51 protein-coding genes (1 of these 51 only partly in view) are annotated in these 57671 nt (G+C 45.0%); 33 read left to right on the top strand and 18 right to left on the bottom strand.

Annotation, left to right across the window (positions count from 1 at the left end; all coding sequences use genetic code 11):
- The 4 genes from GJU82_RS08805 to GJU82_RS08790 form a co-directional block, all read left to right on the top strand.
- Positions 1-421 carry the end of a DUF4301 family protein gene (locus GJU82_RS08805; protein WP_153631812.1) on the top strand. It extends 1124 nt beyond the left edge of the window, so 421 of the gene's 1545 nt are visible here — the last part of the coding sequence; its start codon lies off the left edge, out of view; its stop codon occupies positions 419-421.
- Between the two features lie 56 nt (positions 422-477).
- Entirely contained in the window at positions 478-1902 is a 1425-nt protein-coding gene (locus GJU82_RS08800) for a tetratricopeptide repeat protein (protein ID WP_153631811.1), read from the top strand.
- A 106-nt stretch (positions 1903-2008) separates the two neighbouring features.
- Positions 2009-2941, top strand: a complete 933-nt coding sequence (locus GJU82_RS08795) for a DUF368 domain-containing protein (RefSeq protein ID WP_153631810.1) — start codon at positions 2009-2011, stop codon at positions 2939-2941.
- Complete coding sequence (locus GJU82_RS08790; RefSeq protein WP_153631809.1) at positions 2938-3687, top strand: shikimate dehydrogenase; 750 nt, start codon at positions 2938-2940, stop codon at positions 3685-3687. Before GJU82_RS08795 ends, GJU82_RS08790 begins: the two co-directional genes overlap by 4 nt.
- Here the strand turns inward: GJU82_RS08790 and truA are convergent.
- Positions 3684-4454: a tRNA pseudouridine(38-40) synthase TruA gene (gene truA / locus GJU82_RS08785; protein WP_153631808.1), complete on the bottom strand. Its 771-nt coding sequence runs from the start codon at positions 4452-4454 to the stop codon at positions 3684-3686. The genes GJU82_RS08790 and truA overlap by 4 nt on opposite strands.
- 379 nt (positions 4455-4833) lie before the next feature.
- On the opposite strand from truA, the gene GJU82_RS08780 reads away from it, so the two are divergent.
- The 9 genes from GJU82_RS08780 (at position 4834) to GJU82_RS08740 (ending at position 16036) form a co-directional block, all read left to right on the top strand.
- The gene (locus tag GJU82_RS08780; protein ID WP_373921458.1) at positions 4834-5790 is read left to right on the top strand and encodes an AAA family ATPase; all 957 of its coding nucleotides are present in this window, start codon (positions 4834-4836) and stop codon (positions 5788-5790) included.
- 69 nt (positions 5791-5859) lie between these two features.
- Positions 5860-6732, top strand: a complete 873-nt coding sequence (locus tag GJU82_RS08775) for a DUF58 domain-containing protein (RefSeq protein WP_153631806.1) — start codon at positions 5860-5862, stop codon at positions 6730-6732.
- Between the two features lie 24 nt (positions 6733-6756).
- Positions 6757-7779 (top strand): hypothetical protein, encoded by a 1023-nt coding sequence (locus GJU82_RS08770; RefSeq protein ID WP_153631805.1) that lies wholly within the window; start codon positions 6757-6759, stop codon positions 7777-7779.
- On the top strand, positions 7776-8768 hold the full coding sequence (locus GJU82_RS08765; RefSeq protein ID WP_228488634.1) for a VWA domain-containing protein: 993 nt from the start codon (positions 7776-7778) through the stop codon (positions 8766-8768). The genes GJU82_RS08770 and GJU82_RS08765 overlap by 4 nt, the downstream gene beginning before the upstream one ends.
- A gap of 70 nt (positions 8769-8838) precedes the next feature.
- A complete protein-coding gene (locus GJU82_RS08760) occupies positions 8839-9873 on the top strand; it encodes a VWA domain-containing protein (RefSeq protein ID WP_153631804.1) in 1035 nt (344 codons plus the stop codon).
- A gap of 59 nt (positions 9874-9932) precedes the next feature.
- Positions 9933-10712 carry a tetratricopeptide repeat protein gene (locus GJU82_RS08755; protein WP_153631803.1) on the top strand — a complete coding sequence of 260 codons (780 nt, stop codon included), beginning with the start codon at positions 9933-9935 and terminating at the stop codon, positions 10710-10712.
- A gap of 112 nt (positions 10713-10824) precedes the next feature.
- Positions 10825-12636: a BatD family protein gene (locus GJU82_RS08750; protein ID WP_194831011.1), complete on the top strand. Its 1812-nt coding sequence runs from the start codon at positions 10825-10827 to the stop codon at positions 12634-12636.
- A 2-nt stretch (positions 12637-12638) separates the two neighbouring features.
- Entirely contained in the window at positions 12639-13439 is an 801-nt protein-coding gene (locus tag GJU82_RS08745) for a tetratricopeptide repeat protein (protein WP_228488633.1), read from the top strand.
- Between the two features lie 104 nt (positions 13440-13543).
- The gene (locus tag GJU82_RS08740; protein WP_153631801.1) at positions 13544-16036 is read left to right on the top strand and encodes an endonuclease MutS2; all 2493 of its coding nucleotides are present in this window, start codon (positions 13544-13546) and stop codon (positions 16034-16036) included.
- A 6-nt stretch (positions 16037-16042) separates the two neighbouring features.
- On the opposite strand, the gene GJU82_RS08735 is transcribed toward GJU82_RS08740, so the two are convergent.
- The gene (locus tag GJU82_RS08735) at positions 16043-16879 is read right to left on the bottom strand and encodes an alpha/beta hydrolase (RefSeq protein ID WP_153631800.1); all 837 of its coding nucleotides are present in this window, start codon (positions 16877-16879) and stop codon (positions 16043-16045) included.
- Between the two features lie 1362 nt (positions 16880-18241).
- A complete protein-coding gene (locus GJU82_RS08725; protein ID WP_153631798.1) occupies positions 18242-18424 on the bottom strand; it encodes a hypothetical protein in 183 nt (60 codons plus the stop codon).
- A 304-nt stretch (positions 18425-18728) separates the two neighbouring features.
- Between GJU82_RS08725 and GJU82_RS17950 the strand changes: the two genes are divergently transcribed.
- Complete coding sequence (locus GJU82_RS17950) at positions 18729-18965, top strand: PDZ domain-containing protein (protein ID WP_194831010.1); 237 nt, start codon at positions 18729-18731, stop codon at positions 18963-18965.
- An 853-nt stretch (positions 18966-19818) separates the two neighbouring features.
- Here the strand turns inward: GJU82_RS17950 and tnpA are convergent.
- The 3 genes from tnpA to GJU82_RS08715 all read right to left on the bottom strand — a co-directional run bounded on the left by tnpA (position 19819) and on the right by GJU82_RS08715 (position 22372).
- Positions 19819-20268, bottom strand: a complete 450-nt coding sequence (gene tnpA / locus GJU82_RS08720; protein ID WP_153631661.1) for an IS200/IS605 family transposase — start codon at positions 20266-20268, stop codon at positions 19819-19821.
- Positions 20269-21015: 747 nt separating this feature from the next.
- Positions 21016-21177, bottom strand: coding sequence for a hypothetical protein (locus GJU82_RS17180; RefSeq protein WP_194831009.1), 162 nt, complete (start codon positions 21175-21177; stop codon positions 21016-21018).
- A gap of 445 nt (positions 21178-21622) precedes the next feature.
- Positions 21623-22372 carry a hypothetical protein gene (locus GJU82_RS08715; protein ID WP_153631797.1) on the bottom strand — a complete coding sequence of 250 codons (750 nt, stop codon included), beginning with the start codon at positions 22370-22372 and terminating at the stop codon, positions 21623-21625.
- A gap of 349 nt (positions 22373-22721) precedes the next feature.
- Between GJU82_RS08715 and istA the strand changes: the two genes are divergently transcribed.
- Together istA and istB are read left to right on the top strand one after the other, a co-directional pair.
- Positions 22722-24281 carry an IS21 family transposase gene (gene istA, locus GJU82_RS08710; protein ID WP_153631796.1) on the top strand — a complete coding sequence of 520 codons (1560 nt, stop codon included), beginning with the start codon at positions 22722-22724 and terminating at the stop codon, positions 24279-24281.
- 17 nt (positions 24282-24298) lie between these two features.
- Complete coding sequence (istB, locus tag GJU82_RS08705; protein ID WP_153631795.1) at positions 24299-25033, top strand: IS21-like element helper ATPase IstB; 735 nt, start codon at positions 24299-24301, stop codon at positions 25031-25033.
- A gap of 444 nt (positions 25034-25477) precedes the next feature.
- Here istB and GJU82_RS08700 read toward each other — a convergent pair whose 3' ends face one another.
- Entirely contained in the window at positions 25478-27310 is a 1833-nt protein-coding gene (locus GJU82_RS08700) for a heme-binding domain-containing protein (RefSeq protein ID WP_153631794.1), read from the bottom strand.
- 168 nt (positions 27311-27478) lie between these two features.
- Between GJU82_RS08700 and GJU82_RS08695 the strand changes: the two genes are divergently transcribed.
- A complete protein-coding gene (locus tag GJU82_RS08695; RefSeq protein ID WP_153631793.1) occupies positions 27479-28642 on the top strand; it encodes a hypothetical protein in 1164 nt (387 codons plus the stop codon).
- Between the two features lie 301 nt (positions 28643-28943).
- Entirely contained in the window at positions 28944-30050 is a 1107-nt protein-coding gene (locus GJU82_RS08690; RefSeq protein ID WP_153631792.1) for an SGNH/GDSL hydrolase family protein, read from the top strand.
- 470 nt (positions 30051-30520) lie between these two features.
- On the opposite strand, the gene GJU82_RS08685 is transcribed toward GJU82_RS08690, so the two are convergent.
- Positions 30521-32500 carry a fructose-1,6-bisphosphatase gene (locus GJU82_RS08685; RefSeq protein WP_153631791.1) on the bottom strand — a complete coding sequence of 660 codons (1980 nt, stop codon included), beginning with the start codon at positions 32498-32500 and terminating at the stop codon, positions 30521-30523.
- A 545-nt stretch (positions 32501-33045) separates the two neighbouring features.
- On the opposite strand from GJU82_RS08685, the gene GJU82_RS08680 reads away from it, so the two are divergent.
- From GJU82_RS08680 to GJU82_RS08620, 13 genes are all read left to right on the top strand, one after another.
- Positions 33046-33447, top strand: coding sequence for a DUF134 domain-containing protein (locus GJU82_RS08680; RefSeq protein WP_153631790.1), 402 nt, complete (start codon positions 33046-33048; stop codon positions 33445-33447).
- Between the two features lie 3 nt (positions 33448-33450).
- Entirely contained in the window at positions 33451-33648 is a 198-nt protein-coding gene (locus GJU82_RS08675) for a ferredoxin (RefSeq protein ID WP_153631789.1), read from the top strand.
- Between the two features lie 312 nt (positions 33649-33960).
- Positions 33961-34863, top strand: a complete 903-nt coding sequence (locus GJU82_RS08670) for an ARMT1-like domain-containing protein (RefSeq protein WP_153631788.1) — start codon at positions 33961-33963, stop codon at positions 34861-34863.
- 23 nt (positions 34864-34886) lie between these two features.
- The gene (locus GJU82_RS08665; protein ID WP_153631787.1) at positions 34887-35201 is read left to right on the top strand and encodes a NifB/NifX family molybdenum-iron cluster-binding protein; all 315 of its coding nucleotides are present in this window, start codon (positions 34887-34889) and stop codon (positions 35199-35201) included.
- Positions 35202-35207: 6 nt separating this feature from the next.
- On the top strand, positions 35208-35405 hold the full coding sequence (locus GJU82_RS08660) for a DUF5320 family protein (protein WP_153631786.1): 198 nt from the start codon (positions 35208-35210) through the stop codon (positions 35403-35405).
- A gap of 2 nt (positions 35406-35407) precedes the next feature.
- Entirely contained in the window at positions 35408-35611 is a 204-nt protein-coding gene (locus GJU82_RS08655; protein WP_153631785.1) for a DUF5320 domain-containing protein, read from the top strand.
- Positions 35612-35699: 88 nt separating this feature from the next.
- Positions 35700-36572, top strand: coding sequence for an ATP-binding protein (locus GJU82_RS08650; RefSeq protein ID WP_153631784.1), 873 nt, complete (start codon positions 35700-35702; stop codon positions 36570-36572).
- Positions 36569-37474 carry an ATP-binding protein gene (locus tag GJU82_RS08645; RefSeq protein WP_153631783.1) on the top strand — a complete coding sequence of 302 codons (906 nt, stop codon included), beginning with the start codon at positions 36569-36571 and terminating at the stop codon, positions 37472-37474. Before GJU82_RS08650 ends, GJU82_RS08645 begins: the two co-directional genes overlap by 4 nt.
- A 41-nt stretch (positions 37475-37515) precedes the next feature.
- On the top strand, positions 37516-38328 hold the full coding sequence (locus GJU82_RS08640; RefSeq protein ID WP_153631782.1) for an Mrp/NBP35 family ATP-binding protein: 813 nt from the start codon (positions 37516-37518) through the stop codon (positions 38326-38328).
- Between the two features lie 60 nt (positions 38329-38388).
- Positions 38389-38853: a NifB/NifX family molybdenum-iron cluster-binding protein gene (locus tag GJU82_RS08635; protein ID WP_153631781.1), complete on the top strand. Its 465-nt coding sequence runs from the start codon at positions 38389-38391 to the stop codon at positions 38851-38853.
- Between the two features lie 12 nt (positions 38854-38865).
- The gene (locus tag GJU82_RS08630; RefSeq protein ID WP_153631780.1) at positions 38866-39321 is read left to right on the top strand and encodes a hypothetical protein; all 456 of its coding nucleotides are present in this window, start codon (positions 38866-38868) and stop codon (positions 39319-39321) included.
- Complete coding sequence (gene cobO, locus GJU82_RS08625; RefSeq protein ID WP_153631779.1) at positions 39318-39833, top strand: cob(I)yrinic acid a,c-diamide adenosyltransferase; 516 nt, start codon at positions 39318-39320, stop codon at positions 39831-39833. The genes GJU82_RS08630 and cobO overlap by 4 nt, the downstream gene beginning before the upstream one ends.
- Before the next feature lie 39 nt (positions 39834-39872).
- Entirely contained in the window at positions 39873-41234 is a 1362-nt protein-coding gene (locus GJU82_RS08620) for an FAD-dependent oxidoreductase (protein ID WP_153631778.1), read from the top strand.
- A 331-nt stretch (positions 41235-41565) separates the two neighbouring features.
- Here GJU82_RS08620 and GJU82_RS08615 read toward each other — a convergent pair whose 3' ends face one another.
- The 3 genes from GJU82_RS08615 to GJU82_RS08605 all read right to left on the bottom strand — a co-directional run bounded on the left by GJU82_RS08615 (position 41566) and on the right by GJU82_RS08605 (position 44360).
- A complete protein-coding gene (locus tag GJU82_RS08615) occupies positions 41566-41895 on the bottom strand; it encodes a hypothetical protein (protein WP_153631777.1) in 330 nt (109 codons plus the stop codon).
- Between the two features lie 86 nt (positions 41896-41981).
- Positions 41982-42770 carry an SDR family NAD(P)-dependent oxidoreductase gene (locus tag GJU82_RS08610; RefSeq protein ID WP_153631776.1) on the bottom strand — a complete coding sequence of 263 codons (789 nt, stop codon included), beginning with the start codon at positions 42768-42770 and terminating at the stop codon, positions 41982-41984.
- 12 nt (positions 42771-42782) lie between these two features.
- Entirely contained in the window at positions 42783-44360 is a 1578-nt protein-coding gene (locus tag GJU82_RS08605) for a DHA2 family efflux MFS transporter permease subunit (RefSeq protein WP_153631775.1), read from the bottom strand.
- A 522-nt stretch (positions 44361-44882) separates the two neighbouring features.
- On the opposite strand from GJU82_RS08605, the gene GJU82_RS08600 reads away from it, so the two are divergent.
- Complete coding sequence (locus GJU82_RS08600; RefSeq protein ID WP_153631774.1) at positions 44883-45413, top strand: hypothetical protein; 531 nt, start codon at positions 44883-44885, stop codon at positions 45411-45413.
- 69 nt (positions 45414-45482) lie between these two features.
- Here the strand turns inward: GJU82_RS08600 and GJU82_RS08595 are convergent, their stop codons facing one another.
- The 5 genes from GJU82_RS08595 to amrB all read right to left on the bottom strand — a co-directional run bounded on the left by GJU82_RS08595 (position 45483) and on the right by amrB (position 53542).
- On the bottom strand, positions 45483-47459 hold the full coding sequence (locus tag GJU82_RS08595) for a sialate O-acetylesterase (protein ID WP_153631773.1): 1977 nt from the start codon (positions 47457-47459) through the stop codon (positions 45483-45485).
- A gap of 42 nt (positions 47460-47501) precedes the next feature.
- Positions 47502-48287 carry a PhzF family phenazine biosynthesis protein gene (locus tag GJU82_RS08590; protein ID WP_153631772.1) on the bottom strand — a complete coding sequence of 262 codons (786 nt, stop codon included), beginning with the start codon at positions 48285-48287 and terminating at the stop codon, positions 47502-47504.
- A 184-nt stretch (positions 48288-48471) separates the two neighbouring features.
- Positions 48472-49590: an AmmeMemoRadiSam system radical SAM enzyme gene (gene amrS / locus GJU82_RS08585; RefSeq protein WP_153631771.1), complete on the bottom strand. Its 1119-nt coding sequence runs from the start codon at positions 49588-49590 to the stop codon at positions 48472-48474.
- Positions 49591-49616: 26 nt separating this feature from the next.
- The gene (locus GJU82_RS08580; protein WP_153631770.1) at positions 49617-52070 is read right to left on the bottom strand and encodes a hypothetical protein; all 2454 of its coding nucleotides are present in this window, start codon (positions 52068-52070) and stop codon (positions 49617-49619) included.
- Positions 52071-52072: 2 nt separating this feature from the next.
- Positions 52073-53542 carry an AmmeMemoRadiSam system protein B gene (gene amrB, locus GJU82_RS08575; protein WP_153631769.1) on the bottom strand — a complete coding sequence of 490 codons (1470 nt, stop codon included), beginning with the start codon at positions 53540-53542 and terminating at the stop codon, positions 52073-52075.
- A 212-nt stretch (positions 53543-53754) separates the two neighbouring features.
- On the opposite strand from amrB, the gene GJU82_RS08570 reads away from it, so the two are divergent.
- On the top strand, positions 53755-54531 hold the full coding sequence (locus tag GJU82_RS08570; protein ID WP_153631768.1) for a creatininase family protein: 777 nt from the start codon (positions 53755-53757) through the stop codon (positions 54529-54531).
- An 18-nt stretch (positions 54532-54549) separates the two neighbouring features.
- Here GJU82_RS08570 and GJU82_RS08565 read toward each other — a convergent pair whose 3' ends face one another.
- Positions 54550-54897: a DsrE family protein gene (locus GJU82_RS08565; RefSeq protein ID WP_153631767.1), complete on the bottom strand. Its 348-nt coding sequence runs from the start codon at positions 54895-54897 to the stop codon at positions 54550-54552.
- 622 nt (positions 54898-55519) lie between these two features.
- Positions 55520-57541, bottom strand: a complete 2022-nt coding sequence (locus GJU82_RS08560) for a glycoside hydrolase family 97 protein (RefSeq protein ID WP_153631766.1) — start codon at positions 57539-57541, stop codon at positions 55520-55522.
- Positions 57542-57671: the final 130 nt, after the last annotated feature.

The following is a 57671-nucleotide window of genomic DNA, read 5'->3' as shown; positions in this document are numbered from 1 at the left end:
CATCAGGGTTTGTGGAATGGTTAAAAACGAAGGTGAGCCGGGTGGCGGCCCATTCTGGGCACGCAATGCAGACGACACCATTTCGTTGCAGATTGTAGAACGAAGTCAGATTGACAACGAGAATGAGGAACAAGCCAATATAGTTGGGCAATCGACACATTTCAATCCGGTTGATTTGGTCTGCGGAGTTCGGAATAGTAAAGGCGAAAAATTTGATTTATTGAAATACCGCGATCCGAATACCGGGTTTATCTCTCATAAATCGAAAGAGGGAAAACCGTTGAAGGCACAAGAGCTTCCGGGGCTATGGAACGGGGCTATGGCCGACTGGATTACGCTTTTTGTGGAAGTACCGGTGGTTACCTTCAATCCGGTAAAAACCATCAACGATTTATTGAGAGAAGAACACCAGAACTCCTAGTGAGAGGATGATATTGCGTTGAGGATTATTAACAGATACGCAGACAGTAAAATTTTATGGAACAAGGAGCTAAGGATGACTACGAAAGCAATGAAATTGCTCTCGTAATTGAACGTTATCAGAAGATGCAGCACGAGGAGCGTGTTGAGTTTTTTGATGTGGCCGAATTTGAATATATCATCGATCATTACACCGACAGGGGACATCATTATCAGGCGGTAAAGGCGGTGGAAAGAGGTGTGATGCAACATCCTCAGGCGATTTCACTCAAGGTACGGCAGGCTCGTATTTTACTGACACAAGGGAACGTGGATGAGGCGAAGGAAATGCTTGAAATGGTTGCGGGAATCGAATCTTCTGACCCGGAGATTTTGCTAATGCTTGGTACATGCTACAACTTTTTAGGCGATAGCCCGAAAGCCACTTATTATTTTGAAGAGGCTGAGCGTTTTTCCTACGAAGAAAAAGACGAAGTCCTCTATAGCATTGGTGTTGCATTCATTCAGAACAGCGAATACAGCAGGGCTATTCCGTTTCTTGAAAAGGCACATCAGGAAAATTTGGAAAACGAAAATGTGATTTACGATTTGGCTTTCAGCTACGACAAGGTAGGTGAGAGTTACAAGTGTATTCAGTTTTACAACAAATACCTCGATCTGGACCCGTTTTCCGAATTTGTTTGGTACAACCTGGGGATTGCCTATAACCGGGTAAACGATTTCGATAGAGCGGTGGAAGCCTATGATTTTGCCCTGGCACTGGACGACAATTATGCCTCGGCACTTTTTAATAAGGCCAATTCGCTTGCTAATGCAGAAAAGCTAGGCGAGGCCATTGCCACTTACGGGGAATACCTGAAAATTGATGGAGATTCGGACGAAACCTACTGTTACATTGCTGAATGCTATTTCCATCAGCGCAAATTCAAAAAATCATTCGATTACTATAAGAAGGCGTTGCAGCTGAATGGTTACAATGCAGATGCATGGTATGGCGCATCGGTGGTTTTACTGGTGGAAGATAAGGTGCCGGAAAGTCTGGCATTCCTGAAAAAGGCCATTAAGCTGGAAGACGATAATGCCGATTTTTGGCTTACTTTTGGTAAAGTCAACTCCACATTGAATTACTACGAAGAAGCTGAGCAAGCGTTCCAAAAAGCGCTCGAGCTGGATGCAGACAATTCTGACAACTGGCTTTCTTTTGCCGACTTCTATTACGAATATGAGCAGCTGGGCATGTCAATCGATATCCTGATGAAAGCCAAAAAGCAAGGTGTCGTAAGTGCCACATTAAATTACCGTTTAACCGCTTATTTGCTGGAAAACGGCGACGAGTACCTGGCCATGCATTACCTGGAACAGGCGTTGAGTGAGGATTTTAGTCAGTATCATGATCTGTTCGACTTTTGTCCGAAAGCCCTGGAAAGTGGTCCGGTCAACCGGTTGATTGATAAGTACAAGATGATTAATCATTATCATTAACAATGATTAACTTTTAAAATATTGACAGAATCCGGCCGGAAGAGATTTCGGCCATTTTTTTATCTTATTTTAGCCAACCGGAAGTTTAAAAATATTAACATAAGCGATGAAGAGATACTTAAGCCTGTTTACCAAAGGATTGGCTATGGGGGCCGCGAACGTTATTCCCGGTGTTTCGGGAGGGACAGTGGCCCTGATTACCGGGATATTTGAGAAGCTGATTGACAGCATCAAAGCATTTAATCTGACGGCGCTGAAATTGTTGTTGAGCGGGAAGTTCAGGGATTTTGTCCGTCACATTAACCTCGATTTCCTGCTGTCTGTTTTTACCGGTGTCGCTATTAGTATCCTGACACTGGCCCGGTTGTTCGATTTTCTGTTCAAGAGTTATCCGGTTTACATCTGGTCGTTCTTCTTCGGTTTGATTCTTGCTTCGGTATATTTTATCGGGAAGACAGTTGAGAAGTGGCGTTTGTCGGTAATCATTAGCCTACTTGTGGGAACGGCAGTTGCTTTTTCCGTATCGGTACTAAGTCCGGCGTCCGAAAATTCCTCTATGCTGTATTTGTTTATTTGCGGAATTATAGCGGCCTGTAGCATGATTCTTCCGGGATTATCAGGTTCGTTTGTGCTCATTCTGTTGGGCAACTACCAGTTGGTTATGATTGATTCGATTAATGAGTTGAACCTGATGGTATTGCTGCCGGTTGTACTTGGCGCCGTAATTGGACTGCTCGCTTTTTCACATGTTTTATCGTGGGTTTTCAAAAAATTCAAGGACCAGACCATCGCATTGCTTACCGGTTTTATCCTTGGCTCCGTGGGAATTCTTTGGCCCTGGAAACATCCGGTTTATAAACTCGATTCATTAGGCCATATCCTGATTAAGAAAAGTGGGGAAAAAGTGGTTTCGGGTTACGATTGGTTTGTTCCGGACACTTTAACAACCACAGTTGTTGTAGCCGTATTGTTGATGATTGCAGGAATATTTACGATATATCTTTTGGAGAAATCGGCTCAAACTGTGGAAGAATCATGAAACAAACATTCGGTCTCATTGGATATCCGTTGACGCACTCCTTTTCAAAGAAGTTTTTCACCGAAAAGTTTTCCCGCGAAGGTATTGACGCGGAATACGAAAATTTTGAGATAGCGCATATCGAAAAATTACCGGAAGTAATCCGGACCAATCCGATGCTCAAGGGGCTGAATGTAACCATTCCGTACAAACAAGATGTGTTCGCCTATCTGGATGAGGCCGACAAAGCCGCACAGGAAATCGGTGCCGTTAACACCATCCGGATCGAACGAGAAGGGAAGAATTACCGTTTGCACGGATTTAATACGGATGTGATTGGCTTTGGCGATTCCATCCAACCCTTGTTGAAATCGTACCATAAAAAAGCACTGGTTTTAGGAACCGGTGGCGCATCGAAAGCGGTCGTTTGGGCATTGCAGAGGCTGAGATTGTCTGTGGTTTTGGTTTCCCGTTCACCGAATGGTGCGGGACAAATCAGCTACCGCGATTTAGATGAGAATTTGATGACAGAATATACGGTCGTGATTAATGCCACACCGCTGGGAACATATCCAAAAACGGAAGGAGCTCCGGACATTCCTTACCAGTTCGTTAATGACAAGCATTTGTTGTACGACTTGGTCTACAATCCTGAGAAGACTCGTTTCCTGGCAAAAGGAGAAGCGCATGGCGCAGCCATTAAAAATGGCCTGGAGATGCTTCACGGACAGGCATTGGCTGCCTGGGAAATCTGGAACCGTGATTAACCGGGATTCCTGCTCAAGCCTTGCGAAATTTCTTCCGGGTAACCGATATCAACCAGAAATAAACCTCGGGCGGCAGCGCTCGGGCCAGCTGCCCGGCGGTCTTTCGCTTCAATAATATGTGCCATTCCTTCCGGCTCTATTTTCCCCATGCCAATATCGAGCATGGTACCGACAATTGCCCGAACCATGTTCCGCAAAAAGCGGTCAGCTTTGATGGTCAAAATATATCGCTCCGGCTCTTCGGTCCAGTAGGCTTCCATAATCTCGCAAATTCCTGTTTTAATGTCGGTTCCGGTGCGGCTGAAACTGGTAAAATCGGAATAGTTGAATAGCAGTTGGGCGGCTTCATTCATTTTTTCGGTGTCGAGCAACCGATAGTGATGGTATGCGAAAGTGCGGCTGAAGGGATTTTTCTGCTTCGTGATAAAATATTGATAGGTGCGATACGTGGCATCGAAGCGGGCATGTGCTTTGTCATGTACTTTGTAAATATTTTGTACCGAAATATCGGGTGGAAGGAACCGGTTCAACCGGAAGGTGAAATGCTGATCGTCCAGGTTTTCCGACTCCGCATCGAAATGTGCCACGAAAAAGCTGGCATGTACACCGGTGTCGGTCCGTCCGGCTCCGGTAACGTGAATGGTCTCACGCGAAATAGTAGACATGGCTTGCTCCAACACTTCCTGCACACTAACAGGGCCTGGCTGGATTTGCCAGCCGTGATAATTGGTACCGTCGTATGCGAGTTGAATAAAATATCGTTGCATCAAATGTTGTTTACCTTTGTATTTATACGGGAATTTACGATAAATTGGATGCGAATTTCCCGGTCGTCAAAGGTAAGAAATATACTTCCAACATCTTAAATTAAGGTATTTTAGGAAGTTTTCAAGCCATTTAAGGTTAACAATTTTTAACAAAATGTTATTAGCTAATCATCGGTAAACCATTAATTTCGTAAGCATTCTACTAAAGAAGTTTTCAATTAATAGAAATAACCTTGCAGAAGTTTGAAACGGGCATGTTGCGGTTATGAGAAGTAAAAAGGAAAAAATTTCAATAACATGCGCGTTCTGTTCGACAACTAAAAAACAAATAATATAACGGATGAATCAGTCAGTAGATATTAAAGAACTCAATGAGAGGATTCAACAGGAGAGCTCGTTCGTCGACATGATCACCATGGAGATGAATAAAGTGATTGTGGGACAAAAACATTTGGTTGACAGTTTGTTGATTGGACTGTTATCTGATGGGCACATTTTGCTGGAAGGTGTACCTGGTTTGGCAAAAACGCTGGCCATCAATACGCTTTCGCACATTGTGGCTGCCAGGTTTGCCCGCATCCAGTTTACGCCCGACCTGTTGCCGGCCGACTTGTTGGGTACCATGATTTACAGCCAGAAGAACGAAGAGTTCATGGTGAAGAAGGGGCCAATTTTCACCAATTTCGTATTGGCCGATGAGATCAACCGTGCGCCTGCCAAAGTGCAGTCGGCGTTGCTCGAAGCCATGCAGGAGCGGCAGATCACCATTGGCGATCATACTTACAAACTGGAAGAGCCTTTCCTGGTAATGGCGACTCAGAACCCAATTGAGCAGGAAGGAACCTATCCGCTTCCCGAAGCGCAGGTTGACCGTTTTATGCTGAAAGTTGTGTTGGATTATCCGAAGAAAGACGAAGAGCGGCTGATTATTCAACAAAACCTGCTCAAAAAATTTCCCGAAGCATCGACGATTCTGAAACCGGAAGATATTATCCGTGCACGGGATATCGTGAAGGATGTGTATATCGACGAAAAGATTCAGAAATACATTGTCGATATTGTTTATTCAACGCGTCAACCTGCAGAACACGGATTGCCGAAATATGCCGAAATGATTACCTACGGCGCTTCGCCCCGTGCCTCCATTAGTCTGGCACAGGCTGCCAAATCGTACGCTTTCATCAAGCGTCGCGGCTACGTGATTCCGGAAGATATTCGTGCCGTTTGCCACGATGTATTGCGTCACCGTATCGGACTGAGTTACGAAGCGGAAGCCAATAATTTGACCAGCGAGGAGATCATCTCCGAAATTCTCAATACGGTTGAAGTGCCGTAGTAACGGTTTCCCGGAAACGGGAGTTGAGAATTGAATGGAATGAATTAGGAACAAACAAGTTATTGTGCTGTGGAAACATCGGACCTGCTAAAGAAAGTTCGGAAAATTGAGATAAAGACGCGGGGATTGTCGCGCAACATCTTTGCCGGAGAGTATCATAGTGCTTTCAAAGGTCGTGGTATGGCCTTTAGCGAAGTGCGAGAGTACCAGTTTGGCGACGATGTGCGGACCATCGACTGGAACGTAACGGCCCGGTACAACAAACCTTTCATCAAGGTATTTGAAGAAGAGCGGGAGCTGACCGTGATGTTGATGATTGATGTGAGTGGTTCGCGCGATTTTGGTACCTCCGAAAAGCTGAAGAAGAATGTAATTACCGAAATTGGAGCGATTCTTTCCTTCTCGGCCATTTCCAACAACGATAAAATTGGTGTGATTTTCTTCTCCGATAAAATCGAGAAGTTCATCCCGCCGCAAAAAGGCCGGACGCACACGTTGCGCATCATCCGGGAGCTCATCGAATTTAAGCCCGAATCAAAGCAGACCGATATCGCTCAAGCCCTGCAATATCTCACAAATGTGATGAAGCGCAGGGTTACGACGTTCGTTATTTCCGATTTTATGGATAATAATCCGGAGTTGGAAAAGGCGTTTCGTATTGCCAACAGCAAACACGATGTAGTGGGACTGCAGATATACGACGAGCGGGAAACGGAATTGCCTTCCATTGGTATGGTAAAGTTCAAAGATGCCGAGTCCGGAGAATACCTTTGGGTCGATTCATCAAGCCGGAAAGTCCGGGACGCTTATCAGAAATGGTGGAACGACTACCGGTCGAAGCTCGATATCATGATGAAGCGTTCAGGCGTCGACTATGTCGGGATCAATACCCGTGAGGACTATGTGAAATCGCTTGTTTCACTGTTTAAGAAAAGAGAATAATAATCAATGAACGTTACACGAACGATGAAACATATAACCTGCGTCCTGGCACTGTTGCTGACGGTGGCATCCGGTGTGCAGGCGCAGGAAATAAAAGCACGTGCCACGCTCGACCGTGATACCATTTTGCTTGGCGACCAGATTCATTTGAACCTGGAGCTGGAACAAAATATCGGTCCGAAGGTTCAGTTTCCGCAAATACCCGATAGCATCGGTAAATCAATCGAAGTGCTGCAACGCACCCTGATCGATACCATCAAGATGGAAGGTCGCCGGATCATGCTGCGCCAGGATTTTTTGATCACAGCATTTGACAGCGGTCCGCACCCGATTCCGCCGGTTTGGTTCAAACTGAAGTACGACCAGCTGACTGATTCGGTCCACACGAATAGTTTGAGCCTGTTTGTGCAGGTTCCGAAAGTGGATTTGAAAAAGGGCCCGGCTGATATTAAGAAGCCGTTCGATGCACCGGTGACGCTGAAGGAAATTGCGCCCTGGTTGTTTGGTGGAATCTTAATTGCAGCTGTCATCTTCCTGCTAATTTATGCTATTCGCCGGAGGAAAAAGAAACTGCCGTTATTCCAGAAGCCGCCCAAACCGAAGGAGCCGCCGTATCGTGTTGCTTTGCGTAAGCTCGACGAGATAAAAGAGGCAAAACTGTGGCAGCACGATCAGGTGAAAGAATACTATAGCCGCATCACCGATACCTTGCGGGAATACCTGGAAGGACGTTATGAAGTGGCGGCTATGGAGAAAACTACTGATGAAATTATGACTGCCCTGAAGTATGATGCCGTTAAGTTGGATGTAAAGTCGTACAAGCAGCTGAAGGAAATTCTGGAGCTGGCCGATTTGGTGAAGTTCGCTAAATTCATTCCGGTGGAAGACGATAACCAGATGACGTTGGCCAATGCTTACTTCTTTGTTAACCAGACGAAAATTGAAGGAAAGTTGCCGGAAGAAGAGGAGAAAGAGAATGATGAAGATAACGGCGATGAGGAAGTAACCATCGATTTGTCGGATAAAAAGGGAAGAAGAAAATCATGAGTCAGATAACATACGCATATCCCGCATTTTTTTACCTGTTTCTGCTATTCATACCCATGATTGTTTGGTATGTATGGCAACAGAAAAAATCGCGGGCAAGCATACAGATATCGACACTGAGAGGTTTTGATGCGGCACCCAGAACATGGAAGCATTACTTGCGCCATCTGCTCTTTGTATTGCAGTTAGGCGTGTTATCGCTGCTGATTATGGCATTGGCCCGGCCGCAATCGTCTTCCAGTTGGGAGAACGCTACTACCGAGGGAATCGATATCATTATTGCGTTGGATATTTCGAGTTCAATGCTGGCCCGTGACTTTCAGCCCGACCGGTTGGACGCAGCCAAGAATGTGGCGGTTCAGTTTATTTCAGGCCGGCCTTACGACCGGATTGGCCTGGTGGTTTTTGCCGGTGAGAGTTTTACGCAGTGTCCGTTGACAACCGATCATGCGGTGTTGATTAATCTTTTCAAGGATATCCATACCGGAATGATTGAAGACGGAACGGCTATTGGAGAAGGCCTTGCCACAGCGGTCTCACGGTTGAAGGACAGCAAAGCCAAAAGCAAAGTGGTTATCCTGCTGACCGATGGTGAGAACAACCGCGGCGAAATTGCACCGGTTACGGCAGCCGAAATAGCCAAAACATTTGGCGCCAGGGTTTATACCATTGGAGTGGGGACCATCGGAACGGCACCTTATCCCGTTCAAACACCTTTTGGTAAGCAGATGCGGCAGATGCAGGTGAAAATTGATGAGCCGATGCTGAAGAAAATAGCTTCAATTACCGGGGGCGAGTACTTCCGGGCGACCGATAATGCCACGTTGAAATCGATTTATCAGCACATCGATAAGCTGGAGAAATCGAAAATTGACGTGAAGCAGTTCAGTAAAAAAACGGAAGAATACGAACGGTTCGCTATTCCGGCCATGTTGCTGGCACTGTTGCTGGTATTCCTGAAAAACACGGTTTTCCGGAATATCCCGTAAGGAAAAGGTTGAGAGGAAAAAGGGTATAGCCCGGTGGTGAAGAATTATTAGTCTGAAATTAAAAGGAAAAATGGAATCATTTAGGTTCGCAAATCCCGAATATCTATATCTTTTGCTGGTGATACCGGCATTTGCCATCATCTTTTGGTTTGCCCGAAGGGGACGACGAAAAGCCATACGTAAATTTGGAAATCCGGAACTGTTGGCCGGACTGATGCCTAGTGTATCGAATGGCCGTCCGATAGTGAAATTCTGGATTTGGATGTTGGCACTGGCGTTTATTATCGTTGGAGTAGCAAGGCCGCAGTTTGGCTCGAAGCTGAAAACAGTGAAACGAAAAGGAATCGAAATCATGATTGCCCTGGACGTTTCGAATAGTATGCTGGCGCAGGATATCAAACCTGATAGGTTAGACCGCGCGAAAAGAGCGATTGCCAAATTGACCGACCGGCTCAATCAGGACAAAATCGGATTGATTGTTTTCGCCGGGCAGGCATATATTCAGTTGCCCATTACCACCGATTATGCGTCGGCTAAGCTGTTTCTGAGTTCGGTAAATACCAATATGGTCCCGGTACAGGGAACAGCCATCGGAGCGGCTATCAACCTGGCTGCCCGTTCGTTTTCTCCAAACTTTGAAGGAAATAAAACCATCATCGTTATCACCGATGGGGAAAATCACGAAGATGATGCGGTTGGGGCAGCTAAAGCTGCTAAAGAAAAAGGAATTACCGTCAATACCATTGGCATGGGACTTCCCGAAGGAGCGCCAATTCCGGTTACCTTACCCAACGGACAACAAGGTTACCGGAAAGACCGTCAGGGGAATACCATCATCACAAAGTTGGACGAGAAGATGCTGACCGAAATTGCCAATACCGGCGGCGGAACTTACATCCGTGCAAACAATGCACAGGTTGGTTTGAATAGGCTTTTCGATGAGTTGAATAAGATGCAAAAGGCGGAAATTGAGTCGCGGGTTTATTCCGATTACAACGATCAGTATGGTTACTTCTTGGGCATGGCCCTGGCATTGATTTTGCTGGATTTTCTGGTGCTCGAACGGAAAAATAAGTGGTTGAGGAATTACAGTTTGTTTAAATAATAGAGAAGGATTTAGATACAATGAACATGAAAACATTCATGTCGGAAAATAAGATACAGATGAGGCAAATCGTTCTCATGACCATGATATTATTCCTGACGGTTCCGGTATTTGCGCAAAAAGAACGCAAATTTATCCGGGAAGGGAACAGGGATTTTGCCAAAGGGCTCGAGGATACCACCAGTCTCGATACGGTTCGTTTTGGCAAAGCGGAAGTGGCTTATCGCAGGGCACTGCAGGAAAAACCGGACAATTTCCAATGGAAGTTCAACCTGGCCGATGCTTTGTACAAACAGGCTAAGCCGGCGAAGGCAGCTGAGGAATTTGAGCAATTGACCAAGGAGACTGACAACAAGAGGGATAAGGCGAAGGTTTATCATAACCTCGGGAATTCGTTGCTGGCGCAGAAAAAGGTTGACGAAAGTATCGATGCGTACAAAAAGTCGTTGCGCTTGAACCCAAATGATATGGAAACCAAGTACAATCTGGCGTACGCCGAAAAGATGAAGCAACAGCAGGAAAACAAGAAAAAGAATAAACAGAACCAGCAGGATAAGAACAAACAAAACAAGGATCAGAACAAGAATAATAAGGACAAACAGAACCAGGATCAGAAGAAAAATCAGGATCAGAATAAGAATAAACAAGATCAAAATAAGCAAAACCAGAATAACCAAAACCAAAATCAGCAACAGCAACCTCAGCAAAACAAAATCTCGAAACAGAATGCCGAGCAGATGTTGCAGGCCCTGCAAAACGATGAGAAAAAAACACAGGAAAAAGTGCGCAAGCTGAAAGCGAAAAAAGCGCAGCAAAATAAGATTGAAAAGGATTGGTAACGGTTATTTTTTGGGTAACCGGATGCCCTCCGGAAAAGTTCCGGGGTTTTGCTAATTTTGAGGCATGTTGACGATGCAATACAGATTAATCACGAAATATACAGGCATACAGATGATGAAGAAAAAAACCCTGTTTCTTCTATTGTTTACACTCTTTGCAGGCTTAACAGCCCGTGCCGACGATGTGCGGTTTTCGATGTCGGCGCCCAATGCGGTAGAGCTGGGAAGTCAGTTCCGGCTCTCTTTTGTGTTAAATACGCAGGGAGATAACCTGAAACTTCCGGAATTGAATGACTTCGATGTACTGATGGGCCCCTCTACTTCCAACAGTACGTCCATTCAAATGATCAACGGGAAAACCACCCGTTCGGTCACCTTTTCCTACACCTATATTTTGCAGGCAAAAAAGGAGGGAAAGTTTACCATTCAACCGGCAACCATTGAGGCCGACGGCAAAACGTACACTTCCAATTCCGTGACCATCCAGGTCGTGAAAGGTTCGTCAAAACCTGCCGGAGGAGGCGTTGATAAACCGGCAGCAAAACCTGGGCAAATTGACTCGAAGGATCTGTTTGTCAACGTGGACTTGAGCCGGAAATCGGTTTATAAGGGGGAACATCTCTTAGCTACCATTAAAATTTACTCACGGGTGAACCTGAGCGGATTCGATGACATTGAACTGCCAAATTTTGAAGGATTTTGGTCACAGGATATCGATATTCCCCAACAGATGTCGTTGCATCGGGAAGCCTACAAAGGAGAAATATACAATGTGGGAACACTGAAGAAGACGATTCTTTTCCCACAGCAAACCGGGAATATTACGATTAAACCGGTGAAAATTGTGGCATTGGTACGTCAGCGCATTCAGCAGCCACAAAGCATTTTCGACGATTTCTTCGACCAGTATTCGACGGTGAAAGCGACTGTATTGAGCCAGCCGGTAACTGTGCATGTGAAATCGCTGCCTCAGGCTCCGGCCAATTATTCCGGCGGAGTGGGGAACTTCAGTCTCGAGTCTTCTATCACGGCAACCGATGTAAAAGCCAACGATGCAGTGACACTGAAACTGAAGATTTCCGGTAACGGAAACCTGAAATTGATTGATTCACCGAAGGTCGATTTTCCGGCTGATTTCGATACATACGACCCGAAAAATTCCAGCAATTACAAAGCAACCGAGAATGGCCTCGTGGGGAGTACGTCGTTTGAATATTTGGTTATCCCGCGTCATGCCGGCGATTTCACCATTCCGGCGGTCAACTTTGTTTACTTCAATCCGGCAACCGGAAGATATGTGACAAAAACCACCAAGTCATATGATTTGCATGTGGAAAAAGGCTCGGGTGACCAGTTGAATACGGTCGTAAGCAGTGGAGTATCAAAAGAAGATGTGAAATTCCTTGGAAAAGATATTCGCTATATTAAAACCGATAGCAATCAATTGTTCCAGCGAAACGATACCTTCTTTGGTTCGGTTAATTTCTACCTGGTTTATCTGGGGGGGGCATTCCTCGTACTCATATTCTATCTCTTTAACATGAAGCGCATTCGCGAGAATGCCAACCTGGCCCGGGTGAAAAACCGAAAAGCCAGCAAGGTCGCGATGAAGCACCTGAAGGTGGCACGCAGTGTTCTGAAGCAAAACGATGCCGAGAAGTTCTACGAAGCGGTAACCCGCGCGTTCTGGGGCTATCTCAGCGATAAACTAACGATTCCGGTTTCCGATTTGAATAAGGAACGCGCTACGGAAGCCTTACTGGAGCGAAGTGTTTCGCAGGAATTGGTCGATCGCTTTATCGAAACGCTCGACACCTGCGAATTTGCCCGTTTTGCACCGGGCGGAGGCACAACGACGGCTATGAATGAAATGTATGGCAAAGCCGTTGAGGTGATGAGCCGCATGGAAAAAGAGATTAGGTAACGATGAAACAGAATCAACAGAACAAGGATTCGATGAGACAAAAAGTATTATACATCATAGGAATGTTGGCGCTGGTGTTGATTTCCGGCACCACATTCGGTCAAAAAGCAGAACTGGATTCTATTGCCCGGGCCGATACCTTGTACGCGAAAGGGCATTATCAGCAGGCTGCCAGCGTTTATTCGGGTATCCTGAATCGTGGATACGAGTCGGCTGACCTCTATTTCAACCTGGGTAATTCGTATTACAAATTGGGTCAAATTACCAAGGCCATCATCAATTATGAACGGGCCCGTTTGTTGGCTCCCAACGACGAGGATATCAAGTACAACCTGAATTTGGCGCAGTCCCACGTGGTCGATAATATCGTGCCGTTGCCTGAGTTTTTCCTGACCAAATGGTGGCACAGTATCATTAATACGCATTCGGCCGATGAATGGGGAATTCAGAGTATGATCGCCTTTTTCCTCTTTCTCATCATCTTTGCCCTGTTTCTTTTTGCCCAAACGGTGCGCCGGAAGAAACTGGCATTCTGGGTTTCCATTTTGGCGCTTACCTGGTCGGGATTCACCTTTTCTTTTGCTTCAAGCCAGAAGAACAAGCTGACACGCCGGAACACAGCCATCATTACGGCCCCGACAGTTACGGTGAAGGGGGCCCCCAGCGAAACAGGTACCGAACTTTTCATTATTCACGAAGGGCTGAAAGTGAAACTCACCGACAGCCTCGGCACCTGGAAGGAGATTCAGCTGGCCGACGGCAATAAAGGCTGGGTACAGGATTCGACCATGGTGCGCATTTAAGCTTTCCCACAAAAGTATTTCCCGTTAAGGGTAAAGTAAGTTTACCCCTGCTATTCGTATATCCCTTTTCGATTGTTATTTTTGCAGTTCGAAAATGAAGAACGATGGTGGAAATTTATCCTGCGGGATTTGAATCAAAAATTGGTTTCGATAAAATACGCGACCTGCTGAGTCAGCGCTGCCTGAGTACGCTCGGGAAGGAGATTGCTGCGCAGTTTGGTTTCTCGTCCCACTATGAGGACATTGTCCGTCAGCTCGACGAGACCGTGGAATTTATGCAGATTATCGCCGAGGAAACCAATTTCCCCACAGGTTACTACCTCGATGTCCGTCCGGCGCTGCAGAAAATCAAGGTGCCCGGCACCTTCCTGGAAGTGCATGAGTTGTTCGACCTGAAACGCTCGCTGGAAACCATCCGGTCCATCGTCAATTTCTTCCGTTCCCGGAAAGAAGAGGAATTTCCAAGGTTGCGCAATGTCGTTCGCGATGTGCAACTCTTCCCTTTTGTGTACGGCCGCATCGACCAAATTATCAGCAAGCACGGAACGATAAAAGATAATGCGTCACCCGAACTGGCGCAGATTCGCCGCGAAATCTTTTCCCGGCAGGCCAGTGTTTCCAAAATCATGCAAAGTATTCTACGGAAAGCACAAAACGAAGGACTGGTGGAAAAAGACGTGTCCACTTCCATTCGTGACGGCCGCACGGTGATTCCCATCGCCGCCGGAAACAAGCGGAAGCTGAAAGGAATTGTGCACGATGAATCGGCTACCGGACGTACGGCATATGTAGAGCCGGAAGAAGTGGTGGAAGTGAACAACCGCATCCGGGAACTGGAGTCAGCTGAAAAACGCGAAATCGTAAAAATCCTGATTCACTTCACGGACGAAATCCGTCCGTATGCTGAAGATTTAGCTTTCTCCTATGGAATTCTGGCCGAACTCGATTTCATCCGGGCCAAGGCCTTGTGGGCCAGCGAAAGTGAATCGGTGAAGCCCAAAATGACCGATAAACAGGAACTGGAGTGGTTTAAAGCCCGGCACCCGTTGCTCGAACGCAACTTGAAGGCAGAGAACCGGAAAGTTGTTCCGCTGGATATTACCCTGACTGAAAAGATCCGCATTCTGCTGATCTCGGGCCCTAATGCGGGCGGTAAATCGGTTTGCCTGAAAACGGTAGGATTAGTGCAGTACATGTTGCAGTGTGGCTTGCCTGTTCCGGTGAGCCCGGACAGTCGTTCCGGAATTTTTGAGCGGATGTTTATCGATATTGGCGACGACCAGTCGTTGGAGAACGACCTGAGTACTTACAGTTCGCACCTGACGAATATGAAGTTCTTTTCGAAGAACTGTACGCCCAAAACACTGGTGCTCATCGATGAGTTTGGAACCGGAACCGAGCCGATGCTGGGAGGTTCCATTGCCGAGGCAGTACTTAATCGGGTCAACCAGTTGGGAACCTACGGGGTCATTACAACGCACTATACCAACCTGAAGCACTTTGCCAGCTCGGCAGATGGTATTGAGAACGGGGCGATGTTATATGACTCGCACCAAATGGAACCGCTTTTCCGGTTGCAGATTGGCAAGCCCGGAAGTTCGTTCGCTTTCGAAATTGCCCGTAAAATCGGTCTGCCGGAAGATATCCTGAAAGAGGCCAGCGATAAAATCGGGAAGGAGCACATCGATTTCGACAAACACCTGCGCGACATTGTCCGCGATAAGCGGTACTGGGAAAGCAAAAGGCAGCGTATCCGGAAGGTTGAACGCAATCTTGACGATATGGCCGGCAAGTACGAGTCCGACCTGGAAGAAACGGAACGGATGCGGAAGGAGATTCTGGCGAAAGCCAAACGTGAAGCCGAAGAGTTACTGTCCGGTACTAACCGCATGATTGAACGGACCATCCGGGAGATAAAAGAAGCAAACGCAGAAAAGGAACATACCCGGAAAGTACGCCGCGAACTGGAAGATTTCCGTGAAGAGGTGGACCGGAAAGCCACGGAAGACGAGGAAAAGATAGCCCGGAAGATGGAGAAACTGCGGGAGAAAGAACAGCGTCGTCGTGAAAAGTCACCCCGGAAAGAGCCCGAAAAGAAAAGCGCTAAACCGGCGAAATCAAAAGTGCCAACCCTGGAAGTAGGAGCACGGGTCCGTTTATCGGGGCAACAGGTTGCCGGCGAGGTACTCGAAATTAACGGGAAAAACATTGTCGTAGCCTTAGGCCCGTTGCGGTCAACTGTAAAAGCGGACAAGTTGGAAGTGGTATCGAACAGCCAGTTGAAGAAGCCGGAAGTACAGAAAAATAAAACCATCGCCCGGATAAACGATGCCATTGCTGACCGGAAAATGACGTTCAAGCCGGAAATTGATGTTCGTGGTATGCGGGCCGAAGAGGCACTGCAAAAAATCCAGGAATTCATCGACGAAGCCATCATGTTGGAGGCAGCCGAACTGCATATCCTGCATGGGAAAGGTACGGGTGTTCTGCGCGAACTTATCCGCAACTACCTTCGCACCGAGCCAATGGTGCGGCATTATCGCGATGAGCATGTGCAGAACGGTGGTTCAGGCATAACCGTGGTGGAACTGGCGTAACGAAGGTTAATCGTTCGCCTGCTTCTCCTTCACAATCCGTCTTACATCTTTTAGCAACAGCGGAAAAGCCGGAGCCGTCATGTTGTGGCCGTAGCCCTGCATTTCGTAAAGTTGAGTGTTTTTGTGGCCCACTACTTTCATCATGCGCATCAGGTAGGCGTTTTCTTCGTAGCGTCCCGGCATTTCCATGTGGCGGTCTCCGGTAATGAGGAGCAACGGCGGTGCATCTTTGCGTACCCAGTAGAGCGGCGCCAGGCTGTCGACTACCGGTTGCGTTCCCGGAATGCCCAGCTCGGCGCGGATGGTAAAATGGGTGATGGTATGTCCGCTGAAGGGAATCAATCCGGCAATGCGGTTGGCATCGATGTCCCATTTTTTCAGGTAATTTTTGTCCAACCCAACCATCAGGGTGAGGTAACCACCGGCCGAGTGCCCCGAGACGAAAATTAACGTTGAATCGCCGCCAAACTGTTCGATGTGATTAAACACCCAGGCAACGGCTGCTGCCGCATCGTCGATGCAATGCTCCGCTTTGATGTGAGGCGAGAGCCGGTAACCTACACCGACAACAGCCATGCCCTGTTCTTTCAGCGCTTGCGGAATCTCTTTGTGTCCGCCCGTCAAACCGCCACCATGAAACCAGACGATGGTGGGAAAGTGCGTCACATTCTTCGGGTAATAGAGATCCAGCACGCATTGTTGGCGGAGGTACTCATCGGCCTGGTTGAGGGAATCGCTGTAATACGGAATGTTGTACTTTGTAACGTATTCGGTCTTTTGCGCGAATGTTGATGCAACAAAAAGTACCAGCGGCCTTTCGTGGCGACGGTTTGGTAAAAGCATTGTCGAAACAGGATATTAGTAAAGTCGAAGGTGGTTTTTGGAAACTAAATTTCCACAGTACTTTTTTTGTGCACGCTACCCGGTTAATTTAGTAGATGAGTTACGTGCACAAAGCTCAGGCGGAATCCGAAAAGCCTGGAATAGAGTAGGAATTGTAATTAAACCTTCACATAATTAAAGATGGAAATCATGGCGATTTATTTTTTTACTTTATTTATAATTGGTATAAGTTGGTGGTTTTACCCCAAAACAATTGATTTATATCGGTTATTCTTCAATGTTTTTTTTTCTGTCACCTCATTTTATGTGGTGTTAAAAATTGCTGAGTGGGGGCTAAGCTTTCTGGTGGATAAGGTGCCTTTTGAACTAAATATTTCTGCCACAAAGTTAATTGGTTATCTTCTCTTCATCTTTTACGGAGTTTATCTGGGGAAATCGAAATTGAAAAAATCACAGGGTAAAAGATAGATAGCTCGCCCAGATCTTTTCATTTTTTTTGCAAATTATGAAAATAAAGCCAGTAAGGAGGTATACCAGATGATTTTTGCCTTCTAAGCTATTCAAGATTTTCAAAAAAGTTGTTCGGCGTGACAGCTTTTGGATTTCATGCTAATAAGCAAAATGCACTAGAGGTAATCATCACTGCTCCTGCCGTGACGTACCTCCTTGCCTACTTGGTGTTTAATATTGACCAAGTAATCGTTGGGGTGCTTCACGGACCAACGCTTTTTTTGTTCCTTCCATTTTTCGTTGTTTGGATTAGCTGTATAAACTGTAATGACTTTTTGGGGCGGGTACTCTAAGAGTATATCTGAATGCATTAATGGCAAAGCGGAAATAGGCTCTGTCAATATTGTTTTTGCAACAAAATTTCTGTTGGTTATCCTTACGCATCCCAGAGGAATGGCAACTTGTTAGGATTCATTTTATCTAAAGGAGATACCCCCCCGGTGGGGCATCTATAAAAATAGCGTGATGTCCAATAGTAATAACTCGCGAATTCGCTGAGATAGGGCAAAATAACCTACCCTTTCAGGACGATACAATTACCGGATGGGTATACCTGATTTTCCAAGGCGTTGCCATTGGGCTGAAATAAGTTGTCCCTTCGGGATGCAAAGAAAGCTGGTCCATGTATATTCGGGCTGAAAGCCCAATTCAATTCAGCCCGGTGGCAGCGCCCCGGGTTATGAGTATCGCTCGACTTGACGAGCCAGCGGTCGTGTAATGACTTTGATTGAAAATGAAATGTACTTTCGACCGCAATGATTCTAGCGATGATTGATGTTGCAACGGCACCAAATAAAAAGGCCACCCTTTTGCCGGGCGGCCTCTCTTTCAGAAATAATATAATCATGTAGATTAAGCTTCGGATGGTCTTTCCAGCCTTTTCAGGATCATGAAAATAAAGGCGGCGGAAACCATACACATCACCATCAGGATGAGGAAGAACCGCCACAATTCCAGGGTGCCTTGGAATTTCCAAATCAATCCGGCCATCAGGTTACCAATGGCAGTGGTTCCCAGCCAACCTCCCCGGGCCAAACCTTTCTATTTTGTATTTGTACGGCGCCACTTTTGACACAAACGAAATACCGACAGGACTCAGGAACAACCTGGCCATGGTGAGCGTAAAGTACGTGTTGATACACCAGTAGGGTAAGTCAGTGCGTTGGATAGACTTTAATTCATCCGAATCCCACCTTGAATTGGGGGAGGTATTTTAAACTACTACAATCTTATTCTCGATTTCCCCGGGAAAAAGGTTTACTCGCAAAATATTTCGGACGAATACATCAACAAGGGATTTAAAACCTTTGGGTTTAAATATGAACCGGTAGGCGATCAGTTGTGCATTTGGTTTGTTTGGAATCTGTCAGCCGCGCAGAAGGCCGGACTAAAGGTTGGAGACAAAATTGAAGAGATAAATGGAATGGCTATTAAAAAACTGCAGGGCGATGAGCCGTGTCGAATTTATCAGAAAGTCGATTCGGTATCCGATGCGTCTTCTGCACTAATCTTAAAAATTGCGGGGGAGGGACATCCGATTAAGTTGAAAAAAGAGCCGCTTTTTAATAATGAATAGGTGCCTGGTAAAGAGCAGAACAAGCGAAATTCAAATGAAACTTGAGAACCTTAAAGGTAATATTTTGAAGGCAGTTTCCGGCCTGTAAAACAAGGATGTTTTTCTTTCTTTTAATTCTTTCCGCATTTTATTATTACCGTTGATTGTGGCATCATCCGGGAAAAGGTGCCAGCCCTTCAGGCTGGGTGTGCCATTCATAGGTCCGTTCTCTTGGGGCGTTGCCCCAAGTTATGGAATTGGGGCCCTTCAGGCCCTTTGATCCGAATCTGTTTGCAGGGGCTTTGCATCGATTGATTTTTCGTCCCCTTTCAGGTTTCCACTCATATTCGATGTTATTCAACTGTATATCATTGTTCCAGCCCTTCAGGCTGGGCGTGCTATTCATAGGTCCGTTCTCTTGGGGCGTTGCCCCAAGTTATGGAATTGGGGCCCTTCAGGCTCTTTGGTGTAAATCTGTTTGCAGGGGCTTTGCATGGATTGATTTTTCTCGCCTTTCAGGCTTTCCACTCATATTCGATGTTATTCAACTGTATATCATCGTTCCAGCCCTTCAGGCTGGGTGTGCTATTCGTAGGTTCGTTCTCTTGGGGCGTTGCCCCAAGTTATGGAATGTGAGCCTTTCAGGCTCTTTGGTGTAAATCTGTTTGCAGGGGCTTTGCATGGATTGATTTTTCTCGCCTTTCAGGCTTTGGCATTTCTGAATTGGGCCTGTATTGAATTTCCCATGTTTTCCGCCGAAATAGTGTATATCCCAAACAGGCTGAAAGCCTGAGATTCTAAAACTGGGGGTAACGCCCCTAGACAAAGAACGGTAAGAGGCGAATGAAGCCTGAAGGGCTTCCACTTCCACCGTTCACGCCCAAAAATAACTCCCGTCATATTCCGAAATCCGGTAATGCCCCATGAATGTCTCGATCTCCTCCTGGAAACTGATTCTTCGGTGGTGCTCCTGTTGATTTTGGATATACCTTTTCACGGAATCTAATTTCGAACTACTAACTGAAAATGCCGCGTACCCGATTTGCCAGACGAATTTCCGGACTCCCTTTTCTTTCATCCATTTAGATGAACTTTTCTTGACTTCCTCTACTATTTTCGCCAGAGCATGGTTTTTAGAAAGACGGAACAGGATGTGAACATGGTCAGGATTGGCATAAACAATAATCGTCGGGCTGTTTAGATTCTTAAATATACCTGTGATATATGCTTCGAATGCGGGTTTTATCTCTGTTGAAACGAACGGGTAACGCTCTTTGGTTCCAAAGATAAGGTGAACATACAATTGTGCGAGTGATTGGCCCATAAATAGAGTTTTTGCAGGTTGATATGGATTCGTTCGCTTTTTCAGGTTTGTTCCAGCCCTTCAGGCTGGGTGTGCCATTCATAGGTCCGTTCTCTTGGGGCGTTGCCCCAAGTTATGGAATGTGAGCCTTTCAGGCTCTTTGGTGGGGATCAGTCTGCGAGGCCCTTGCATCGATTGATTTTTCGTCCCCTTTCAGGTTTCCACTCATATTCGATGTTATTCAACTGTATATCATTGTTCCAGCCCTACAGGCTGGGCGTGCTATTCATAGATCCGTTCTCTTGGGGCGTTGCCCCAAGTTATGGAATTGGGGCCCTTCAGGCCCTTTGGTGGGGATCAGTCTGCGAGGCCCTTGCATCAATTGATTTTTCTCGCCTTTCAGGTTTCCACTCATATTCGATGTTATTCAACTGTATATCATTGTGCCAGCCCTTCAGGCTGGGTGTGCTATTCATAGGTCTGTTCCCTTGGGGCGTTGCCCCAAGTTATGGAATTGGGGCCCTTTCAGGCTCTTTGGTGGGGAGCAGTCTGCGAGGCCCTTGCATGGATTGATTTTTCTCGCCTTTCAGGTTTTGGCATTTTTGAATTGGGCCTGTATTGAATTTCCCATGTTTTCCGTCGAAATAGTGTATATCCCAAACAGGCTGAAAGCCTGGAAGTCCAAAGCTGGGGGCAACGCCCCCGGGTAGAATACGGTGAACAAGATAGAAGCCTGAAGGGCTTCCACTAATTGATGGCCGTTATTCCCTAATAAAAACTTCTCAACCGGTGTGGCACGGCCTGCTTACAGGACAAGTAAGCCCCCAGGTATTTTTGATTTCCCGGAAGGGGCATATAATTACATCCTGACTTATGAACTTCATGATCTCCGTTGGCTTGTGCCTGCGTATTGACAAAATATGATTCCATTATTTTCGATTTAGTGGGTGTAAATAATCCCGAAACAAGCAAATACTGACATTTTGCTATTTTTTAGTCGTCCTGTGACTTTATTTGTTCGTCCTGTGTGAATAAATTCATTTCCTGTGCATGTTTATTATTCCCTGTGTATCTATTTGTCGTCCCTGTTCGGTTTTTATATGCCCTGTTGTCTATTGCACCCGCCCTGTGGGGGTTTTGGGTTGTCCTGTTGTCTTTTTTGCTTTTCCTGTGGGGTGAAATAGTACTCCTGTGCCTTTTTCGTTGGCCCAGTTTACTTTTGGAAGTTCCCTGTGTGATAATTGATTGTCCTGTTGCACGAACTCCCTTCCCTGTTCAACAGGAAAGGGAGTTTAGGCTACCGGGTACTGTTCGGCTTAAACAGGGGGTCTTCAAACCCTGCCGGGACGTTGTATCATGTTACCGGAAAGGGAAATTATTCCACCGGAGTGTTTTCTTCTGCCTCAGCGCTGCCTTTTCGGTTACTCACGCGATAGTAATGGCTACTATATCCCACCAACCGATCCGGCTTTTTCCAGAATACATACTTGCCACAGGCGCGGATGTCATCGACCAGTTGTTTCAAGTGAGTATAGGCGCGGTCGCGGATGATTTTGGCCGGGTTCCCTTCCTGTTTGTCTCCGTTGGACTGTGCCAGCAGTTCGGCCATCGAGTCGGCGGTTTGTGCTGCCGTGTCGAGCTGGATAACATCGAAGTTGATGGCAGCCAGGGGAGCGGGGTTTTCGCGTCCCAATACGGCCAGGTCATTCAGGTCCTGAATCATGTCGGCATGACCGGTGCCATCGGCAATTTCGGAAACACGTCCCAGTAGCTGGTTGTCGCCCCTGAATGCATAGCGAAAATCGTGCAACAGCTCGTCGCGCAGGTCGTAGGCTGCCGGAGATTGTTCGTCCCACAATTTCTTGGCTTCCTTGCTGGTGTAATGGTCCTTGAACCATAGTGATTGCGCTTCGCGGCAGGCACCGGTGCGTACCGGCAACTCCTCAATCATTTCGGCGGTAATGCCACCTTTGGCTAGTTCGGTAGCATCATCTTTACACCAGTGATACAAATCTTCTGCTTCCTGCAGATAAACATTGACCGGTATAGCCGGAATGCGAATCAGATCTTCCGGAATCGCTTTAATCGCGTCAATGCTGGCTGAATAATCTTCTGAATTGCTCATGGTTAAAATGAGTTTAGGGTTTAGATAAAGATTAATTATGCGCTATGTCCGAAACATTATCATTGCCGGAGACGACAGTACGGCTTATGTTCCGTAAATAGCATGTATTGATGTATTTATTTCGAATCTGTCGGTTGTTGTTCTGGTTGTTTATCTTTGTTCGATTCCTAATTTTGTACATATTCCGGCCCAAAGTGAACACCCTATTCCGGTGAAACTGTACACCTGATTCCGGAGCAAAGTGAACACCCCATTCCGGGCAAAGTGAACACCTTGTTTTTGGGATTTTGGGTTTTAGATTCTACAGGTTTGTTAAACTCGCTTCCAGACAAATCAACTATCTGGAGCAATGGCAAACAAACCAATGGAATTTATCATGCTAAAAGAAATTTTACGATTAAAGAACAACGGGCTTTCCAACCTGAAGATCTCCCAGAGCATCGGGAGTTCCCGTACCACGGTGATCAAATACCTGAAGTTATTTGAATCCCTGGATATCCCCATGGACGGGTTATTGACCCTGAGTGACGAACAACTTTCGGGCTTGCTGGACGAACAGCAATCCCCCCACCAGGGAGACGAAAGGCAGCGTTACAGCTCGCTGTTGGAATTGTTCCCCGCTATAGAAAAGGAACTGAAACGCGTTGGGGTGACCCGCTGGCATTTATGGGCCCGTTACAAACAATCTTATCCTGATGGTTACGGGTACAGCCAGTTTTGTCACCATTTCCAGCATTGGCGGGAACAAAGCGATGCATACATGCATCATGAGCACAAAGCGGGCGATAAGTTGTTTGTGGATTTTACAGGAAAGAAACTGCATATTACCGATAAAGAAACGGGCGAGATCATCCCGGTCGAAGTATTTGTGGCCACCCTGGGGGCCAGCCAGAAGACTTACGTACAGGCCTGCCGCAGCCAGCAGGTTGGCGATTTTATCGAAGCCTGCCAGAACGCCCTGCATTATTTTGGGGGTGTCCCCCGTGCCCTTGTAACCGACAATTTAAAATCGGCGGTCAATAAGAGTGACAAGTACGAACCCACCCTGAACGAAAATTTTGCCGGTTTTGGTGCGCATTACCAGGTCACGGTCCTTCCTGCAAGAAGTTACAAACCAAAGGACAAAGCATTGGTCGAAGGTGCCGTGAAGATAGTCTATCACCGTATCTATGCCCATCTGCACGATAAGGAATTTTATTCCCTGAACCAGTTGAACGGCCAGGGCATTGCCCCGTTGCTGGAAGGATATAACCGGGCCTGTTTCCAGGGGAAAGGCTATAGCAGGCAGGACCTGTTCGAATCAACAGACAAGCCCGCCCTTGGCCCGTTGCCACCGGAACGCTACGGGTTTAAACAGCACCGGGAAGCGAAGGCCCAAAAAAACTGCCACGTCTATCTGGGTGAAGACAAGCACTACTACAGCGTGCCCTATCGCTACATCGGGCAAAAAGTAAAAGTACTTTACTCCCCGGACGATGTCGAGATCTACCACCAAACCCTTCGTATCGCCTGTCACCAGAGGGACTACCGGAAGTATGGTTACTCCACCTGCAAAGACCACCTGCCCTCTGCCCACCGTTTTGTCAGCGAATGGAACCCGGACCGTTTTAAAGACTGGGCCGGACGGGTCGGGCCGTCCTGCCAGCAACTGGTCTCGGTGATACTGGAAAATGCCACGCACCCAGAACAAGGCTACAAATCCTGCCTGGGCATCCTGTCCATGGCAAAGAAAGCAGGCCATGGGCGCATGGAGAAAGCCTGCCGGCGGGCCATGCTGTACCGTGCCTGCAATTACAGCTCGGTCAAAAACATCCTGGAAAAAGGGCTGGACAAAACACCGGAACCGGCACAGGCATCCTTAAACCTGCCGTTCCATGACAATATCAGGGGAAAATCATATTACAATTAACTAAAAAAACACGCACAATGAACAACAATGCAACATTGGAAAAAATGAAGAAGATGCGCCTTAACGGAATGCACCGTGCTTTTGAATCTACCTTTATGACAGGGAACATGGACCACTACACTGCGGACCAGTTGATCACTTACCTGGTCGAATCGGAATGGGACGAACGACAAAACAGCCGGACCGAACGGTTAATCAAAAATGCCCGGTTCCGCTACCAGGCAGCCATTGAAGAAATTGACTTTAGCCCGCAACGGATGCTGGACAAAAACCTGCTTTTGAGGCTGGCCGGCTGCGGTTTTATTGATAAAGGGGAAAATGCCATTATCACCGGAAGTACAGGTGTCGGCAAAAGCTACATCGCCACTGCCCTTGGTTACCAGGCATGCATAAAAGGGTATAAAACCATGTACACGAACACCGGAAAACTTTTTACCCGCCTGGGGATATCAAAAGCCGATGAGACCTATTTGAAAGAACTGGCCAAAATTGAAAAACAGGACCTGCTCATCCTGGATGATTTTGGGCTCCAGCCAATCGACCAACAAAAACAATTGATGCTACTGGATATCATGGAAGACCGGCAAATCGGGAAATCAACCATAATATCCACGCAAATCCCTGTAAGTGTATGGTATGAACTCTTTGAGGAAAAAACCATTGCCGATGCCATCCTGGACCGGATCGTCCACTCGGCACACCGCATCGAAATCAAAGGTGAATCGATGAGAAAACGAAAAAACAAACAATAATTTTTTTGCCTATTTTTAACGACAAATCTGATGAATCTAAAAACTGTTCACTTTGCCCGGATTACACTGTTCACTTTCGCCGGAATAAGTAATTTATGTTAGAATATAGATTTTTCCAAATTTGGAAATCATATCAACCTATTTTTTTGCTACTATTTTGGGATATGAAAAATGCCCCATTTTGCCGTTCACCACACAGATTGATACGTTCACCATCAAAAAACGACCGTTCACCACATATTAGGACCTGTGGGTGTCTTTTATAATTTGCTGAAAATTTTAGATAATTTAGAATGGGTTCAGATAGATTGATAGAGATTTCTTTTGCCACAAGCCAAACAAAGTTCACCATATTCGATGAACTTTGTTTGGTATTGTTAAGATGAATTAGCTAAAATGAGCTTGGAACTGTTACATTCCATATGTTAGATGACCGAACAATTTTTAATTTTTCGGATCGACAGAGCGCAAATAATTGATTAATTCAGTGCGTTGTTCATCTGCCAATCGGGCTTCGGGATGTAATAATACATATGCTTTGGGAGGCATCATTTTATTCTGTACTTCATTGATCATTTGTTGCAATAACTCGTGTTTGGTTTCATCAGAGAACTTACTCCACATTGACAAGTTTAGAAGTTCAGGGCTTTTTTGAACTGGTACAAGATTCCAGTTTGTAACGCTGGCATTTTCAACTTGTTTTTTCCACTGCAACATTTTCATGTGCGGTCTTAATGCCATGTAAGCTTTCGCAACATGTACCATATACTCGTTATAGCCTTTCCTGTATTCATCCATCAGATTATTCACAATGGATTTTAAATTCCCCTGGTAATAGAAAATAGTAGGGATGGTACCACCCACCATATATTTCATGGGTAATTCAGCATTGATTTTACTAAGGAGTTGAAATTTGTATGCATCGGTGTATATATCGCCATTCAAAATATCTTCAATAGATGTTAATCTTTCGGCTGGAGTGAAGGAGCTTAAGTAATTCCGATGTATTTCATAAAGTTTACAATATGCATCCACGGCTTCATCAAATGTAATTCCTTCGCGATTTTTGAGATAAGGTTTAACAAGCGATATAAAATAGTTTATTGCTTCTAATAACCTTTGTTTTGTTTCCACTGAAATTTCGGGAGATATTTTTTGCCCATAAAATTTGGTTAATAGATAGTTATAAATCGCTTCTTTATTGCTGAACAGCTCTTCGGCGTCATCCTTCCCGCGATAATAAATAACCTTGTTTTCCAGCTCTTTTCGATATTCCGGGTCGGCTAGGTGTTCGCGCACTGTATTTGCGTCATACCCTCCACCGAAAATCGCATTCATGTTTTCAGCAATACGGTCTGCTTGGTCTTTAAACAGTTGTTTGTTTTTGGGGGCGTACACATTAAATTGTGGGGCATTTAAATATTTGTTAAGGTCCATAAGACCGCTTCCATGTGTTAAACCATTATTTTGAGTTGATACGCTTGATGAATCCTTTTCATCTTTAAAAAGTTTTGAATTACCGACGGTTTCCCCGGTAAAATGCAAAAAAATATTGTCCATTATTTTTAAACCTTTTCTACTAAGTAATCTTTCTCTTAGAACTTTTTTCAATGAATCTTTTTCAGATGATAAGCTGAGTGATCTAATTTTGACTTTGAAATTGCGCATGTCATCTATCCATTGATTCCAACTGCTATTCATTGCCCCTTTATCCATGTCTATAGCCCATGAAGTTATGGCTTTTTGAAGTTCATTCTTCTTCTGGGGTGACTTACTTCTTCGCTCATTTCTTACAGTTTTCTCATAACGAGTTTTTGCTCTGAGATATTCTTCTTTTCCTTCAATAATATGTTCATTCCAATAGGGGAAAGTAACGACCGCACCTTTAACCTGAGAGTGCTTTTCCGTCACAAGATCATTAATAAACTGAATTAATGTTTCTATTTGCTGTTGATAAGTTTTATTATTCAAGGAATCAAATGGATCTACATAAGGTTCAGATGTCAAATTATTATTCCGATGATTTTGCTTCGAAAGGAACCATGAAAATGGCGCGACATGGGTATACCAGGATTCTTTAGTAGGGCTCGAATTAAATGCATAGCACGTTTCCAATAATTTCTTGATGTTTTCCGGAGTTTGATTTTCCTGGAAAAAATCAACCTTACTACTGTTTTCCTTTTCCTCCTTTTTGACAGGAATATATTGAATTCCGACGAATACTATGACTAATACTATTGAAATAGAAAGGCTACGGTTCAAGTTTCTTTTCTTCATGGTTTGAGAGCAAATGTTAGATGTATTAAAAAACGAAATTAAGGGTATTTTATTTTGGACAATACCAAATAGGATAAGAAATTTACAATAGGGTAAAAATGACTATTGAACAATAACGTTATTGCTGTTTCGTTTTACAAGTAGAAGTTTAATAATACCTGTTTTTCTATGAAACTAATCAAATCAAATTACCTGTTTGTACACTCCTTTATATTTATTTCAGTCATCTTGTTTTTCAATGTTACATGTGATGGCCAGCAATTAACTCAAGAGGTAAAATGCAGGGAAATTTCGTTCAAACTACCAGCCAATTGGAATTATAAAAATCAGGAAATTCAAAAAGGCAAAGTTTTCCAAACGTCTTGTTGGGAAAAAACAGGAGACCGATCTTTGCAAATTCAGCAGGTGTATGAAGATTTGGATCTCAATGAATATGCCGATTTTATCGAACAATCGTTAAATCACAGCGAAATATTCCAGAATTCATCATTTGGAGAACTAAAGAGTGGTAACTTTCAGGGGCATCCTACGAAAGAATCGTTTTTTCATGGTGAATACATGGGCCATTCTTATTGGGGAAAATTTTTTGTATTTAATCTTTCGAATGTAGCTTATCTGGTTTTGTTTCAAGGAGAGGAGGCGTTTGCTCATAGTAAATTGCTAAGGAGTATATTGAATAGTTTTTCCATTCGAGGTAGCCAAACTGACCGCATTGGTTTAGTTAAATCAATAGTTCCAAAAGATTGGAAAACAGTTAAAATTGAAAATATCGGCACCATCTCTATTCCCCCAACAATGGAACTGCGTGATGACAATTCATTTGTAGCCTTGGTGGCAGACCGAGCTAGAGATGCTTTGGCTCCTAAAATCAGGATTCAAATGAAGAAGTCAAAACTAATTTTTCAGCCTAAGGGGCAGAACAAAATGATAAAAGGCTCATTTGACGAATATAGTCGTATCTTAATAAACGTTACAAACGATGTATCTGGAGATTATTACAGTCAACGTTCTGACTTATCCGAAGAAGAAATACAAACCCTAAATGATTATTATCTGAGTGAAATTTCAACGGGTATGAAAGCTTTTCATGCCAAGATAGTCAGGTGGTATCCATTTGAAGTAAGGAAAATAAATGGTAAAGGAGCCTTTAGAATTGCATATATTAGGCAGCTTGGTAATAGCAAACCTGTGTCAGTACAAGAATACGTCTTTTTTAACCATGGCAAAAAGATTGATATTACGTTAAGCTATCGACAAACTGAGAAAGATAAATGGGAAAAAGATTTTTCAAATGTTATCAATACTTTTCGTCTATCAACTAAGAATAATTAAAAATTATGGAGAAATTTGTCGTTTATATGTTGGCCTTTATGGCGTGCTTCATTGAATTAGTAATTTACTCAATAATTGGCGTATGGCTTGGATGGAAAAATGGTGGTGGTATTTTTACGTTGGCATTACTCCTAGCGCTAATGACATTTACCTGGAAAAAGATTATCAATACTGGAAATTCGAGAAAGACTAACGAGATCAAACAAAAGAATGATAACTAATCACCTTCCATTTTTAATTCAGTATTTTCCCTATTTTACACCACCTTTTTGTAGGAATGACAACATAAAACCGATTTTCGATGAGACAAACAACAATAGTTCTGTTGATGATGGCTTTAGCGATTTTCTCCAACGGATGCCAACAGCATACCCTGAAGATTTTTACTCCGGATAATGAAAACTTTCAGTACGCGGGAAGGACCGACCGGCTGAGTGACGGTAATGTGGTATTGATAGGTTCGGCGGCGTCGGTTACGCTGCGTTTTACCGGCGATTCCTGTAACGTATCATTGAAAATCGGGAAAAACGGTTCGGATTATAATTATGTGTCCATTGCTGTCGATAGTGTTTACCTGACCAAAGTGAAGATTGCTTCCGACACCGCTATCTGGTACCATATTCCGGTGACAGGGAAGGCAAAGGAGCACACGGTGACCGTATACAAATCGACCGAATCGATGATAGGAGATATCATCTTCGGAGGTGCGGAGGTCGATAATTTGCTGCTTCCCCCGGCACTTCCCGAGAAGAAAATCGAATTCATTGGCAACTCCATTACCTGCGGTGTGGGCATCGACTGGAAACTGATTCCTTGCGGCAGTGGTGAGTACCAGGACCAGCACAATTCGTACTGGGCTTATGGTCCGCGAGTGGCGCGTGCGGTGCACACCCAGTTTATGCTGAGTTCGGTTTCCGGTATCGGGATTTACCGTACCTGGAACATGAACGGCCCGTCGATGCCGGAAGTGTACGGCAACCGGTACCTGAATACTGACAAGTCGAAGAAATGGGATTTCTCCCGCTTCCGGCCCGATGTGGTGAGCATTTGTCTGGGCACGAACGATATGTCGGAAGGTGACAGCATCCATGTGCGAAAGCCATTCAGTCCGGAAATGTTTGTCAACCATTACATCTCCTTCGTCGATACGATTTACAAATACTATCCCGACGTACAGGTGGCCCTGCTGAACAGCCCGATTTTGGATTCAACAAAGAATGCTGTGTTAATGGATTGCCTGCACAAGGTAGCTGGTCATTTTAATGAGCAACCGGTAGCCCAACCCATCCGGGTTTTTGAATTTCACGATATTCAGGGACACGGTTGTGGTGGTCATCCTGACAAGGACGATCAGGCGAAGATGGCCGGTGAACTGGTGCCGTTCTTTAAGCAACTGCTGAACGAATAAGTGGGGTTTGGGAATAAAGAATTTCGTGCCAGCCCTTCAGGCTGGTGGATTCTGGTTGGTTCATTCTCTTGGGGCGATGCCCCAAGCTATGGCGCAGGAGCCCTTCAGGCTCCGGTATTGCCATCTGGGGCCGTTTTTCAATTAATTAATAGCATTGCTCCAAACAGGGTGCCTGTCCTAGACAGGCTGAAAGCCTGATACGGCGAAGCTGCAGAATTGGAGCTATCCAGGCTCTGAAGAAGTCGTATTGGTGAATTTTTCATTGGTTCATGGTCTACTTCAAACAGGCTGAAAGCCTGATACGCCGAAGCTGGGGGCATCGCCCCCAGGTTGAAGACGATATAAAATAAAGAGAAGCCTGAAGGGAGTCCACCATATTCAATGACTCAATAAAAAGGGGGCAAAGCCCCCTGAGAAATTTATGTGTATTCACACGTTAACGGGAGACCCGCCAGTCTCCTTTATTTTTGTCAGAACCGTTCCTTAATCAAGCCGCGTTTATATGCGGCGAGGAGTTTATGTAGGTCCTCGATTTGCGCCAGCAAGCTTTTACCGATATCGGTTTCTCTTACCCGCATGCGCTGGGCACTGGCCTCAATGTAAATTCGTTTCGAGATAATGTCCTTCTCTTCCTGGATGGCAATTTGCCTTGAATCGAAGTGTTCGTGCTCGACCAGTACCAAACCGTAGGAATTATAGATAAGTGTATAGCCCGCTACCCCGGTGACTTTTTGGTACGGTTTCGACATGCCGCCATCGATGACGAACAGTTTGCCCCCGGCTTTAATAGGTGTTTCGCCTTTCTTTACCTGCACCGGCACATGCCCGTTGATGATGTGCGAATTAGGCCCGCCGATACCGAACTCATTCAGTATTTTGTCGCAGTACTCTTCTCCGTCATAAACCAGCGAGTAGTAGGAATTCTTTCCTTCGGCATGTGTCTCTTTCTCCGACAGGAAATAACGTTCGAATGTGGCCATTTTCGTTTTCCCGAAAAGGGGAGAAGAAGCGCCGCACCAGAGGTACCACATGTAATCGCTGATGGGTTCGTACTTGCGTTGAAAACGGAACTGGTAAGCTTTCCGGGCCATTCGGTCGAAGTGGTCGCAAAGGGCCTTACCCGAGTAAGAAGTTCCTTCGATTTCCAGCGAAGCAAAATCACCTTTCTTTGTCAACGGAATGCAACCATGGTACATCAGGTTATCGTTAAAGGAGAGATACATACTGCCATGAGAGATTAAAAACGCAATATGCTTCTGCAAGCGGCTGCTGTTTTTAATGCTGTTGGCCAGCTTGTCGATTACCGCTGCTTCTTCCTCATTCAGTTGATAGGGATTTTTCGGATCGATGGTTGGGAAATTCTTGTCGAGCAATTTGTAGGTTTTGTTGCCAATCCGGATGGTTCCCTTTTCGTAATCGACCTTGTCGAGCAACAACCGGTCGCGCATGTCGAATTGCGGGTTGCGCTCAATGATTTGTCCTTCCAGTTTAAACTGGATGATGGAAATGGCCTTGTGCATTTTCTTGACCAGGTCCTTGTCTTTTCCCTTTTCCACCACCAACGGGATAAACGGTTCGCACTGGTCATTGTCGTACGAGTGAAGCGCGAGCGTGGCCAGCGGCATCATATTGATTCCGTAAGCGTCTTCCAGTGTGTCGATGTTGTTGTACCGGAGCGAAACCCGGATCATGTTGGCAATCAGCGCCCGGTTGCCCGAAGCGGCGCCCATCCACAGCATATCGTGGTTTCCCCATTGAATATCGACCGAATGGTAATTCACGATGCGGTCCATCACTTTTTCGGGCGCCGGTCCCCGGTCGAAAATATCGCCGATGACATGAAGGCGGTCAATCAGCAGTCGCTGAATAAACCGGCAAATGGCAATGATAAATGCCTCGGCGCGGTCGATGCGGATGATGGTGTTGATAATACCTTCGAAGTACTTATCCTTGTCATCGCCGCTCTCGTTCAGCAGCTCGTCAATGATGTAGCTAAAATCGGGCGGCATGGCCTTCCGTACTTTCGAACGGGTATATTTCGATGCTGCCGCCTGCGCTACCACCACGAGCCGGCGCAAGGTAACGGTAAACCACTCTTCCGGGTTCTCTTCATCCTTTAATATCAGGTCGAGCTTTTCTTCGGGATAATATATTAAGGTGGCGAGGATTTTCTTGTCTTTTTCGAGAATGTTCTTGCCGAATACATCGTCGATTTTCTTGCGCACTACACCCGATGCGTTGGCCAGCACATGGCTGAAGGTTTCGTACTCGCCGTGTATGTCGCTCAAAAAATGCTCGGTTCCTTTCGGAAGATTGAGGATGGCTTCGAGGTTGATGACCTCGGTGCTGGCAGCCTGGATGTTTTGAAAGCGGTCGGATAGCAGGCGCAGGTATTTGATTTCGTCCTGCAGTTCTTCTCTTGAAAAGGAGAGATTGTCGTTATTACTCATTACATATGATTTGAAGTCTGATACAAAAATAACAACCATCCGATTAGCTGAAAGATGACAAATGCCATCAAAAAGCGCCGGCAAGGTTGTTTGATAACATGCTAACGAATGAAACCCTTCGAAAGTTGAGGTGTTATGCCTTGAACCTTTATTTCAAATGCAGTAAATCTTGCTTGTTGGTAAATTTAGCAATGGCAAGTGCCGATGCAGTTTTTTATAGCTATGCCTATAGGCTGTTCGTAAGATTACAAGTGTGTTATGCCGGGGTGTTGCAGCTGATAATTAGCTCCTTCCTTTTGTTTATAATATACAGGGAAAGCCTTATGCACTATCAGAAGTCACATCGTCATCCAGTATCATCCCTACCGACTCATTGACGGCTACCTACACCTCTTTCGAGCAAGTTAGTACCTTCGGTCAGGGAAATTGAAGTTGCATTTGTTTCCATATTGTTCATTGTTTTTTGGTTTAAACAGGATCAAAGACAAACCATAAAGAACAAATGTTCACAAAGTTTTGTATTTTTGTATTGAAAATTCAATTTTATGCCGAATCGAAAAAGAAGTCGACGCGTAACGATGCCGCCAGTAATGGAAGGGTTCAAACCTTTTGGTGTGCCACTAAAGAGTCTGGAACCGAGCATTTTACTTATTGAAGAATATGAAGCCATCAGGCTCGTCGATTATGAAGATCTGATACAGGAAGAGGCGGCTGAACGAATGGGGATTTCCCGTCCAACCTTTACCCGAATATACGATCGGGCACGAAAGACAATTGCGGCTGCCTTTGTCGAAGGGAAAGCCATTCTGATTCAGGGAGGTAACTATTTCACCGATGATTATTGGTTTCGCTGTAACAATTGCAATGAGGTAATGATTACACTGAAGCCTATAGATAATTGTCGGAGATGCCATTCTGATAATATTATTTCGTTAAACCCTGAATAACCAATGAATAATCAAACTGAAGAATATAACGGTTACTGCATTTGTGTCAAATGTGATTTGCGTCTGGAGCATAAAAAGGGAATACCCTGCCGGGAAATAAAATGTCCGCAATGCGGGCGCATTATGTTGAAAGAAGGCTCATACCATCATCAACTTTACCTTAAGAAGTTCGTCGATAATCAGGATTCGGAAGAGAAATAAGCAGGAATGTTACCTTGATATGATTCATTTTACCGATTGGTCATATTAAGTAATATGGGACAGTGAATATTTGGTTTACCTGCTTACTCCACCCACCAATTTTCATTTTACATTTCAAAATACCATTGAAGCATATCTGAGATATTTCAGTCGAAATATGTCTGCAAACAAGATATATTAATCGAATTCACGAAACTAAATGAACATTTGTTCATTTAGTTTCATACCTTTGTTTCATGAACAAACGGTTTTCATTCAAGACGTAGTCAATTGACATGTTTTGATGAAAAGCTTTCATTAATAGAATAAATTATGTTCCCTGAATGCGTCACATGTATTGTTAAACAAGCCGAGCAGTTACTTCAAAGACATTGCCAAAACAGCGAACGAGCTGATGAAGTTACACTGGATCTGATACGTTTCATGGCAAGTGGTGAAAATGAACTGAAATCGGCACCTGCATTACCTTCCTTTCTGGATGATTTGCTTGAAAGGCGATGTCGGTTGAAAAAGGCAATTAGAGATGACTCGATGCATTGTAATGAGCAATTTCTGCAGTTGGAAGAGACGATTCGGAATGATATTTCAAAATCAATTAACCCGTTACAAAAAGCGCTGCAATACACGCTGGCTGGTAACTATGTTATGAATCATCAGGGTTCGCTTGATAACCTGAAAATAGCTATACAATCGGCTGCTCGTTTACGGCCAGTTATTGATGACTCAGGAAAGTTATTTAACCGGATTAGAAAAGCCGGAATGGTATTATTTATTGGCGATAAAGCAGGGGACATAGTAACTGACAGGTTGCTGCTGGAGCAGTTTCAGCATCCGAAGATTTATTATGCTGTCAAGGAAAAGGGAATTCTAAATGAGGCCACTGTTGACGACGCGATGCATGCAGGAATTGATAGTGTGGCCCGCGTACAGGGAATTCCACAAGACATTTCTTTCTTCAATGAATTGCCTGGCAATAGCGGATTTGGAAAAACCTACCGGGAAGCCGATGTCATAATTTCCAAAGGGCATACTAATTTTTGGAAACTGCACAATGAAACACAAAAAGAGACTTTTTTCCTGTTTTCAGCGGGATGTAAAGTGATACTAAAATTATTGAAAATCGGTTTTGACGACCCGGTTGTGATGTACGGCAAGCGTTATCAGCAAAAGATCATCGGGGCTGAGAAGTACGAGACACTATGCAATGAACTATAAACTATAATCGATAAAAACGCTCTATGAAGACTGTTATAACTTCTAAAGGTAGCGAACTCACCGCTCAGTTTGAAAAACGATTTGGGCGAACAGCTTATTACTGCATCTATGACGAGAATTCGGAAAGGACATCCTTTATCCCGAATGAGCAAGCGAATGCCCATGGCGGGGCCGGGACCAATGCTGCCGGCAAGATGCTGGAATTGGGAATAAAACGAATTGTTTCCGGAGACATTGGTCCTAAGGCTAAGGAACTGCTCGAAAAATATGGCGTTGAGATGGTCTTGTTAAAAGACGAAGGACAGACAATTCAGGAAATTATTCAGCAACTAAAATAAAGTGACATGCCACAATTAAACGGAAAAGGCCCGGAAGGAAATGGTCCGAAGACAGGACGAAAACTGGGGCGTTGTAAGGAACCGGAAGAATTGTCCGGAGATAATAAACTCGGTACCGGCCTTGGCAAACGCCGAAAAAGCGGTGGAGGTAAAGGCCGTGGAGAACGATTGAAAAGTGGATTTATACCAAAAATTGGGAGATAAATATGCCTGGATTTAATGAAACCGGACCGTTGGGACAAGGTCCCCGCACCGGTAGAGGATTGGGAAAGTGTGCCCCTGCAAAAGGGGAAGGCTCCAACGAAAACAATGAAATCCAATTCGGACGTGGATTGGGCAGAGGACGTGGAGCAGGCCGAGGAAGAGGCCCCGGACGTGGAGCAGGCCGCGGAAGAGGAGGCCGCTTTTAGGTGTTCATGGTTGTAGATGAAGATAATCGCGCATGCATAATCAATGCGCGATTATCCATTGAATTACTTATTTACCAATGTAGTTTTTGTGGTTAAAAAAATAGTGGTAGCCAGTGGAAAGGGAGGTACCGGAAAAACAACGGTATCACTGAATTTGTATAGACGTTTTTCCATGGATGGAGAAGATGTTGTGTTATACGACTGTGATGTGGAGGAACCCAATGATGCACTTTTCTTTCCGGAGAAAATAATGATAGAAAATAAACCGGTCAATCAGTTGATCCCGGTTATCGACAGCGAGAAATGTCAGTTTTGCCGGAAATGTGTGACGTATTGTGAATTCAATGCCATAGTCATTATTCCATCCGTTAAACTCGCTCAGGTTAATTCCGATTTATGCCATAGTTGCGGCGCTTGCTCTGTTGCCTGTCCGTTTGATGCCATAATAGAAAAGCCGGAATCAATCGGGCAAATTGCGAAATACGACATTGGTTTCGGACAAGGTTTGTTGGAAGGACGTTTACAAATTGGTTCGTCCATGCAGACTATGCTGATAAAAGAGTTGAAGAATGAATTTCCCGAACAGGGTTCACTTGTCATTTATGATGCTCCGCCCGGAACCAGTTGCCCGGTAGTGGAAACAGTGGCTGATGCCGATTATGTGATTCTGGTGACGGAGCCCACACCCTTTGGCTTGCATGATCTGAAGCTTACAGTGGAATTGCTTGACGAACTGGAGAAACCCTATGGTGTCGTGATTAACAAGAGTGGCTTGGGGAATCATGAAACACACGAATTCCTTTCCCGAAAGGGAATTGAAATTCTGGGAGAGATACCCTTTAGCAGGGAGTATGCAGCGGAGTATGCCGCAGGGAATCTTTTTGAAAATGTTCCGGAAGAATTTGAAACTGTATATCAACAAATCACCGGGAAGGTAGGACATCATTTGGCTGAATTATGAAGGAGATTACGATTTTAAGCGGAAAAGGGGGGACCGGAAAAACCAGCATTACGGCTGCACTTTCATCTATTGCTGTCGAAGCTGTTTTTTGCGACAATGATGTGGATGCGGCCGATTTACACCTGATATTGCAGCCCGAAATGAGGGAACAGTATATTTTCGAGGGTGCCTGGGTTGCATCGATTGATGCAGATAAGTGCGATGGTTGCGGAATCTGCCAGTCGAACTGCCGGTTCAATGCCATTCATTTTCTTCATGGTCAATACGAGATCAATCCTTACCAATGTGAAGGATGCCGGTTGTGCGAACGGACTTGTCCAAATGGAGCGATTACATCCACCCGTAGCAGGAATAACGAGTGGTACATTTCCGATACGCGTTTTGGCCCGATGGTTCATGCGCATATGGGGCCGGGAGAAGAAAATTCAGGGAAACTGGTGACGCTGATTCGAAATAAAGCCAGGGAGTTGGCTCGTGATAAACAAGCCAGCTACATTCTTAACGACGGTCCGCCCGGAATTGGCTGTTCAGCGATTGCTTCTGTTTCAGGAACCGACCAGGTTTTGCTGGTTATTGAACCGACCCTTTCTGGCTTGCACGATTTGCAGAGACTTGTGAAATTGGTCAATTCTTTTCGGGTGCCCATGGCAGCGCTGATAAACAAACATGACCTGAACCTGGAGGTAACCAAACAGGTTGAAATATTCCTGGAAAACAAACAAATCCCGTTGCTGGCCCGAATACCGTTCGATGATACGGTTGTGATGGCCATGATTGAAGGCAAGTCGGTTATCGAGTTTGCCCCCGATTCAACCATAACCAAGCAATTGCGGGAAGTATGGCGACAGATTACGAAAGAAGAATCTCTTACATATGGCAAAAGTTTCATTCATCACAACTGACAGAATTATTAGGTAATCAACTCAGATATAGAAATTAACTCATGGAAATAAAGAAAATGCAACCGAAGATTTTACCGGAAGTGGAGAATATCATTTTGGTAGCTTCAGGAAAAGGCGGCGTGGGGAAATCAACCGTAGCGGTTAACCTGGCGGTGGCTTTCATGCGCGAAGGTTATGCGACAGGAATATTGGATGCCGATTTGTACGGACCTTCTGTTCCGATGGCATTAGGACTGGAAAATGCCAGGCCCCAGGTATGGAAGGAAAACGACCGCGAGCAGATGGAACCCGTGGAGAAATTCGGCATCAAAGTTATGTCATTGGGGTTTCTTATGCAAAAGCAGGACGCGGTCATCTGGCGGGGGCCATTGGCTTCCAAAGCGCTCACGCAGTTGATCGAGAATACCCGTTGGGGAAAACTGGATTACCTGGTCATTGATTTACCGCCCGGAACCGGCGACATTTCCATTACGCTGGCACAAAAGTTCCCGGGAGCCAGGGCCATCATTGTGGTGACGCCGCAGCAAATGGCCATTGCCGATGGACGAAAAGCTGCCCATATGTTTGTTGCCAATGGCGTCGGTATTCCGGTGGCCGGTATCGTGGAGAACATGGCCTGGTTTGTACCCGAAAAACACCCGGATGAAAAATACTTTTTGTTTGGGAAAGGAGGGGGAGAGCAACTGGCGAAGGAATACGGTGTGCCACTGCTTTCACAGATTCCACTTGTGGCCGATGTTTGTGAGTTGAGTGATCAGGGTAAGAACGTATTCAGCTCTGGAAATGCAATTCTGATAAAAGCCTTTGAAGAGTTGGCGCAAAAAATCGATCAGGTAAAGGAAGTACCGGCATAAGAATTATGTCGTGGATATAGATATCAATTGTTCCATGTCAGTTTCTTAAATCATGTGCTTATGAAAGAATCTTTGCGCTTCGCTTTTGCGGTTAATCAGGGGCATGCTTTTGAAAAGAAGCATTTTGGCGAAGCTGAACGTTTCCTGATTTATGAACACCGGGATGATGAGCTGAGTCTGATCGATGAATATCAGAACCCATTCATTCAGTCCGGCGAAGAGTTCCTGCACGGTTCTCCCCGAAAAGGAAAAGCAATCATTAGCTTTTTGAAAGAGCTGGGTGTCGATGTGTTGGTTGCGAGGGAATTTGGCCGCAATCTTCACATGGTCCGTGAGTATTTTATTCCGGTGATTATTTCTGCCACATGTATAGGCGAAGTGACTGAGGTTCTTTTAAAGCACATTTATTGGTTAAAGGAAGAAAAGCGAAAAACGGTCCGTCATTACGCATTGTATCAAATCAACCTGGGGATTTTGAAGATGCCACAGAGATTTGATAAAAATTATCAGACGGAAGAACAATAAATCAATTGTCAGATGATAAGTTTGGGCCCCATACCATCGCGTAGGCTGGGCAAAAGCCTGGGAATAAATAATATTGTTTCTCCAATAGCCATCATTAGCAATGCTTCTTTATTGACAAAGAAAGAAGTCAGGGATTCGTTGACGCTGGCCGACTGGGCCTCAGTAAAAGTTGATGCAGCAAACGAGGAAATCTGGAGAATGTTCGACCGGCCGGTTACGGCTTTGACATTTGAAGCCTATTTATCCGGACTCCATTCATTTGCCGATGAATTTACCGGAAACGCATTTGACGGTATCTTCAATATCACGGCAGTCCATCCGTTACGCGAGGATGCCATGGAGGAGCTTCTTCGGAACGATAAATCCAATACTTCGGTGATAAGTTCCCTACTGCATATGCGCCTAATTAACAAGGTGAAATACAACGGGAAGATATTTTATTATCGACAATACAGGCCCTCGTTATGAAAGGATATGTTCAGGTTTACACAGGTAACGGAAAAGGAAAGACCACGGCTGCAATTGGCCTGGCTGTTCGGGCAGCTGGTGCGGGAAAGAAAGTTTTCTTTGCCCAGTTTGTGAAAGGTTGTACATACTCGGAGCATGAATCAATCAATCGTTTTCTTCCTGAAATTAAAGTGAAGCAATATGGGCTTAAATGCTTTATTGTCGAAGAAGCTTCGGAGGAAGATATCAATGCAGCCCGGCAAGGATTGGAAGAAGTGACCACGGTCTTGTCGTCCGGGGCGTATGACTTGGTTATCCTGGATGAGGCTTGCATTGCGGTTCATTTTAACTTGTTTTCTTCGGAAGAACTAATTAGGGCCATTCAATCTCGTGAAAAACATTCCGAAGTTATTGTTACGGGACGGTACGCTACATCTGATCTTATAGAAATAGCCGATTTGGTGACCGAAATGAAAGAGATAAAACATTATTATTCAAGTGGTCTTGTCGGCCGTAGAGGGATTGAGTTTTAAGACTGTCGTATGTAACCCTTGAATACAAACAATAAACACATGAAAACAACTGATGTATTAGTCATTGGAGGAAGCGCGGCTGGTATGGTCGCGGCTATAACCGGAAAATCATCTTATCCGGAAAAGAAATTCACACTGGTCAAGAAGCAGAAAGATGTAATGGTTCCCTGCGGCATCCCATACATTTTCGGTACACTGGGCGACAGTGCCAAAAACATCGTGCCTGTTGATGCCATGATGGCAAAAAATGATATTGGGTCGATAGTTGATGAAGTGATCCTGATTGACGGGAAAACCAAAACGGCACAATTAGCAGGAGGCGATACTATTCAATTTGATAAGCTGATCATTGCTACGGGCTCTGTTCCGGTAAAACCGAAATGGCTGAAAGGGGCTGAAAAGGAAAATGTTTTTGTGATTCCCAAAGATAAGATTTATCTCGACGACATGAAACAAAAGCTGGCTTCGTGCAAGCGCGTTGCGGTCATCGGTGCCGGCTTCATCGGTGTGGAATTCTCCGACGAGTTGGTACGAGACGGGAAAGAGGTCATCCTGGTAGAAAAAGAATCCTCTATTTTGAGCTTGGCATTTGATGTGGAGTTGTCCAATCGCATCCAAACCAAGCTCGAAGAACGAGGCGTGAATATCATCACCGGCAATGGTGTGAAAGAGATTGTAGGCGGCGATAAGGTGACGGGTGTTCGTCTCGAAAATGGCCTTACTGAAAAGGTGGATGCGGTCATACTCTCCATGGGCTACCAACCCAATACAGCGCTGGCTGCCAAATCAGGCATCGATATCGACGAAAGCGGCTTTATTGCGGTCGACGAATACATGCGCACCCACACACCCGATGTATTTGCCGTGGGCGATTGCGCGCAGAAACGCGATTTCGTTACACGCCGGCGTGTATTTACCATGCTGGCCTCTACTGCTTGTGCCGAGGCCCGTATTGCCGGCATGAACTTATTTAATTTGCATGTGATTAAAACTTTCAGTGGTACCATTGCCATCTATTCCACGGCCATTGGCGATACCGGATTTGGAACGGCCGGCGTAACCGAAGCCCGGGCATTGGAAGAAGGTATTGAAGTAGTAACTGGTTTCTTCGAAGGCGTTGATCGTCATCCGGGTAATTTGCCCGATGCGCACAAACAGTTGGTGAAGTTGGTGGTGGCCCGGCGTTCGGGAATCATCATCGGGGGCGAAGTGATTGGCGGATTAAGCGCCGGAGAACTGACCAACGTGATTGGTCTGGCCATCGAAAACCGGATGTCCGTCAATGCGTTATTGTCGTCCCAAATCGGAACACATCCGTGTCTTACAGCATCCCCAGCCGGTTATCCTTTGATTAAAGCCGCAGAGATTGTTGCCGGTAAAATTGCCAGTGGAAAACCATAAGTAAGAGAGGTTGGATAAATGGGAACCGGTCGGGCTATGTATCTGTTGATCAGGATGGATGAAGCTTTATGTCGTAATGAACAAGAAAAACGATACACAGGTTACCTGCCGGATCAGCTGTAAGACATATGGTGAAGCACTGAATGTGTTAATGAAACCGGAGGTTTTTCAGGGGCGGCTAATTAGGTCACCGTATAGTTCACACGGCAACCGGTTTTTAATGGTTTGAATTGAGATGATAAAAAAAAGAGGATGCCCGAAAAGTCCAAAGAACATTTATTGTCTTCCTTATTTGATATTGGTTATTAATTACTGTTTTACAAGATATTCTTTAACTGTTTTGCTGCACCCTCAGGTTCGCATAATAAAGGATACCAAAACCTGTCAGGGGCAAGGCTTTTAACAATCCTTTTTCATCGGTCAGGAAGTGTTCTTCCCGGCTGTTGCCCCGTTGTTGCATCCGGGTTTGGTTATGCGGCACGATCTTCTTGCCGATCGCCCTGTTCAGGTCGGCCTCGGGAAAAAAGACATGGTTGCACAGCCGGGCATGCACCCGCTGGTAAACCAGCTTAACCTGGTTCGCCACCAGGCCCTTGTCTTTTGGGGTCGGCACACGCGCAGCCAGCCCGGCAAAACCATGGTGGTTGGCAAAATCTATCACCCGGTTAATGTGCGGTTTAATACTTTGGTAGCAATTACTACCTCATCCCGTTTGGCAAAATCTTTAAAGCCGTTCCCAGAACTTCTCTAATTTGTATTGGAACGATTTCTTTTCCAGTCGTTAAATTGTGTTGCAATAATTCGCTGTCCGGTTATTCCGTCACTTTCATCACTTGCAAGAAAAACAATGGGGCCGGCCATTATATCCGGACTTAATATCTTAAAATCCTTTGGCAGGGATTGCTTAAATTCCTCCGGGACCATTCCCGTTTCTGTGGCTCCGCCCGGCAAAAGCATATTTACATCTATTTGATAATCCTTTAAATCTTCCGACATAATAAGTGTTAAGGATTCTGCCCCTGCCCGTGAAGGTCCATAGGGAATAAACCCCTTTCTTTTCATTGTTTCATGGTTCATGGTGATGTTTACTATTTTACCCTTCTTTTGTTTGATAAAAAAGGGTATAAATGCTTTTGTAACCAGAAAATAACCGGTGAGATTTGTATCAATCAAATCGCGAAAACCGGTTGCATTCACTTCAAAAAATGGTTTGGGTTCTGTCAAAAAATGAGGATTAACCGTCCGCATGCCGATCCCTGCATTGTTAACAAGCATATCAAGCGTTCCCCATTGTTTTTCAACCCATTTTACAGCATTCATAATGGATGGTCCGCTTCTGACATCCATTTCTAATGCATAGGCATCAATTTGCTGATCTTTTAAGTTTTTGAGTGCTCTGTCCAAACTATTAGCATGGCGTGCAACAATTAGCACGGTAGCTCCCTTTAAACCTAAAGCCCTGGCCATTGCAAAGCCCAATCCGCTTGAGGATCCTGTAATTAGAACCCTTTTCCCTGTTAGCTTGTCATTTATCATTTTTAATAATTTTTACCGGTTTAACTTCTTTTTACGGGTTTTTAATAATAGCATGGGTATCAACAGGCTAAATGTCAAGACGGCTCCAATCAGAAAATCATCGTTAATTCCCTGGACATATGCCTGGCTTTTTATATTATTTAAAAGCATCATTTTTGCGTAATGCTGGCCATTTATACTGCTACTTCCAGTGGCGTGCATGGCAAAATTTTTGAGATGATCCATAACCTGGTTATATTGGGGCGAACCCTGACGGAGTTGTTCACTGTAGATCTGGGCATGAAACTTCACACGTTCTGTAAGGATAGTTCCCAGGGCAGCAATGCCGAAACTACCTCCGATTTGGCGGACGGTAGTAAATAAACTGGATGCCTGAGCAAGCTGGGGCCGGGGAATATCATTTAAAGCTATGGCAGAAAGAGGGGCAAAAAACAATCCCATTCCAAGGCCTCTGAGATATAGCGGTAACATGATTTGTCCATGCATGGTCTGTAAGGAAAAGAAACTGAAAAGATACATGGTAATGCCCAGGATAATTGCTCCGGTAAAAAGCGGAATTTTAGGGTTAAACCGGTCCGTAAACTGGCCTGAAAGCGGTGCTACAAATGCCTGCAAAATTCCTACAGGTAAGAACACGAGTCCGGCCTGAAATGCTGTATATCCCAAAGAATTTTGAAGAAATAAGGGCAGCAGAAACGAATTTCCGAAAAAGGCTACACCAAATATGAACAGGATCAGGGTTGCCAATCCAAAGTTGTGATATTTCAGTATCTTCAGGTTCAAAATGGGGTGCTTCTTATTCATTTCAATCGTAATAAAAGCAATAAGGCATACTGCAGCAATAAAGAAGTTGGTAAAAATAAAAGTTGAATGCCATCCGCCGGTATTCCAGCTCGAGTTCCCTGTTGAAAATGCCAGCAACAATGCCCCCAGACCGATGGACATGGTTATAAATCCCCCGATGTCAAACTTTTCTTTAATGTGACTTTTGTATTCATCCTGAAGGACAACTACAGCGATAATACCAATAATTCCCACTGGTATGTTGATATCAAAAATGGAATGCCAGGGATAGTTGTCCACCAGGTAGCCTCCGAAAAGAGGGCCGAGCGACATCGAAGCTGCCGATGCGATACTCCTGATGCCTAAGGCCAACCCTCGTTGTCTGGGTGGAAAAGTACGGGTTACAATGGCCATTCCCACTGGTGTCAGGAATCCGGCACCAACACCCTGAAAGACCCTGAAAGCAATAAGAAAGCTTTCATTCTGTGAAAAACTGCATGCCATAGAACCCACGGTGAACAGGATGAGCCCGAGTATGTAAGTCAACTTATGACCAAACCGGTCCGCAATCCAGCCGGAGGAGGGCAAAACCACAGCAAAAGCCATCAAGTAAGCAGTCATGACCCACTCGATCTTATCGATGCTAACCCCGAAAGTAGCCATCATTTTGGGGAAAGCAACGGTGACGATCGTTGAATCCAGTGAGGCCATGAACGTCCCTATCATAATGCTTATAAGCACCAGCCATTTATTCGCTCCCCCTTCTTCCGGTTCCCAATCAAAATTTGGATTTAACGCCTGGGCCATGTGATTAGTTATCTTTAGATCTTATTCTGATTTTAATTCCCAATAACATCCCTGATAATAGACCCTCTTTAATAATAACCCCTCTCCCGCCAGTTTTAAGAATTTTTTTTATTCCCCGTCGCCCCGTGCGTTGCCTTTTTTCATTGCTAAATTATTTTTCCCATGCTACACGTACGGGCAAAATTAAAAAAAAATTAGTTTACGCTTCAACCAATTTTAGAATAAATAACATATATTAAAACGAAGCAATGAGAGAAAGGGGAAAAACTTCAACAACGTGGTGAAACTTTATCGTTAATAATATATGTAAGAATATATATTACTGGTGTTTGAATCTCTGAAAAAATATGTATTTTTGCGATATGGATTACCGTTTAGTTCTATCAGTTTTTTTGGGAATGCTACTTTAAATAGGGGGGTTACTGAAAGTTATCATTTTCCTGGAATAGAACGGTGGCCTTTGCTTATGTATGTGTATTATTTTGTAAGGATAGTTAACGTTTTTCGAGAAATTCACTACTTATGGATGAGTTTTTTTCGCCGGATGATGTGCGTAATTTTATGAACAGAAGTACAACCGATCGGCAACGGTTAATACTGTTTCTCATATATAATTATGGAATTACTGTGCCTGAGATGATTCAGATAACTTCGGCCCAGTTTATGGTCAAGCGTGAATTTATTATTTTTAAATTTATCAGGGAGAGTACAAAGAAGGAACATCACTATAAAATCCAATTCGAAAATTATCGCTTGTTTTATCGGGTTTTAAAGGATCTTCAGGATCACGAGGCTTTGTTACATAAAGATAAAAACCAGTCAGTGTCGGAGGCATTGATTAAGAATGATTTATTTGATGTGGCGGTTACCATGAATCAAAAAATTACTGCAGGCAGTTTATTCGACAGTCATTTGTTTTGGCTGTTTCGAAAGGGGGTCTCGTTTCCGCAGGCTGTTGCTGAATATGGTATCTCCATGTCAGGGAAACCTTATAAAATATGGGAGAAAGCAATGCTAGCAGGTATGCAATGGCCTTATTTACTTGAACCATAAATTTGTATGGAACAAACAGAAACGGCTCACACGATGAAGTGCGAGCCATTTTTGTTTATCGTTTTTTCATTACCAGTTATCCGTTCGAAAGGGAGATGCCGGTAGCCCTGCACTGTTATACAGGTTTGCATCCTCCGGATTGTCTGCCCATCCATAGCGAACAGCCACCGGATTTTTCACATCGGAGCTGAAGGCCACAACGGTGCCGGGGTTGACTAAAACAGCTTTCGCCCAGTGAAACTTCTTATCGGCCCCGGCTACGGCAAAGCCTTTTAGATAGCCATATTTATCATGAACTTTGAGCCCCTCACCAACATGGTTGAATGTGAGGAAGATTCTTGATTGGTCAATCTCCATGTGGTCAAACATCGGCCCGGAAAATACCAAATCCTCGTTGTAGGCAATTTTCAGCGCAGGTAATGAAAGCCTGTATCCAACAGATTGTTTATCCTTCGGATGAATATTTCCTCCTTCTCCTACGTCGATGGCTACAGCCATTCCTGTATTCGGTAATTCCAACGTTTTGGTTTGAGTTTCGCGTAAACGGGCCCAGTTACTGTTGCCGGGTTGATTCTGCGGGGCCATATAATTAGCCAGTTGAACGAAAAGGAATGGAAAATCTCCTTCATTCCAATGCATCCGCCAGTCTTTGATCAAATTCGGGAAAATCCGTTGATATTGCGTCGGACGGTCAGCATTCGATTCGCCCTGGTACCAGATTACTCCTTTAATTCCGTAAGGTACAATTGGATTGACCATTCCATTATACAACAAGGTCGGATAGTCATTAGGCCCCAGCGATAATGCGTTGGTATCAATTTTGCCAAACCTGAATTTCCAGTTGCCTGCCAGCGGGATGTTCGTTCCATCAATTGACAGATTCATAAGATTAGCGCTGCCATGTATTCCACCACCACCTCCGGTGTCTTCTACCCGAACGGTAATCACATTTTTGCCGCTTTTTAATACTCCTTCAGAAATTTCGTAATGGCGATTCTTATTGTACGCGTTCATGGTTTTTCCTACCGGGATACCGTTGACCCAGGTTTGATCAGAGTCATCAATTTTCTGGAGGTTCAGTTTGGCTGGTTTACCCGCATCCCCTGGCGAAATTTCGATCGTTTTCCGGAACCATGCAATACCATCAATGTTGTTGTAGCCCAAGCTTTCCCATAAGCCCGGCAATTGCATCGGTTTCCAACCTGAATCATCGTAATTGGTGGCCGCCCATACTGCTTTTCCATCAATCAATCCTTTGTCAACGAGTGGTAGTTCACCCAATTCAGCTTTTATCCTGGCTTCCTTAACTTCCTTGTATTTTTTCAGGTCAAGTTTCCGCAACTCGGCAACCATCGGTCCGAAGTCGGAGTCATTGGCCATGGTTCCCGGGCTGGTCCATGATTCAGCAACTGTTCCTCCCCACGCTGCGCAGATGATACCAACAGGAACGCCCAGTTTTTTGTACAAACCGCGGGCGAAAAAATATCCGACTGCTGAGAAATCTCCTACCGTTGCTGACGAGCACTCGAGCCACTCCCCGTTATCCAGATCCTTTTGCGGAGTTTGAGCAATCTTCCTCGGAACAGTGAAAAGTCGGATTTCCGGATAGTTGTCAGCATTGGCTATTTCCTGCTGATAGTTATTCACACCGCGATAACTTTGGTCGATGCTGTCGACCGGAAATTCCATATTGGATTGCCCGGAACAAACCCAGACTTCTCCCACCATGATGTTTTCGAAAACCATGGTGTTTTTGCCTTTGATGGTCATCGAGTAGGGCCCTCCGGTATTCATCTCGGGCAGTTTTATTTTCCATTTACCGTCATCTCCGGCCTTGGTTTTTACCGTATTTCCATCAATAGAAACACTCACTTTTTCGTTTGGCGATGCCCATCCCCAAACGGGAACTTCCATGCCCTGCTGGAGCACCATCCCGCAGTTGAAAATGCGGGGCATCGTTATCTCTGCTTTTCCCTGTAAAGAGAAAGACAAAACGATCAATATTACCAGTGTTATCCTGGTAAGATTGCTTGAAAAAATCTTCATAATGTACGTTTTAATACAATAGCTTGAATCGTGAATGATGGTTTATAATGTGATGGTCCCTTCGAGGAATGTTTTGGCCTGACCGGAAATAAAAACACGATCACCTGAAAGATGACATCTTAGCTTTCCACCACGTTCACTCAGTTGAGTGGCATCGAATTCCAATTGGTTCATCCGGTGTGCCCAGAAGGGTGTTAACGAAGTGTGGGCCGAACCTGTCACCGGATCTTCATTTACTCCTACGGCGGGGGCAAAGAACCGGGAAACAAAATCGTTTTCATAGCCCGGAGCTGTAACAATAATGCCTCGTGCTTCGACGTTAGCCAGGCGGAAAAAGTCCGGGGCCATTTCTTCAATGTCTTCCTGGGCGGGATAATACAGCAGGTAATCAGTCTTCCCTTTCCATATTTCTTCCGGTTTCTTGCCCAAAGCTTCAATCATTCCTTTGGGAGGAAGTGCCGGTTCCAACTTATCAGCCGGAAAATTCAGCGTTAATGAGCCTTTATCTTTTTTTACCTGTAACTCACCACTTTTGCGGGTGTTGAAGATGAGCGGGTTCTTAGTGCTCCCCATGTGGTGAAAAAGGACATGGGCTGTTGCCAGCGTAGCATGTCCACACAGAGCTACTTCCACTTTGGGCGTAAACCACCGGAGTTCATAGTAATGAAGGTTTCGGACAAAGAAGGCAGTTTCCGATAAATTATTCTCCATGGCAATGTTTTGAAGGATCTCGTCTTTAGGCCATTCGTCCAGTGGGCAAACGGCTGCGGGATTTCCTTCGAATAGCCCGGAGGTAAACGCATCGACCTGAAAAATGTTTATTTTCATGTGTGTTTGCTTTTTGCGATTTTGTATTCACTTTAACAGGAATGAAGATTGGTGACTGGTCATACACAAGGCGGAATTAGGGCGGATACTGCTCCAAACGGAGAATGATATATTTACCCATCTATCCGCAGAAACCAAAGATAATAACTTTTGCTTTCGATTGAACGTTTTCAGTTTCCCGGTTCTACGCCCAAACACCCGGAACAGGTGTGTGACAGAATTGGCATTTGCCTTTTGTCAGATTGTTTTTCAGAATGCGAAATCCCTTTCGCTCAATGACTACCTGGTGGCATTTGGGACATAATGTGTTCGATGCATCGTTTCCCGGCAGGTTGCCAATGTACACGAATTTTATTCCTTCCTGCATAGCAATGTTACGTGCTTTGGTGAGGGTTTCGGCTGGAGTGGCCGGCAGCTGCTGCAGTTTATATTGCGGGAAGAACCGGCTGAAATGTAAAGGAGTTTCGTCAAAGCCGTTTTTCACCAGCCAGGCACACATTTCTTTAATCATATCCATATCATCGGTCCAGCCGGGGATGACCAGGTTGGTAATTTCGAGCCAGACACCTTCCTCTTTCAATATTTTCAGGGTACGAAGAACTGGCTTGAGCGAACCGGTGTTCAACCGGATGTAGATATCATCGCTGAAAGATTTTAAATCGATATTGGCCGCATCGATGACTTTGGTGAGTTTTCGCAATGGCTCTTCATTAACGTAGCCATTGGAAATGAGAATATTTTTGATTCCTTCCTGGTGTGCTTTTTCCGATGAGTCATACATGTATTCATAGAAAACAAGCGGCTCGGCGTATGTGTAAGCAATCGATTGACAGTTATTTCCAATGGACGAAGCAACCACTTGTCCCGGAAACAGTTCCTGATTCCGGGTTTCTGCTGGGGTTGCCTGCGAAATTTGCCAGTTCTGACAGTTCAGGCAAACCAGGTTGCATCCTGCCGTGGCGATGGAAAAGGAACGACTTCCAGGTAGGAAATGATACAATGGTTTCTTCTCGACCGGGTCGATGTGAATGGCGCATGGGTTCCCATAAGCCGTTGTATAAAGCTTATTATCGCGGTTGATTCGGGTCCGGCAGTCGCCGGTATCGTTGAGGCTGATGTTGCATTCATTGGGACACAGCGTGCACTTCACCCCGCGGCCGGTGATTTTGTAATAACGTGCTTCGCGCTGATATTTTTTCAGAACGGGGTCATTTGCTGCTAATGCCGGAATAAAAGCCATTCCCAGCGTTCCCATCAGCCCGGTTTTAATGCATGTTCGTCTGGAAATCGAAGGTGCTTTCATTGTGAATGTTTTAGGCGTTTGTGTTTTCATATTCTGACTGAAGAGGTTCTTCGTTTCGACACAAAGGTCAGGAAGAGATGCATGACTAAAAGTACTAAGAGCGTAAGGTTAATTCCAAGTAATGGGACCAAAAAAACCGACACCAGCATGGCGCCTCCGGCCGACCCATATAAATCGGCTTTGTAAACCATGGATGGCGCTTCTGTTTTTGGGCGATACTGGCTGGAAGTTAATTGGAACATACGTCCGGTCAGCCATCCGGCCATAGTAATCAGGAGCAGTTCCGAGGCGATATAGATGACCGTTCTGCCGGGCGAGAGCCATTGGGCGACCGCCCATTGGGATATCAGCAACAGCATAAACCAGATATGATGCCGCGAAATTCGATGATCGCCTTTTGTTCCTGTCGTAATCGTCCAGCGGGCCCCCAGAGTGAGCCCGGCCATGAAGAGTGTAAAAATAACGCCAATCAGGTAATAGGAATACCCGAATGTGGCTTGAATCAGTACCAGCGGAATAATTTCCATGATGGAAGCGGTAAAACCGGCTGCAAACATGCTTCTGGAAATTCCCCGGGTAAAACTTATCAGGAAAATGAAAATGACGACGAGTATTGTTCCGAAAAGAATATACGAAAGGCCATGTTTTTTTAGCCAGAAACCAGTAAAATAGCTTACTGCAATGGGATGATTGACCGAGACCATTTTTGCTTTGTTCGTCATTATTTCAACATACTCATGACTTCGCGTAACGAGGTCTGGTTCATCGATAAAATAAGCGATGTAGTTGGTTATGATACCTAAATCTTCTATCCGGGTCAAAATGTTGGTGTGTAATTGTCCATTGGAAACCAGTAAAATATCACGGTTTCCCGGAAGGATAAGCCAATTTCTGAAATAAGGCTGAATCGTAGCAATGACCGTTTGGTATAGATGAACAGTGGTTTGATCGAGATAATTGGCGGCGGATAGCAAAGGAATGGCGACCACTCCGCTATCGGAGATATTTTTTCGGATATTGTGGAAGAATTCTTTGGTATAGTACCGGCTGGCCGATGGTGTCTCCGGAGGTGGAATGTTTAAAATTATACCGTCATATTGGAGTGGATATTTGGAAATCCAGCGTTGAAAATCGGTTCGGTGGATGTGAATGGTCGAATCATTTGGGATCGTCTGACTTTGTTTTTCCAGCTCCAGTAACTTCCCGTTCACTTCGAAGTAATCTATACGGTTTGGGCGGTATTTCAGGCATTCCGATAGAACTCCGGTTAATGCCCCGGAAACTACGGCTATTTGATTGACCCTATCACGTTGAGACAACGTATAGTGAACAGGTTCTTCAGCCGCCGAAGGGCTTCCCTGTGAATAGAGCAACCGGCTGTTCTCGAATACATTGGATTGGTTCGCGGCCCGGGTAATCACCAATTCACCGGAAACGCTTTGTATGATGCTTTGAATTTGCTGTCCCGGGAAAAGTGAAGCCCGAGTCATTTTTTCGGGGGGAAAGACGAAAAGGAAAGCCAGAAGGATTGCGATGACAGATGTCGAATAGAGGGGAATTTCTTTCACTTTCTTCCGAAGAATGAACAACAATGCCAGGCTAATAAAACCGGCGATAGCTAATGTCTGAATGGGTGAGAAGAGAAATACCCATACAAAACTGAACATCATACCGGCAACCAAACTCCCTGCTGACTCCCATGAATAAATCAGACCGGTGTTTTCTCCCGGGCGGTGCTGACTTAATACCGGAAACAACAATCCACCGGTGAGACAAAGTGGCGCCAACGTAAACAGGGCAAAAAAAGCAAAACTCAATGGACCGGTTTCGGTCCCCGTTTCGAAAAGCCAGCCGTGTGTTACCCGGATGATGAGAATGCTGATGGATGGAAGTAACGTCAGGACCAAAAGCAGTCGAACTATCGCATTAACCGAAAAAGTCCTGTTTCGGGCCAGTTGTGTGCCAAGTCCGGTGAGTATAAGCCAAAGGGAAAGTAGTATTCCGACATACAACGCATTGCCTCCAAAGATGGCCAGATAGTCACGGAACAAGACCAGTTGTCCCGTAAGGGTGATGAATCCCAAAAGAAATGGAAAAAGCAGAGGAGTTTTTGGGATATCAACTTGTTCCTTTCCTGATATTTCCCGTGATTTTTGTTCCGTCTCCTTTCCAAACAAGCGTTTAAAATAATTCACGTGCCAGAAAATATGCAGTAAACCAATTATACTCATGGCAATACCAAAATCGACATGCACTGGTAACGCTTCGTCCAGAAAGGCAAACTTCAGGTTGTAATTGGCTTTCAATGCCAGCAAAAGTCCCAGGACGCAAGTGAAGAGAAAAGTAATTAGCAACAGCGTGTTCCAGATTTGCCGGTGGACATTGCGGGAAATCCATCGCTGACGGCTCAGCAGCCAGGTAATGAGATAAGCCAGCAAGGTACCTGATAGAATGGATATGATGCTGTAGGGCGTATTCATGGTTATTTTTCATGAAAAACAATGGCTTCGTACGTGTAGAGTTCGGCGTTTTTCCAACCGTTCCATCCAATGCCGGCTTTGTCCCGGGAGCAATGGCCGAGCATGTTTTCGCGGTCCCAGCCGGTTTGTTCGGCTACCTGTGGCAAATACGTACCGCTACGATTACCTTTTTTGATGTAGATTCCCTGCTTCCCGGGATGGAACTCCTCTGCGTTGCTAATTTTGTGCAAAGGGGTCAGTACCGAAATCTCAATCTTAATGGAATTCATTTCGGAAAGCTGGACAGGTGGAAAACGCGTGTCTTTTGTTGAAGCGGCAATGGCCATATTCCTGACGACTTCCACTAACGGAATAGAGGGATTGAATTGCCCGATGCAACCACGAAGTGAGCCGTCTTCTGACAATGTTACAAAGGCGCCGCAATGTTGCTGCAGGTTTTTAGGATGGCTCGGGGCAATTTTCGGGAGCATACCGGTTTTTAAATATGTTTCAATGGTATTTCTGGCCAGTTTTAGTAAATAACTTTTATCACTTTCAGTCAAATGAAATGCCTGGGCTTTGTCTCTAGTTACGGAAATAGCGCAGTAACCGACTATCCGATTGGGATCGCCGGACGGACTGGCGCTGGAATTTTGATAGATAATTTGATGGTAATAATACCCCGTTTTCCCCGAAATCACCTCCATCAGTGTGAGTACGCCACTTTCGCCGCACAGGCGGGTCAATACATTTTCCGGTGGATTCGGAGATAGCTTTTGACATACCTTTTGTAGTTGTTCCGGTATCCCGGAAAGAATGGCATCAGCCGTTTCCTTGTCCACCTTTTGTGCGCTTGCATTAGGAGGATAATGCGAAAAATCGGTGCTAATGATGAACAGGTTGTCGCTGGTAAAATAGGGCAAAAGTGCCTCCGCCAGTTTTCGTGTAGTGGCTGGATTGGAATCACCGGTTAGGATGGGGACTATGCAAAATCCTTTTTTCAGATGATATTGCAGAAAGGGCAACTGTACTTCTATTGAGTGTTCGCTCCGGTGCGCTCCGGGAACAAAATGAATGATCCGATTTTCATTTATCAGTTTTTCGGCGAGTACATCGTTCACCGGAATTTTTCCCAATGGCGTAAGATAATTTCCATGAGGATAAATGGAAACGCCATTGAAACGTATGCGATGAGATACCCCGATAATGAATACATTTTTGTAAGCTTTGCCTTTAGGAATTTGAGCATATCCAGTGGCGGCCACTTTTCCTGAAAAGATATAACCGGCGTGCGGAACAATTAGCGCCGCGATGGATGAATTCTTTTCGGTGCTTGTATTTTGAAAAAGTTGGCGGAGCTCTTTTGTCAACGCCTCTGCATTTCCCGGATAAAAAGAACCGGCCACGGCTGGTTGCCTGTCCTGTGCCTGCAAGTTTTCGGAGAACAGCAGCAGCAAAACCACGATGACCCGAAATGAAATGTTTGTTCTCATTGCTCAGGTATGATTGGTTTACCGTTAAAATTAAGAAATAGCACGAATCATTCATTAAAAATCCCTGAAGATTCTGGCTGGAAATTGTTTATATGGTACTGATTATAATAAGTATAAATAGTGGTTGGTGGAGAACCTACAAAGGTCTTGTATTGGATGATGATTGGCATTCTATCTTGAAAATGACTATTTTCGGGAAAAACTAACAAGCGATGAGACCGTATATTCTTGCTGAAACCAATTGGAAAACTGTTCGTGAAATTGATTATGAACTGGCGATTCTTCCCTGGGGGGCCACCGAAGCCCATAATCTTCATTTGCCCTATGCCACCGATGTGTTCGAGTCGGAGTACTTTGCCTGGGAATCGGCTAAACAGGCCTGGGAAAAGGGAGCCAAAGTAATTGTTCTTCCGGTGATAGCTTATGGTGTGAATACCGGTCAGCCGGATGTAAAACTGGATATGAACCTTAATCCGTCCACGCAGCTGGCTATTCTCGATGATTTGATTACAGTGTTAAACCGGCAGGGAATAAAAAAGCTGGTGATTCTTAATTCGCATGGCGGTAATGATTTCAAAATGCACATAAGGGAACTGAACCTTCGTTTTCCGGAAATGTTACTGTCGCAATGCCATTGGTTTAAAATGCCGGGAATTAACGAATTTTTCGAGGTTACAGGCGAACATGCTGGCGAGATGGAAACCAGCCTGATGCAACTGTTTCGACCCGATTTGGTTCGCTCGTTGGATGAAGCCGGTGAAGGTAAAGCAAAAGTTCCCCGTATTCCGGCTTTGCGGGAAGGTTGGGCATGGTCCGAACGAAAATGGACACAGGTTACTATCGACACGGGAATAGGAAACCCTAATCAGGCTACAAGGGAAAAAGGAGAACAGTTTTTCCGCTATGTCACCGAAAAGGTCGGAACTTTCTTTTATGATATGGCAACGACGCCACCGGAAGACATGTATATCAACCCGGAGCTGTTATGATCGGGTGCATTGAAATGCTCAGAAAGTAAGCACCTTCCAGCCATCTTTCAGGTAGCTGGTTAACGGTACGCCCATCGGACGGACATCGATTCCGAGTTGACGGAGCTGATCGGTTATGCCATACATGCTGGCACAGGTCACGCACGCTTCAACGGTCAGTCCGTTATTCAGCATGTCGCGTATCTGGTTTTGTAAACTTTCGTTTTCGGTTAACAGCTTTGCCGATGGCCCCCAAACAATTAACCGCACTTCCTGGAACCAATGTTGAAGATGCGCATTGTGCGTATACATGAGGCAAATTTTTTCGGCAACGTCGGGATCGCCACTTGCCCAAATGACCGCTAAGTGATCGTCATGATCTTTCATATCTCAGGTATTTTGTGATTTTATAAAATGAGTGATTAACGGGCAATCGCTCTGCTTCCTTAAATTTACAATAAAGCTTCCACGGCTAAAAGAATTTACGGTTTAATAATGTGAAGAGATAGTTACCATCTGGTTTTGTCTGGCAGGCCTCGTATTTCGGTTTCTTTTTTTAGCATGATTTCATCGGTGCCGGAAACGTTTTGTAATTTCATTCGTGTGCGTAAATGATGTTCAGTGAACGAGTTTGTGCTGTTGTCCTATGAATTGGGCATTGCAAATGAGAAAAAACGTAATTTAAAATCCTGAAAAATAGCCCTAAACGTTACTTTATGTAATTCTTTCAGGGGCATCTTGACAAGAAGTTGATCAAGTAATGTTTATTATTAAGAATTATTCTTAAAAACGGGCAAGTTCGTAAACCATGGAGCTTGCCTGTTGTTTACTAAAGTGGTCATGTTATCCCGATGACAATTTTCGTTAAAAAGCATTTATCAAAATTCTATCAGGTGTTGATTTGGTTGATGATTAAAGTTGCTTGATAAATGCATTTAACACGGAGAGGATGTCCTTTTCAGGACGTCCTTTCTTTTTATATGTGTGCATAAGTTGGTTGACTGAATTTCTAACGGACCGGAGTAAACCGGATGGCTGCACCTCCGCCGGGAGCCAAATCCAGGCGTAATGTGCTGCGATGGTTCACTTCTTTCTGCGTAATTTCAATGGATCCCGGATTGTTGTTATCGTTCGCGCCGGAACCATCGAGATACATTTCAGCGGTATATTTTCGTCCCTTTGCCAGGAAACCTAATGGGATTTCTATCTTCCGCGGGTCTTCGTCTGTAATGGCCCCCAGGTACCAATCCCGGCTGTTTCTATCCTTTCGGATAACGGTCACATAATCGCCGATTTCACCATTGATGGCTTCGGAATATTCCCAATCGACCGGGACATCATGAATGAATTGAAAGGCAGGATTGCCCTGGTAGTTCTCCGGTAAATCGGGAACCATTTGGAGCGGACTGTAAATAACCACGTAGAGTGCCAGTTGCTTGGCCAGTGTTGTGTTGACCTGGTTTTTGCGTTTGTTTTTCAGCGTAAGCTCGAAAATACCGGGCGTAAAATCCATAGGACCGGCTAATAATCGGGTGAAAGGCAGTATCGTGGTATGTTCCGGTGGATTGCCACCGTCTTCGCTCCATGCATTGTATTCCTGGCCGCGTGCTCCTTCGCCTGACATCAGGTTGGGATACGTTCGCCGTAAACCGGTGGGAATAATGGGTTCATGAACATCAAGCATGATGTGCCGTTTAGCTGCTTCCTGAACAACATGTATGTAATGGTTAACCATAAATTGCCCATGGTGCCATTCCTTTCCGTTCACACGGGAACCAACGTAACCGGTTTTCACATAGTGGACGCCGTATTTTTGATAAAAGTTAAAGGCCGAATCGAGTTGCTGTTCATAATTAGTGACATCAGCACCTGTTTCGTTATGCCCGATTAGCTGAACACCTTTTTTGCGCGCATAATCGGTTATTTTTTTGATGTCGAAATCGGGATAGGGCTTAGTGAAACTGAATTTCCAGTCTTCCCATCCTTTGTTCCAGCCCTCTACCAGCACCGCTCCAATACCAGCCTTTGCGGCAAAGTCAATGTATTTCATCACATTTTGGGTGTTGGCTCCATGAGTCGGCGAGTACTGCCATGTTTCTTTTCCCAGGTGTAACGACCACCAGACGCCAACAAATTTGGTCGGTTTTATCCACGACACATCGCCCAGTTTGTTTGGCTCATTGAGATTCAGAATCATACGCGAATTCAGTAGCCCGGCAGCGGTTGATGAAACCAGGGCCGTCCGCCAGGGAGTAACCCGCGGAGCCGAGGTTTTCACTTTCACGCCATCGGACCAGGGGACCAAATCGCAGCGGAATTTATTGTTCCCGGAATGGTATAGCGACATGGAAGCATAATCGACCAGCGCCGCTTCATGAATGCTGATGTAGTTGCCACTTTTCGTTTCCAGTGTTAGCGGTGTGCAAACGGTATCCGTCAGTTCGGACAGGGGATGACTGGAGTAGAGATATTCGTACCGGTTGTCACCATAAGCCGGAACCGACCAGGCGGTGTGGTCGCCACTGAAAGCGAACCCTGTCACTTCGTTGGAGATTTCAAAATCCTTCAGGTTTTCCTGCTCCGGGAACTCATACCGAAAAGCAAACCCTTCGTTATATACCCTGAAAATAATGTTCATTTTCCGGTGCAAACCGTGTTGCTCTTTCAGCTCAATTTTCAATTCACGGTAGTTGTTCTTGATTTCTTTTTGTTCCCCCCAGGGCTGTGTCCAGGTTTGGTCGACCTGGTCGCGGTCAAAGCGTGTCGCGATAAAATCGTCCAGCAGGTTTGGGGCGCCTTTTAGTTCGAAACCCAATTGCGACTTGTAAAACAGAGGTTTTTCGCCAAGTTTTGCCGAATAGAAAGGCTTTCCTTCGTGGTCGAGGTAAAAGGTCAGGTTCAACTTTTCGTCGGGAGCAATCACCGTTCGTGAAGTGGTTGGATTCTCGTCACAGCGACTCAAAAGGAATACTGTTGTTATGATTAAAATGACAGCGCTAATAGCAGGAAATATATTAAGATTCTTTCTCATACGGTTGTTGGATCAGGCTACATTTATTAATACAGTTAATTTAATGAAAAAGTTTGAAACGGCCTCAGTGATTTTGATTTGATACGTCATCTGAGGCAATCCGAAACTGCTTTGAGATTCGGATTTGCCT

This window comes from Prolixibacter sp. SD074, assembly GCF_009617895.1.
Classification (GTDB): Bacteria; Bacteroidota; Bacteroidia; order Bacteroidales; family Prolixibacteraceae; genus Prolixibacter.
Note: the sequence above shows the minus strand (reverse complement) of the source record. Positions and strands in the feature narration are given on the sequence as shown.

What these genes read in the sequence shown, in the direction of transcription:
- GJU82_RS08560 (WP_153631766.1), bottom strand. Translation starts at nt 57,541, where the DNA reads ATGAGAAAGAATCTTAATATATTTCCTGCTATTAGCGCTGTCATTTTA.
- truA (WP_153631808.1), bottom strand. Translation starts at nt 4,454, where the DNA reads ATGCAACGATATTTTATTCAACTCGCATACGACGGTACCAATTATCAC.
- GJU82_RS08765 (WP_228488634.1), top strand. Translation starts at nt 7,776, where the DNA reads ATGAGTCAGATAACATACGCATATCCCGCATTTTTTTACCTGTTTCTG.
- GJU82_RS08735 (WP_153631800.1), bottom strand. Translation starts at nt 16,879, where the DNA reads ATGCTTTTACCAAACCGTCGCCACGAAAGGCCGCTGGTACTTTTTGTT.
- GJU82_RS17180 (WP_194831009.1), bottom strand. Translation starts at nt 21,177, where the DNA reads ATGGAATCATATTTTGTCAATACGCAGGCACAAGCCAACGGAGATCAT.
- amrB (WP_153631769.1), bottom strand. Translation starts at nt 53,542, where the DNA reads ATGAGAACAAACATTTCATTTCGGGTCATCGTGGTTTTGCTGCTGCTG.
- GJU82_RS08590 (WP_153631772.1), bottom strand. Translation starts at nt 48,287, where the DNA reads ATGAAAATAAACATTTTTCAGGTCGATGCGTTTACCTCCGGGCTATTC.
- GJU82_RS08680 (WP_153631790.1), top strand. Translation starts at nt 33,046, where the DNA reads ATGCCGAATCGAAAAAGAAGTCGACGCGTAACGATGCCGCCAGTAATG.
- tnpA (WP_153631661.1), bottom strand. Translation starts at nt 20,268, where the DNA reads ATGGGCCAATCACTCGCACAATTGTATGTTCACCTTATCTTTGGAACC.
- GJU82_RS08660 (WP_153631786.1), top strand. Translation starts at nt 35,208, where the DNA reads ATGCCACAATTAAACGGAAAAGGCCCGGAAGGAAATGGTCCGAAGACA.
- GJU82_RS08630 (WP_153631780.1), top strand. Translation starts at nt 38,866, where the DNA reads ATGATAAGTTTGGGCCCCATACCATCGCGTAGGCTGGGCAAAAGCCTG.
- GJU82_RS08570 (WP_153631768.1), top strand. Translation starts at nt 53,755, where the DNA reads ATGAGACCGTATATTCTTGCTGAAACCAATTGGAAAACTGTTCGTGAA.
- amrS (WP_153631771.1), bottom strand. Translation starts at nt 49,590, where the DNA reads ATGAAAGCACCTTCGATTTCCAGACGAACATGCATTAAAACCGGGCTG.
- GJU82_RS08750 (WP_194831011.1), top strand. Translation starts at nt 10,825, where the DNA reads ATGATGAAGAAAAAAACCCTGTTTCTTCTATTGTTTACACTCTTTGCA.
- GJU82_RS08565 (WP_153631767.1), bottom strand. Translation starts at nt 54,897, where the DNA reads ATGAAAGATCATGACGATCACTTAGCGGTCATTTGGGCAAGTGGCGAT.
- GJU82_RS08600 (WP_153631774.1), top strand. Translation starts at nt 44,883, where the DNA reads ATGGATGAGTTTTTTTCGCCGGATGATGTGCGTAATTTTATGAACAGA.
- GJU82_RS08670 (WP_153631788.1), top strand. Translation starts at nt 33,961, where the DNA reads ATGTTCCCTGAATGCGTCACATGTATTGTTAAACAAGCCGAGCAGTTA.
- GJU82_RS08595 (WP_153631773.1), bottom strand. Translation starts at nt 47,459, where the DNA reads ATGAAGATTTTTTCAAGCAATCTTACCAGGATAACACTGGTAATATTG.
- GJU82_RS08690 (WP_153631792.1), top strand. Translation starts at nt 28,944, where the DNA reads ATGAGACAAACAACAATAGTTCTGTTGATGATGGCTTTAGCGATTTTC.
- GJU82_RS08760 (WP_153631804.1), top strand. Translation starts at nt 8,839, where the DNA reads ATGGAATCATTTAGGTTCGCAAATCCCGAATATCTATATCTTTTGCTG.
- GJU82_RS08655 (WP_153631785.1), top strand. Translation starts at nt 35,408, where the DNA reads ATGCCTGGATTTAATGAAACCGGACCGTTGGGACAAGGTCCCCGCACC.
- GJU82_RS08580 (WP_153631770.1), bottom strand. Translation starts at nt 52,070, where the DNA reads ATGAATACGCCCTACAGCATCATATCCATTCTATCAGGTACCTTGCTG.
- GJU82_RS08620 (WP_153631778.1), top strand. Translation starts at nt 39,873, where the DNA reads ATGAAAACAACTGATGTATTAGTCATTGGAGGAAGCGCGGCTGGTATG.
- GJU82_RS08755 (WP_153631803.1), top strand. Translation starts at nt 9,933, where the DNA reads ATGAGGCAAATCGTTCTCATGACCATGATATTATTCCTGACGGTTCCG.
- GJU82_RS08665 (WP_153631787.1), top strand. Translation starts at nt 34,887, where the DNA reads ATGAAGACTGTTATAACTTCTAAAGGTAGCGAACTCACCGCTCAGTTT.
- GJU82_RS08640 (WP_153631782.1), top strand. Translation starts at nt 37,516, where the DNA reads ATGGAAATAAAGAAAATGCAACCGAAGATTTTACCGGAAGTGGAGAAT.
- GJU82_RS08745 (WP_228488633.1), top strand. Translation starts at nt 12,639, where the DNA reads ATGAAACAGAATCAACAGAACAAGGATTCGATGAGACAAAAAGTATTA.
- istA (WP_153631796.1), top strand. Translation starts at nt 22,722, where the DNA reads ATGGCAAACAAACCAATGGAATTTATCATGCTAAAAGAAATTTTACGA.
- GJU82_RS08715 (WP_153631797.1), bottom strand. Translation starts at nt 22,372, where the DNA reads ATGAGCAATTCAGAAGATTATTCAGCCAGCATTGACGCGATTAAAGCG.
- istB (WP_153631795.1), top strand. Translation starts at nt 24,299, where the DNA reads ATGAACAACAATGCAACATTGGAAAAAATGAAGAAGATGCGCCTTAAC.
- GJU82_RS08740 (WP_153631801.1), top strand. Translation starts at nt 13,544, where the DNA reads ATGGTGGAAATTTATCCTGCGGGATTTGAATCAAAAATTGGTTTCGAT.
- GJU82_RS08795 (WP_153631810.1), top strand. Translation starts at nt 2,009, where the DNA reads ATGAAGAGATACTTAAGCCTGTTTACCAAAGGATTGGCTATGGGGGCC.
- GJU82_RS08695 (WP_153631793.1), top strand. Translation starts at nt 27,479, where the DNA reads ATGAAACTAATCAAATCAAATTACCTGTTTGTACACTCCTTTATATTT.
- GJU82_RS08675 (WP_153631789.1), top strand. Translation starts at nt 33,451, where the DNA reads ATGAATAATCAAACTGAAGAATATAACGGTTACTGCATTTGTGTCAAA.
- GJU82_RS08685 (WP_153631791.1), bottom strand. Translation starts at nt 32,500, where the DNA reads ATGAGTAATAACGACAATCTCTCCTTTTCAAGAGAAGAACTGCAGGAC.
- cobO (WP_153631779.1), top strand. Translation starts at nt 39,318, where the DNA reads ATGAAAGGATATGTTCAGGTTTACACAGGTAACGGAAAAGGAAAGACC.
- GJU82_RS08645 (WP_153631783.1), top strand. Translation starts at nt 36,569, where the DNA reads ATGAAGGAGATTACGATTTTAAGCGGAAAAGGGGGGACCGGAAAAACC.
- GJU82_RS08700 (WP_153631794.1), bottom strand. Translation starts at nt 27,310, where the DNA reads ATGAAGAAAAGAAACTTGAACCGTAGCCTTTCTATTTCAATAGTATTA.
- GJU82_RS08800 (WP_153631811.1), top strand. Translation starts at nt 478, where the DNA reads ATGGAACAAGGAGCTAAGGATGACTACGAAAGCAATGAAATTGCTCTC.
- GJU82_RS08790 (WP_153631809.1), top strand. Translation starts at nt 2,938, where the DNA reads ATGAAACAAACATTCGGTCTCATTGGATATCCGTTGACGCACTCCTTT.
- GJU82_RS08770 (WP_153631805.1), top strand. Translation starts at nt 6,757, where the DNA reads ATGAAACATATAACCTGCGTCCTGGCACTGTTGCTGACGGTGGCATCC.
- GJU82_RS08635 (WP_153631781.1), top strand. Translation starts at nt 38,389, where the DNA reads ATGAAAGAATCTTTGCGCTTCGCTTTTGCGGTTAATCAGGGGCATGCT.
- GJU82_RS08605 (WP_153631775.1), bottom strand. Translation starts at nt 44,360, where the DNA reads ATGGCCCAGGCGTTAAATCCAAATTTTGATTGGGAACCGGAAGAAGGG.
- GJU82_RS08610 (WP_153631776.1), bottom strand. Translation starts at nt 42,770, where the DNA reads ATGATAAATGACAAGCTAACAGGGAAAAGGGTTCTAATTACAGGATCC.